Genomic DNA, 56225 nt, shown 5'->3' with positions numbered 1-56225 from the left:
ATTTGTATAATTAGAAACTTAAATCAATTAGGTGCATATTAAAAAGAAAGAACAAAAAAATTTCACGTGAAATTTAACTTATATAGACTTAACTTGATAGAGATGGGGGCTCACCCACATTGTAATGAAAATATACTTTAAACAAATTTCAACATAAAATTTGGATCTTATTTTTAGACCTATTGTAAAGGCTGAAGAGATTCTAACTTTAATATCTGTCATATTCAATCGACACACATCTAAAAAGTTGATACGCTCCCATTCTAGTGGCAAAATATGTTTTATTAGTTCTTCGTTACACCCATGCGTACTTCTTAGCTATTTCATTTAATTTCCAATAAAAAAAACAGCCTCACTAAGCGTATTAACACTTAATGAGGCCACTTTATTCACACTATTAATTATGGAACGACGGCTTATAGAACGAACGATTATCAAGAGCAAAGACACGCTCAGTGTATTCACCTGGTTTTGTGCGTCCTAATGCGCGGTCCATCATGTTCATTTTTGCATCTAAGTTATCGATGTAATGCAGAATTTCTGCTTCTTTTACTAATGGTGGTTTTGGGCTACCCCATTCTGCTTTTCCGTGGTGAGAAAGAACGATATGTTGAAGAATTAATACTTCTTCTGCATCGATTTGCAGCTCATCTGCTGCTTTCCCAATTTCGTTCACCATAATCGAAATGTGGCCTAGTAAATTTCCTTCTAACGTATACGTTGTAGAAATTGGGCCAGATAATTCGATTACTTTACCAAGGTCGTGTAAAATAACGCCTGCATATAGTAAGTCTTTATCTAATGATGGATATAGATTTGAGATAGCTTTCGCTAAATCAAGCATCGATACGACGTGATAAGCTAGTCCAGATACGAACTCGTGATGGTTCTTCGTCGCTGCTGGATAGTCTAAAAATTCGTTTTGATGCTTATTTAATAAATGTCTTGTTAGACGTTGAATGTTCGGGTTTCTCATTTCAAATATGTATTGCGTAATTTTCTCAACCATATCTTCTTTTTTCACTGGTGCTTTTTCTACGAAGTCTGAGATATCCGTAACTTCATTTTCATTCGCAACACGAATTTGTTTCACACGTAATTGAATACGGCCTTTGTAGTTTAAAATATCTCCAGCTACTTTCACGATTGTTTCCGCTACATATTGTTTCTCAACTTCTGGTGATACGTCCCACAATTTCGCTTCAATATCTCCACTTGGATCTTGTAAGATTACTGTTAAAAATGGCTTTCCATTGCTTGCGATACCTTTTGTCGCTGTTTTAATTAACAAGAAAATATCGACTTGTTCACCAACTTCATACTCTGCAATTTTCTTTTTCATTCGAATTCCTCCACCAAATCAGTTACTTTTAGTATAGCACACTACAACTCATTTTCTTTACGCTTATGCGTTAATTTTATAATCTGTTTTTCTGTAAAATACGTTAGTAAATGCGCATGGCATGTAAAGAAGATCACTTGTCTATCTTTTGCAATTTCCTTTATAAGTTCAATCGTACGATTCATCCTTACCGCATCAAAATGCACGAAACTATCATCAATAATAAATGGATAATCATGCTCAAATGTTTTTGCTAACGCAAATCTCAGCGATAAATACAACTGCTCAGCTGTCGCTTGGCTTAGTTCATGACTATAAAAACGCATACCATCGTTACGCTCTACAATAAACGGCTCCGCCTCTGACGGTGAAAAGATTTTACTATATCGTCCGCCTGTTAAATAGACGAAATACTCTTCTGATTTTTGTAAAATACGAGGAAGATGTACTTCATGATAATATTGCTTCGTTTTCGTTAACACTGTCTTTGCAGTCGCATACGCAGCCCACTTCTTCACTTGTTCACGCACTTGCGCTTTTTTCATTTCCCATTCGTGCAGTAAATCGCCGTACGTACTACCTTCTTCTAAATTCGCAATTTCCATACGATGTTTCGCAATGCGCTCCGTCAGTTCTTTTTCCTTTGTAAGACAGTTTTGCATGACTGTCATTTCTTGCTTTAATTTTTCATCATAACCATCAGCTTCGTAATGTTCAGCTAATGATAAACTCGTTAAACGTTGTTCTAACAGATCAATTTGTGGTAATAAACGCCCCACTTGTTTCTCTGCATCTTCACGTTTTTCCGCTAGTTTACCTGCCTCTAAAAACATCTCTTCATTTGTAGCTTCGGCGATATGCCATAAACTATCTCGTTCTACTAACAGTTGTTTCAATTGCTCTTGCATGAACACATATTCTTCTTGCCATTCAGCTAGTTTCTCTTTTAGCTGCTTACAAGTTTGGCGTTTTTCTTTCTCATTTTGCATACGGCTTTGCGCCTCGTGCAGCTTACTATACTCCGCACTACCGATAACAGTTTCTAGTTTATGTTCAAATTGCGAAATCATTTCATATAATGAAGATTTTCGTGTGCCTTGCTTCTCTAATTCACGATATAATTGCTGCATTTTTTCCATACGCTCAAACGCCGGCAATATGTGCGCATACGTATAAAATTCAGGGAACGTATAATGCTTTTTATACGCATTGACTTGTTCGCTCATGCGGAACGTTTCTCCCTCCCATTCCTCATACGATGAAACGACTTTATCATACGCTCGCTCCATTTGCTGTAATTTATAAGACTCACGCTCAAATAGTTTACGTATCTCTTCATCTTTTTCTAACTCATAGCGCACAGACATCGCTTCTTCACTTTGCCTTCCGCCAGCACTTTGCTGTAGAGTAAGAAGTTCTTCTTGTAATCCACTTGACGGATCTTTATATAAAACGAGGGCAAGAACAATCCCTACAAAAACGATGACGCTAATAAATAAGAGCGGGCGATTGTCTATAAATAAGCTTGTGAATAAAATGCCTGTATTAATAAGAAGTAACAGAAGACAAACTCTTTGCCACTGCTTTTTCTTTTGCATAGCCGCTCCTGCTTTTTCCTCGTACTTGCGCTTCATTCTCTCTGCGCCCATACCGATAAACGCCGCATCTTGGAACGACTTCTCTTTCTCGGCTAACGCATTTCGCTCTTCATCCGCTAACATTTGCTTCTGAATCTGTCTTATATTTTCTTCTTGTTCTTCTAATTGCTCCTGCGCTACTTTAAAACGATCATCAAGCTGTGCTTTTTGCGTTTCTAATTCGCGCGCCTTTTGCACTGTTTGCGTAATTAACTCTTTCGTTGCCAAACTCATATCAAACGACAGGACTGTTTCTTTTTCAAAAGTAGCACCAATTTGTTGCTCGAGTTCTGCAAGCTCTTCTTTTATATTCGTAATCGTTCCTGTTATATCACGCATTTCTTGGCGTGCATTTTCATACGACATATGCTGCATACGAAGTTCTTCTACATAACTTTCTTTTTGTAAAAACTCTTCGTCTATTTGAATCGATTCCATTTCCAATTGCACTGTCTCTATTTTTTTATGGAGCGAATCAACTTGCAACTGGAGCGGCTCCATCTTCGCCTTAATTGCTTCATAGCGCGCCATTCCGTTTACAGGAAACTGCCCTTTTTCATCTTCTAACACTTTCTCATGCGCACGCTTTTCAATAACGAGAGGCTCAAGCGCCGCTAATATTTCATAATCTTGCTTTCGTTTTTCTGCACTCTCTTTTTCTGCGCGAACAAACACCAATTTCTCTTCACTTTCTTTTAACTGCTCCACTTGCTTTTCATACGTGCCAATTTTCCGATACGATAAACTTAACTAAATCTATACAATTCAATCAAATTTACACAAGTTAGTGCTTCAAAGTGTTCTCGCAGCCCCGAAGGGACGAGGGGTATAACACTCCACACGAGGCAGTATCGTTACCTCCTATTATCAAGCATTTATTTTACCCATCTTGATAAATTTATCGAAGCATTCAAATCCCTATCGTGATGGCTATTGCATGGAACACAACGCCACTCACGTATTTTTAAACTCCACTGTCCTTCTGGTTGAACTGAATGGTCGTATTTAACTCCGCAACATGAACAAATCTTGCTTGAGGCGAACCATTTATCAGCTTTTACATACGCAATGCCATACTTCTCGCACTTATATGATAAACATTGAAAGAAGAAGTGTAATTTTTGAAATAAAAATGCTTTCGATAGTTTTTTGTTTTTTAACAGGTTTGAGATAGATAAGTCTTCCACAACAATTCTCATTGGTTTGGTTTTCACCAATTTAGCTGTTGCTTGATGGATATGGTTATTTCGGATATTCGTAATTTTTCTAGATAACCGCAGGTGCTCAGCTTTCGCTTTTTCATATCCAGCAGATTGAATTTTCACACCTTTTTTAAATCTTCTAGACATAGCTCTTTGTGCTGACTTTTTCCTTTTCAAAAGTTTTTTAACCTTGGCATCTTTGTTTATATTTCGTTCTTTCGTACCATTAGAAGCTACAAACAGCTCTTTTAAACCAACATCCACACCAATCGACTCATTCGTTAGTTCTTGTGATTCAAAGGATTCTTGGAATCCTACACTAATCCACCAGTGACGACCATCAAAGGTAACTCTTGGATTGAATGGTTTTTTGTTTCTTGGTAGTTGTTGGCTTGTTTTCACTTCTCCAATAGACTGAATATGAACGACTTTCTTTCCTATAATCAGTCTTTCATAATTGGCATAAAATCCTTGGATTAAATCTTTTTTGATTTATAAGAAGTGTGATACCCATTTTTGTACTTTTTGAACGAATGTTTTCTCGCCTTATCAAAATCTTTTGAAGCCTGTTTGGGAACTTGTGCGTTGATGTCATTTAACCACTCATATCTCTTTCGCTTCTTGATCTTTGTAAATCGTTTCTGTAAAGCTAACTGTGAAACAGATTTTCCAAATAGCTTATAGTATCTATCACTCATTCTTTTACAATAGTTATAAGCGAATCTTGCAGCACCGGCATGGTTTCTAAGCACTTGTTCTTGTTCAGGCGTTGGAATCAGTCTAACTTTCTTCGCCAATATCATTAGAATGTAACTCCTTTAATGAAAGATTTGTTCTTCTGAATCGTAGCGTGTTCCACCAGCATTCTCCTGAGAGCACTCGGATGCAAACCTGTTAATTCTGATACTTGACTAACTCGTGAAAATTTCATTATTATTCTTACCTCATTGAAACCACCATAGCACATACGTTCTGTATATTCAATGAGGTTTGATAGATTTAATTAAATGTATCTCGTTCAACTAAGGGCGCAATTCCTTAGCCAGTTCTCTTATGAACTTCTCATGTTTTCACATGAGCGCAGACTATATGTTTATCTCTTTAGAGATAGAGGATTTTTCCACCACCATAGGCTTGTGGTGTACTCTCGTCAGTTATACGAGATAGTCGTTGAACGTTCATCTTATCACTTTTGACTTAGATGATTCGAGGCGGAAGACCCATTGTTCTAGTGTTTAGGATTTAACCTTGCACCATCTGATTGATTTTTTCTGCTTTCGCGACATTCACGCTCGCCATTTCTAGCCACGTTGTAGTTCAATCAGCTTTAGGGATTGCCCGCAGTTAACCCTCACTACTAGCCAATCACTTGACTAGCAGGGCTTACTGATATATTTAATTAACTTTGGTTATAATTGGTTAAATAAATTGTAACAGTTAGTTACCCTTGCCACTCTTTCATCTTCTCTTCCAGCTTCTTTATTTCTTGCAGTGACACGTTAATTTCTGGCTTACGACCACTCGGCTTAAAACGCTGGTCCATTTCTTTTTCTAGCTTTTTATCGAGCTGCAATAACGCATCACTTCCGACTGCGCTTGCTGAAAATAAATAATTGCCAATATCCGCTTCACCAAGCTGATGAATGTTTTGAAGACCGTGCATATCAAATGAAAAGACAGATTCAAATAAGCTCTCATTCATCCCGCTTAATATATCGTGTAAAATTTCCTCGCCGCCCGTTTTCCCGTCTTCAAAATAAACGGTTACTTCACCAGCGGCCGTCTTTGGCAATCGTTCAATTTTCAAACGGCCGTACTTTTCTGTTTGTACAGTCATCGCCCCGCCATACTTGCCGCCTTCTTTCGGTTCATAACGGCGCTGTCCTCTCGTCGGAAAACCGAATAAAATACTTTTCATAAACGAGCGAATTGTCGATTTCCCCGCTTCATTTTCACCGTATAACACCGTCAGCATTGACAGATCCATTTCCACATTTTCTAATTTTCCGTACCCATAAATATGGAGTTTTTCCATTCTCATTTCTTATCCCTCTCTTGCTGGAATAATTGTTCTAAAATAATATTTTCTGCTTCCTTTTGAATCTCTTTCTTCTCTTCTTCTGTAAAAGATTCAATACTATTACGCGCTACAGGAGATGTCCAAATACTGCGCAGCACGCCGTCCATATTGGTGAAAGCTTCTAACTCTTTTAGCACGCTACCGACGAAATGATTTTCTTCTTTCAACCGCTCGATTTCCGCAAAAGAAACCGTCTCATTCTTCCACTTCATCGCGTATACAAAATCTTTTCGCTCTTCGCCAGCTGTTAAAATATGAAAAATTTCTTCCACACGTTTTTCATCACGTAAATAAGGAGAAAGTGGCCCCTGTCCTGTAAATACGACAGTTAATAGCGTACCTTCCTCTTCTCTTCGGCACTCATTCATCGCAGTTGACACTGCTGTCATAAGTTCATCAACAGTTTCAAGTCCATCAATACAAACTTCGATTTCATCCCATACAACATCTGCCGTATGGAAAAATGAACATTGCGTTCCTTGTTTCGTAAGTTCAATAAGGTACGCACCCTTCTCGCCTGTTTCCTTACGATGACGACCTTGTATATTCCCTGGATAAATAATGTATGGCTCTTCTGATAAAATTTCACGTTTATGTATATGGCCAAGAGCCCAATAATCAAACTGCTTTTCTTTCAACTCACGAATTTGAAACGGTGCATAGCGATTATGCTCTGCATCTCCTTCCACACTTCCGTGAAGCATACCAATATGAAAAGGCGCATCACTCATTTTCGTATACTGCGCTGTCATATTATCCGTTACCGCTTGCTGCAAATAACTAAACCCATAAATAGAAGCGAATAGCTCACCATTTTTATAAAATGATTTCTCTTCTACATACGGTTCCGTAAACACATGAACATTTTCCGGAAACTCAATTGCTGCCCAGCTTCCTCCTAAATGATCGTGGTTACCGTGAATAATAAAAACAGGGATATCGTACTGCGACAGTCTCTTCATTTGCTCGCGCACAAACACTTGCGCCCTCAAACTTCTCGTCTCCTCATCATACAAATCCCCGGCTAGCAATACGAAATCAACGCGCTCTTGAATCGCTTTATCAACAATACGTTCGAACGATTCAAACGTACTTTGTTTCATTCTCTCCCAAACAGACTGCGATACATTCATCTCCATCCCTTTAAACGGACTATCCAAATGCAAATCAGCCGCATGTATAAACTTCACTTGTTTCACAAATAACGATCCTTTCTATGTTTCAAAAGTTTCACCTTATTGTAACACGCAATGTCATATATTTCTTTGCATATTCTAGTGATTTATGCCAAAATAGTTATAAGATTCTGATTTTTATTATTGGAGGGAATTTTCATGGGAGTATACGTTCTAACAGTCTTTGAAAAAGATGGTTCAAAAGCATTAGACGAATCATTCGAGGCGGCAACTGAAAAAGAAGCGAAAGCAAAAGGTGAATCTATTTTACGAGAAAAAGGATTGTACGAAAAAACACATCGCTGCACATCTTCTGCAGGTAAGCTCGTTTTATTCCAGCGCTAAAAAAAGAAGCGTCATCCGCTTCTTTTTCACTCTACTATATCTTCGTCACACCACGTAAACACCACATCTAGAATGCGATTACCGATACGTACGCGCTTATTCCATTTTCCTGTTTGGATCTGATGTTGCAATTCCGCTTTCATCTTTTCCGTCCAGTCGTGAATCGTTTCACTACCGTCGTACGGATATACGCTTGGAAACTCTTTCTGCAGTAGATGCAAGCTCTCTGCATCAAAATGAAAATGGAAGAAGTAGTTTGCTGTAAGCGATGGTTCTTGCAATCGTAAAAAATAATCATCAATTTGCTTTCTATTTCTATAGAAAGTAAAGATATTCACTTTACCGCTCGTAATTTGGTCAATTTGAATTTCGTGCTTCTCTATAATCACGTCTTGCCCACCTCGTTATATACTACCTTTAGTATATATGTCTTTTGCAACAAAGTTAACCATTTTCGCGCGAAATTCATTTCCTTCATTATATTACCTGTACCTCCATATGCAATCAGAACAAATAAAACAAAGTTGAAGGGGAGCGATTACATGTATTTCGGAAGCAAAGGTTGGTATGTAAAAGAACTTAAAAAATTAGGTATCCGTACTTATGAGGGTAAAAACTAGAGTCGTATCGTACGCATGTGTTATCTAGTTTACTTGAGAGAATGAAGAGAGCTTCGGCTTAATAGGTAAATAGGTTATATCCATTGTTAAAACGTAATTTATATTAGTATGTAAAAGAAGCTGTACCAAAATTTCGTTACAAACGAAATTTTTGAAACAGCTTCTTCTTTATTTAACAAAAATATCAAACCAATTTTGATTCTTGCACATTTTCTTATTTTCTTTGTTTTCTTCGTCTTCCTTATTTACTGATTTAATATGATAATTAACTGGTTTTATAATCTCCAATTCCCAACATTTGTTAGATACATATAAAGTTGAATTATTTTCTATGTAATAATTCCCAAATAAATTACTTTCTTTTCCCGACTGATTTACATAAGTAATTTTAATTGGTTTTTCATAAGATTGATTTATCATTCTTATTAATTGTCCACACGATAAAGACAGCCTAGGTAATAATACAAAGGCTAATAATAGTATAAGTCCAATTGCTAGCTTTGGTGCATTATTAGCTTTATTTGAAAGCATGCTATAACATTGAGATATCACATTATAAACAAAACCCTTATTTTCTTTCCCTTCTTTCATTCCCCAATCAATTTTTGTATTAATACTAAATTTCCTTTTAATCTCCGACATTTTTGGTAACCATTTCGTTATTTTTGGTAACCATTTCATTAGTTTTAGAATAATAACATGTAATAGTGGTACTAATATACTCAAAGTTATTATATTGGAAATAAATATTAAATTAAATTTTTCTAATATAAGTAGTAACAGTGAAGAAATAATAAGCGTAATTGGTAAATAACTTATCAGCTTAAACCATTCTTTTCCACAAAAGAAATGAAATATTGTTGTTATAATTAAAAGCGAGGGCACAGAAAAAACAGAAATTATTTTCAAAGTTTCTAACTCTCCCAAAATGCCCATAGAATTAAGTACAAATAACGAAAATGCGAATACTACAATATGAAACACAAATCCTTTTATCGTAACGAAAGTATGCTCCATTGTTTTTATCGCTACATATATATAGCATATTATTAACCCTACAAATCCCCATATCAAACAAAAGCTTATCATACTAGTAAACGTCACTTCATTAGCAAAGAACATTGTTATAGATACATTTAATATTAATGCTGTAAATACGAATATAATAAAAGTGTTCAACTTTATACCCTTTTTTTTTAATTATTAGAGAAATAAATATTGAAAATATATAATAAATGCAAATAAAAAATATAGATGTAATAGTCAAGGTTTGTAAATTAAAAGGCATTACATTTGAGACGATACTAAAATTCGAGATTTGAAAAATTTCATTACCACTAAAATAATATCCATATAAAAAGCTATATATAATTAGAAATCCTAAAGATGATATAAGAGTAAAACCGAAAAATAAAAACCTCACATCAAAAAATAAACTCTGAGCATGTTCAAATTTCTTTTCAAAAAAAGAATTAATAAAACTCACCTGTACACATCCTTTATAAAATAATTTTCATTCCATATTTCAATAACACACTTCTAATAATCGATTTATTTGACTACAAATCATTAAATTTAAAATCCATATATAATTATAATTTAATAATAGGTATTATCCAACTATTAATATCATTTATATTATAAAAATACTCACAAAAAATCTCCTATGAAATAAACCTATAAAGATTATTTCACAAGAAATTTTTTACACATTATTTACCTTCTTCATATAACTCTACTAATCGACTCCCACCAACAGTACGCGTCCCAATCATCTTACGTAATTCCTGCGCGTCTTTTGGTCTCTTAGTAATTAAGCTGGTTTCATTTTCTATCACTGTAAAATCTAAATTTAATTGCACCATATCAATAACTATCACTTCATCATCTTCCTTTTTGTTCAACATAATATCATCCCTCCTTTTACGAAATAATTCGATATATACCATATACTCCGCTACTTCATATTGCCCTTCCTATTTCATTTCCTAATCTATTCCCAATAAAATAACTCCCAAACCAAAAATGCTATAATAAATCCAATCAAACTAAGGGGGCACATTTATGTTGCACAGAACATGCATTCAATTTCACAAGTTTGGCAACCCAAAAGATGTACTACAAGTTGAATATAAAAATATAGAACCATTAAAAGAGAATGAAGTTTTAGTCCGCATGTTAGTTAGACCAATTAACCCATCTGACTTAATTCCAATAACAGGAGCGTACGCTCATAGAATTCCTTTACCTAACATACCTGGCTATGAAGGTGTTGGTATTGTCGAAGATGTTGGCGCGGGTGTTACGAGAGACCTTATCGGCAAACGTGTTTTACCGTTACGCGGAGAAGGTACTTGGCAAGAGTATGTGAAGACGTCAGCTGATTTTGTAGTCCCTATTCCGGATTCTATCGATGACTTTACAGCGGCACAAATGTATATTAATCCTCTTACGGCGTGGGTTACATGTACAGAAACGCTAAACTTACAGAGTAATGACGTTTTATTAGTGAATGCTTGTGGATCCGCTATTGGACATCTTTTTGCGCAGTTATCACAAATTTTAAACTTCCGATTAATTGCCGTTACAAGAAATAATAAGCATACAGAAGAATTACTGCGCCTTGGTGCTGCATATGTAATCGATACTTCCACTGCCCCGCTTTATGAAACCGTTATGACATTAACAAACGGGATCGGCGCGGATGCTGCGATTGATTCTATCGGGGGACCGGATGGAAATGAATTAGCTTTCTCCTTACGTCCAAACGGGCACTTTTTAACGATCGGTCTTCTATCAGGAGTACAAGTGGACTGGGCAGAGATTGTCACAAAAGCAAAAGTGCACGCGAACATATTTCATTTACGACATTGGAATAAAGACGTACCGCCATATAAATGGCAAGAAACGTTTCGTCACTTAATTCGCTTAGTGGAGAATAAACAATTACGTTTTATGAAAGTACATTCTACGTATGACTTAGCGGATGTAAAAACTGCCGTTGATGTTGTGCAGTCTGCAGAGAAAGCTAAAGGAAAAGTATTTTTGATGAGTTATTAAATACAAAGGAAACGTATAAAAAGGATTCAGTTTAGCTAACAGTATTGATCAGAATCTCTTGCTTTAATTTCAGATACAGATTATTAAAACGTTTTATTTCATTTTGATACTTGTGGAGATTACTATGTCCGCTGTAGGTTTCTATTCCTACTTCGGTTAGTTTGTTAATTACTAATTTCCATTCTTCCCATACTATTGTTTTACTTAGCTTTCCATTGTAAAATGTATCAAATTGGTCAATAAGATAAAAGTTTGATAATATCTCTGATACATCCCTTTTTGTATGTAATGCAACAATGCAAAAAGGGATTATTTGTTGTGTAGTTGGTATAGATTCTTTAGTAAAACTTATTCTCTTTTCTAACCAATGATTTATACCTAAAACACCAAATGCTGTATCAATAGGAATCCATTTTTCAAGCTGTTTGTTGTAATATTCCAGCCATCTATGGTCGTTATGATTCCAACCAAAGATCGAATAGAAATCTCCATGTGTTTCAATTAAATGAAGAGAAAAGTTTTGTCTTTCCATACTTTTGGGATGAGAATTTATTTCCAAGATCCACCTAGTTTCTATTCCGATATGAGTTAATACTTTTTCAACTACCTTTGCCTGTTCAGCGCAATTCCCTGCTTTTCGCGCTAGAATCTCTTCTACTGTCCTGTCCACATAGTCAGTTTGCACCCATTCAAATTCTTCATTTAACCAAGAGAAAATTGTATTCACCTTTTCACTTTCATTTTTTATTTCTCGTATTCTTGCGTTAATTTCATTAGATATTCCAACATGAAATGCCAACTTTAAGTTTCCCCCCTTCCCTTTTTCATCTACAATATTTTAACATATTTTCCAATTTCCGAATAATAAAACCGCATTAATATTCACCAAAAAGGTTAGAGACGAAAGATCTCATCCCCGCTCAATTAAAAAACTGTAAATATATGGTATAGTTTAATTAAAAGGTGAAAGGAGACTCTAACATGTGGTTACTCACGGCAATTGCGCCTATTGTAATAGTTGGAGGAATTGTAGTGTATGTGATTGGAAGGCTTAAACATAAATATAACAACGGCACATTAGGTAAGAAAAAGTCAAAAAACGCTCAAGTTTTATTAGATAGTTTCATACCAATGGGAATGCTCGTTGGCTGTATAATCGGTTTGATTTTCGGCATGTTTTTCCCAGATTATTCACTTCTTGCGGTAAGTTTAGGAGCTGGAATCGGCTATTTATTTGGTTTTTTTGCTTATGAATTTTATAGCAAAGCAGGAAACAATTATTCATAATCCTCAAACAGACGCGAGGACAAAAAAATCCCCTTAAAGCATAAGCTTTAAGGGGTGAGCCTGTTTTTTATTTACTTATATACGTACAGCTGTACCACTTACAGCGACCATTAACATTCCATCACGAACTACTTCGTAATCTACGTCAATACCAACGATAGCGTTCGCGCCTTTTTGTTTTGCAAGTTCTTTCATTTCATCCATTGCGATATCACGAGCTTCTTTTAGTTTGCTTTCGTAAGAACCAGCACGACCACCGACAACATCACGAACAGAAGCGAATAAATCGCGGACAATATTTGCACCCATAATAGCTTCACCATTTACAATATCGATATACTCAATAATTTCTTTACCTTGAATTCCAGACGTTGTTGTTACAATCATGACTGACACGCTCCTAATAATTTGTATTTTGAATAAGCTTTCTTATGTCTTTATTATGACATGGAACAAACAATGAATCTATTGAATTACCTTACAGGAATGTGACAGTTTTGTAAGAATACAGCGACTATTTTGTTTAATAAAGCGCTTTAACATTAGGATACATAAATGATTCTCTATTTTCTCTCCAGTCCTTTTCTATTTCTTTAAAAGTCGGTCGTCCTAATTCTTCCTTGTTTCCCTGTTTACGAAACCATTTCTTCACATACTTCTCTCCATTTTTATTTTGTACTGTACAAAGGAAGCTATTACTACTATCCTTTAATATTTTTACAATCACGACAAGACACTCCTTCTCTCTAAAACTTGATCTTTTACTATAAACCCTTCCTCTCTTATAGTCATACGACTCCTCGGTCGCGCCAAAGTTGTAAGATCAAAAACGATATTTACTTTGTTTACATTTTATTTAAAGAAATCAGAGTTATAAGCATGATGCTTATCAAATATTTTGTAGATTTCTAACTTATCATCTAATTTTGCATCTACTAAAATTAATATATTTCCATCGTAAATATATTCTTCATACTTTTTAGCATGTTCTTCAGGGATTCCTAATCCGATAAATGCTCCTATTAAACTTCCAGCTCCTCCGCCAATACCGGCTCCTCCAATAGCTGCTGCGATAGGTCCCGCTGCTACAATTGGACCCATTCCAGATACGGCAAGTACACCAAGACCTGTTAATAAACCTCCGAGTCCTCCTGCTACAAGTCCCGTCGCTGAAAAGATATCCCCTTTATGTGCAGTTTCATGATTCACTTTTTCACCCGATTTTTCTTCCAGATGTTCAATTTCCTTTTGATCTTTCGCAATAGCTGAAATGTTATCTGCCGAGTATCCTTTTTCCTTTAATTCATTAATAACGAGTGCCGCATCATCAATTGTTTGAAAAACACCTACTATTTTTCTATCCACATTCATAACTATTAACCTCCTAAAGTTTTATATAATATATCTTTATTACTCTTCGTTTTTATATACACTAATTTTTTTATTCACATATCCATTCACAAAAAACGCCAATAATAAAAGGATTACAAGAGAACTACTTAACAAGTAAATGAAATCAAATGTAATATCCGTTATCATTTTATCCATATGTAACAGTCTCCTTTTTATTTAAAGTAAAAGTATAAAACCTTACAATTCATCTTCGGTCAATCTCTTTGTAGTATATGTATACCCTCCATAACTCTTTCTAAACGTAAAAAACTATAATTATATTTTTTAAATTTTATAGGTTTAACATTTTTTTAAACGGGTATGTTTATATTGTTATGCTTATTATATGGAAAGGAATATTACGATGAATGCCATTCACTCTACTACTATTCTTTATAATGAAACACCTACAATAACGCAGATTCATCATTTTTATGCTGTAATGACAACATTTCAAACAAATGTATTTATAAGTAAACACGGAACACTTACTGCTATTAAAAATTTAAGCACATTAGTATCATTTTTCCTTACTGTAAAAAAGAGAGAGCTTGTATTATTTATCTTTGAAGGAATAGATGCAAAAAAAGCTTTAAGAACACTCTTTCCTTCTTAAAAGTTTTGTTATCCCCCTATTCCCTCAATTGTTACTTTTCATATATCGTTTTATACTTCAAAATGATTTCTTCTATTCAAAACGAGACCCCCTAATACAATAGGGGGATTTCTAGTTTGGCCCTATGAAAACTGATATAATATATATTACGTTTTTCATTCTTTAAAATAGAAAACTTTTAATAACCTTGAAGGTAGGAATTTTTAATGAAATCGGAAACAAAATTTAGTATTCGCTACAAAATTATGGCTGGTTATTTAGTTATCATTTTGTTCTTACTTATTTCTTTCATTATGCTAAACAATGAGATTTCCAATTTACAAAAATCTCGTAATTTTATTATTGATCACGATTTTAAAGTTCTTAATTTAACGAATCAAGTGGAGAAAGAATTGCTAACAATTGAAAATAAAGCGAAGGGCTTTATCACTTCTAATAACGCGAATTATCTGCAATCTCTTAACTCTGCCGAAAAAGATTATGAAAAACATTACCATGATCTTTTTTCTTTATTAGAAGATAACCCATCTCAGCAAGAAAAATTAAAACAGATTAACGGAAATATTACTAATTGGATAAATAAAGAAATTCACCCGTTAATTGCAAACCATAATAGTAATAACATACAAGAAATCGACACTACCGAAATTCAATCATTGCAATCACAGCTAACTGACTTCCGTAGCACTGAGGAGCAATTAACGAAAAAAAGAGCTGCACAATTAGATACGGAAAATAATAAATTAGAGATTTGGTTATACAGTTTATTGTTCTTACTTTCTTGTATTTCCATTATCATTTCACTCTATATTTCGAATTCCATTACAAAAACGATTAAAAATGTAATTCAAGCTATTAAATCCATTTCTTCTAAAGAAAAAATTACGGAAAGAATTCATGTAAATACACATGACGAAATAAAAGATCTTGCTCATACAACAAATCACCTACTGGACGAAATATCGAAAAGAGAGTGGTTACAAACGGAGCTTGCAGAATTAATTTTAATGTATCAAGGTGTATCCTCTATCGAGATGTTAGGCAACAAAATTTTGAGTGGCATTATACAAAAAACGCAAACTTCTTGCGGTGCATTTTATGTACGTGAAGAAGTTGAAGAAACTGTCTACTATGTAAAGAAAGCTTCTTTCGCTGAGCAAGGTGCTGATATTGGAAAACACTCTATTAAAATGGGTGAAGGTTTCATTGGACAGTCTGCTTTAGAAAAGAAAAGTTTTATTCTGAGGGACATACCTGAAGAGTTTCGTTACGTTACTACTGGATTATTAGAAATACGTCCTAAAAATATACTAGTCATCCCTGTCTTATTTGAAGATGAAGTAATTGCAGTAATGGAGTTAGTAAGTGTAACTGAGATTTCAGACTTACATCAAGATTTCATTCAACAAACTGTTGATAATCTAGGTTTAACAATCCATAGCATTATGGGACGTATGCGAATTCAAACCCTTTTACATGAATCACAAGCAATGACAGAAGAGTTACAAGTTCAATCAGAAGAATTGCAAACGCAAGCGGAAGAACTACAAATGCAAGCCGAAGAATTACGAACAACGAATGAACAATTAGAATCTAGAACGGAAGAGGCCGAACAAAAGACAGCTGACTTACAAATTACGAAATTAGAATTAGAAGAAAAAGCAAGCGAATTGTTACGTAGCTCAAAATACAAATCAGAATTTCTAGCAAATATGTCACATGAATTACGCACACCATTAAATAGTATTTTACTATTATCTGAAATGTTAAAAGAAAATCATGACAATCATCTATCCGATGATGAAATTGAATTGGCAACCGTTATTCATTCATCAGGAAAAGATTTGCTTACTTTAATTAATGACATACTAGATTTATCGAAAGTAGAAGCTGGAAAACTAGATGTCATTTTTGAAGCAACGAACATAAGTGATATGGCAGCAAGTATGCAGCAAAACTTCTTACATATCGCTGCACAAAAAAATGTAGAATTTACTGTTGAAGACAGTGACACGATTCCTAATCTGTTTTATACAGATGCAAAACGGATTGAACAAATTATTAAAAATTTATTATCCAATGCATTTAAATTTACGGAAAAAGGATCTGTCTCTTTACATTTCGATTCAATAGAAGCAACTAATTTGAGCCATGAAATGCAGTCTATCAGTAATGATTGGATGACCATTTCGGTAAAAGATACTGGTATTGGTATCGCTAAAGAACAGCAGCAACTTATTTTCGAAGCCTTTCAACAGGCAGATGGCGCAACGATTCGAAAATATGGTGGTACAGGCTTAGGATTATCTATTTGTAAAGAGTTTGCTAGATTGTTAGGTGGTTGGATTACGTTACAGAGTCATGTAGGAGAAGGCAGTACTTTCACTGTATATATTCCTAACCTTCCAAATGGATTAACTGATATACAAGTATCCAATTTAGAAGTGGCAGCAACGGTAGATGAAGTTATTCCTGCTGAAGTTGTGGAGGAAACTATCGTGATTCCAGAAACTAATAACGTCTTCCAAGAGAAAACCATTTTAATTGTCGATGATGATCATCGAAATATATTTGCGTTACAAAATGCACTAGAAAAACAACATGCTAACATTATTACTGCACAAAACGGTATAGAGTGTTTAGACATACTAAAAAACAATACAAATATCGACCTTATTTTAATGGATATTATGATGCCGAATATGGACGGTTATGAAACGATGGAACATATCCGAATGAACTTAGGATTACATGAAATACCTATTATCGCATTAACTGCGAAAGCAATGCCAAATGATAAGGAAAAATGTTTATCTGCTGGCGCTTCAGATTATATAAGTAAACCATTAAATTTACATCAACTCTATTCAGTAATGAGTGTATGGTTAATAAAATAAGTGAGGTTTCGTTTCAGTGGAAAATAAGTATTATAATTTTGATCCATCAGTAGATACGGATAAGCGTACGAACTTAGAAATTGACTTACTATTGGAAGCGGTATTTAAACTATCAGGATTTGATTTTCGCCAATATGCTCGCACATCTATTTATAGGCGGATTTGTAATCGAATGCAGCTTTCTAATATCCCTACCATTTCAAAATTAATTGAAAAAGTAATTCATGAAGAGGGGGTTTTAGAACAGTTATTAAATGATTTCTCCATTAATGTAACTGAGATGTTCCGTAACCCTATCTTTTTTAAGGCGCTAAGAGAGCATGTTATTCCTGAATTAAGAAAGCATCCTGAAATTAGAATTTGGCATGCTGGATGTGCAACTGGTGAAGAAGTATTATCCATGTCCATCTTACTTCATGAAGAAGGATTAAGTGAAAAAGCTGTTATTTACGCAACAGATATGAATACAAATGTGTTAGAAAAAGCAAAACAAGGCATCCTTCCATTAAATAAAATGCAAACTTATACGAAAAACTATTTACAAGCTGGCGGTACACAAGCATTTTCCAACTATTATTCAACGGATAGTCGCTTTGCTTATTTTAATCCGTCACTGTTACAAAACATTATTTTTGCACAGCATAATTTAGTAACTGATCAATCTTTTAACGAATTTCACATTATACTTTGCCGTAACGTTTTAATTTACTTTACGAGTAAACTCCAAAACCAAGTACAGCAACTATTTTATGAAAGTTTAGGTCACAACGGATTCCTATGTTTAGGAAATAAAGAAACGCTTCGTTTTTCAGATATAATGCCGCATTATATCCAATTTAATCCGAACGAACAAATCTACCAAAAAATACAATAAAAGCGTATGAAATCCTCTGTTTGGATTTCATACGCTTTTTATTTCGCATTCGTTTGTATCATAATGAGGCACATATCATCTGATTGTGCTTTCTTCTGTTCTTCCTTATAAAACCCTTCTATCTCTTCTTCTAAATCTCCCCATTTTCTTTCTGTAAAAGCACGTAATTTCTCTTCAGCCTCAAATTCATCATTTGCAATTGCTTCAAGAACACCATCTGTAAACAATGTGATTTGAGCGTTCTTCTCAAAAGGTATAACTGTCTTTTCAACTTTTATTTCATCAAAAAATCCTACCGCACAACTCCCGCGATTTAGTTCCACTACATTCGTTTCATCAACTAAAACGTACCCAGAAGGATGTCCTGCATTTACATATTCAATCGTTCTATCTTCTGTATTAACTACTAAGTATATCGCTGTAAAATAATATGGAATATTATCATTCTCATTATGTAAAAGAGTCATATATTTATTTAAGTCTTTCATAACAAGTTCTGGGTCGATTAAACTTTTAATCGTTTCACGTAATACAGACGAAATGAACATGCAAACTAAGGAAGCAGATACACCATGTCCCATCACATCTAATAATATAATACCGTAGCGATTTTCATCGATTTTATACCAGTAATACATATCTCCAGCTAGTTTAAATGAAGGTAAGTAACTTGCTTCAATTTTTATATGCTCTTCTCTTAATGGGCTACTTAATAAGTTTCTTTGTACTTGCGTAGCTAAATCTAGTTCATTCCGAAGATTCTCTTCCTGTTCTTTATGCCAATTTAATTCCGATTTCAAGCGTAATGCTACACGCATACGCGCTAACAATTCAACCTTATTTATTGGTTTTGTAATATAATCCATTGCACCTATATCAAGTGCTTCAGCTAATTTATTCGCATCTTCTAAAGCTGTTACAAAAATAATAGGAATATCTTTAAACTTCTCCTCTTTTTGTAATCGCCTACAAACTTCAAGTCCATCAATTTCAGGCATCATAATATCTAATAGTATTAAATCTATTTCATTATGCCTGGAAGAATCTTTTCCAAAATGGATGTATTCGAAAAGCTCTTGTGCAGAATTCAGCGATACAAGATCCTGATACCCGGCTTGCTTCAAAATTTTTTCAATTACAAAGATATTCACCGGATTATCATCGACAATTAAAATGGACACAAGTTATTTCCCCTTTTCTTATATAAAATGTAAATCGATTATCATTTTCTATTTTTCTAGTATTACATACTCAGTTATGAAATGAAAATTTCCTACTCAAACACATTTATACAGCAAAAGAACAAACCCCCAGAAATGAGAGTTTGTTCTTTCATTCTATAAAGTGAAACTTTAATCAGTGGGGGTTTTCTTCATCCCCCACTGATTATTAGTTGAACCAATCGGACTTTTATGGGCAGTAAGACCCCCCACCTAAATTCTTTGCTTTCGCTGCATTTTGAGGTGGGGGGTCTTACTGCCCGTTAAAGTGGGGTAAATTTCCACTTTTAATTTAGCACCATTGCTTTATCATTTAAAAGACGATCCAATTCTTCCATATGATTGGTTTCATCTGCAATCATGTCTTCTAACTTTACAACTAACTCTGTCATATTTAATTTTGCTGCCTGTTCTTTTCGCTTTTCATAACGCTTAATTGTTTCATATTCTGATTGTCTAGCATATTCTAACATTTCTCTCACATCTTCTGCTTGTTTCACTGGTAAAGGGATTGTAGTAGGTGTACCACCTAACGTCTTAATTTTCTCTGCTAAATATAGGGCATGTCCTTGTTCATCACTAATTTCAGATTCAAAGAAAGGCTTTAACACTTGTCTATATATACCAGAAACCGTAGCTGCATAATGGTTATACATAATAATTGCCGAGTATTCTCCTGCTAAATCTTCATTTAATCCTTCGATTAGTTCTTTCACATCGTGTGACATTTTTATATCTCCTCCTATACTTAATAACTACCCCTTTTCTCATGTTTTAAACATAATTCTTTAAAATTTTTATGTATCTAAAAATGCTGCTTGCTTCAATTTACTTATTGCTTGTCTTTTAATACGAGAAACGTGCATTTGTGAAATACCTAACCGTTCCCCTGTATCTTTTTGATTTAAATTTTCTTCAAATATATAATGAATAACACTTTTTTCTGTCTCATTTAATACGTTAAAAATATCCTTTAAAACGAGACGCCTTTCTGTCTCTTCATATCCTTGCTCTACTTCACCTACAGATTCAATTCTCGCCACCGAACTGCCATCAGATGCATTTTCAACTACATCATCTAAGGAGGATACTCGATAATTATTTTTCGCATCCATAATTTCTAGCACTTCCTCTTCGGATAGTTCTAAATGATCCGCAATCTCTATAATTTTCGGTGAACGTTGCAGTTGATCTGTTAACTCCTCTATCGCAAGTTTAATTTTTCCGCCTAAATCTTTAATTCGCCTTGGAACGTGAATGCCCCATGTTTTATCACGTAAATACTTTTTTATTTCCCCTACTATCGTAGGGATTGCAAACGGCTCAAAAGCATTCCCTATCGAATAATCATACCTTCTTATTGCGCCTAAGAGCCCTAACATGCCTACTTGTATAATATCCTCATGCATCGGTCCGCCTTTTGAATAGCGATATGCAATGGAATAGACGAGATTTTTATAATGCTCAACTAACCTTTCCTGCGCTTCATCACAGTGGTTTTGTTGAAATTCTGCAATTAGTTTCATAACGTCTTCTTTAGTAAGAGTTGTAGGTTGAGATTGGATTTCCATCATTCTCCACCTGCTCTCTTTGTATATATTTTGTCATTAAAACTGTCATGCCCTCATCATGCATGATTTGTATATCATCCATTAACGTATTGATTAAATATAAACCTAAACCATTTTCCGGCAAGTGCTCTACTGGTTTATTAATATCATACGGACCAACTTTCCTTTTTAAATTATTAAAATCAAAGCTAACCCCATTATCCGCAACCATAATTTCTAATCGATCTTCATATAGACCGAAGACAATTGTAATTTCTCCAACGTCTTCTTTATATGCATGTTGTACAATATTTGTACATGCTTCACTAATAGCAATTTTCATATCCTCTATATCGTCGTAAGCAAAACCCATTCGATTCGCAACACCAGCCATTGTTAAACGAATAATAGCGACATATTCTGCCTTTGCAGGAATTTTCATTTCTATCTTTTCAAATCTCTCCATCATCCCTAGTCACCTTCTTTCTACTTTTTCAAAATCGGAATTCAAATTTAATATTTCTGTTAACCCTGTAATATCAAATAATCTTTTTAACCTTTTAGATACACCAATAAACTCTAGCTTTCCATCATTTTTCTTAACTGCTTTTAATAGCGCTATAAAAACACCTAAGCCTGTACTATCCATATACTCTACCTCAGTAAAATCTACTACAATATGAACCTCTTTTTCGCTTGCAATAGGCATGATCTTATTTTTCAAATCTGATGCTGTATATGCATCAATTTCACCATTAAGTTGTACCGTATAACCTACATCATTTTGCAAAATATTTATTCCCAAATTCATCATTTCCGCCCCCTTATCTCAAACTACTACTATGTTAATTACCCATAAAAATTAGTTTTAAACATATTTTTTTATTTTCATTATAAATAAATTTTCCACAGCTTTCTCGGCTTAACACGTAAAAAATACTGCCAAATGTTTAAAGCTTATAAATTTGTGTATATATAATGTATAAACACTATTTTTAGGGGGATCTATCTATGGAAGAGCACAACTTTAAAAAGGGAGATTTTGTTCAATTTTCTTATCGACACGATCATGCTACAAAATTAGTTGGTTCCATTATTAACATACTAACGAATACAATTGTAGTGGATATAGGTAATAACGAAGATGTATCTCATATAGAACCGAGGCAGGTCGTAAGAATAAACAATTGTAAGAAAGTAACGATGGTTTAATATAAAGTGAAACTTTAAAGAGTGGGGGATTTCTTCATCCCCCACTCTTTCCTATATAGATTACATAAAAAAGCATCCAAATTATTTTAATTGGATGCTTTTTTATGTATATTTATCATTCTATTTACTTTATAGCTATATATAATAAACTTAAGATTACTATGCATGATCAAACTTACGCTTTCCGCAGCATTCTAGAGAAGAATGTAACGATTAAAATAAAGACGATTGCACCTAATAACGCTGGAAGAACGAAAATACCTCCCCATTCAGGACCCCAATGACCAAATAACGCACTACCTACCCAAGATCCGATTAATCCCGCAATCACATTACCAACTATACCTAAAGGAAAGTCTTTTCCCGTAATCATTCCAGCTAACGCACCAATAAGTCCACCTACAATACACGTAATAATAAGTCCCACAATTAAACCTCCCATATTATTTTTATAATGGATTTATCAAGCTTTGGTTTGTAACCAAAGCTTGATAAACATGTATTATTCTTTATTATCCAGCCCATCACTTATCTTTTGTTTCACTTTTCCGACTTTTTCTTTTATCGTTCCCTTCGTCTTCTCCCACTTCCCTTCATTTTTCAACTCTCTATCTTCTGTAACTTCACCAATTCCTTCTTTTACTTGTCCCTTTGTCTTTTCAACTTTACCTGTAATTTGTTCTTTTAGTCCGCCACTCATATTTCCCATCTCCTTTTCTTAATAGATTTATAGGATACAAATTTAAATAGAATACGTGCATCTTCTTTCTTGTAACCATTCACCGACTCTTTCTAAATCCTTAACGAATAACAAGATTTTCCCTTCATCCAGCTTTTCTTCATAGAAGTTCGCTTCTTCCTCATTAAGCCCTAACTCCTGCATCTTATTTCTTAACTGATCTCCCGTTTTTTGAAAGACATTAATAATGCTTGTCCCAAGCCCCTCCTCTTTTATACCAATTGTATTTACGTCTGCATTGTCTGCGATTCTATCTGTCCTTTCTTTCTCGTGTGTTAATACGTAAATATCTTTTTGGTCTATTCCTTTCTTCACTAGATCATTCGCCGCATTCATGACCTCTTTCTCCGTAATAAATTCATATACAAAAGGTTTACTATACTTCGTTTCCATCTTTAACTTCCTCCTTTAAAATGAATTATTTGTTATATTATATGTAGTACACCCATTTTCGAAATGTTAAACATAAAATTTGAAAAAAAATGAGAAGGAGAGTACATATGCACTTTCGTCTAGAGTTATTTGTAGAAGATTTGCAAAGGTCTATTCGTTTTTATGAGGAAATCCTTACCCTTGTATTCTCAAAAAAGAATACAACTGGTGCAATGATTAAACTAGGGGATTTTTCTTTATTATTGACCCCTGATTATATTCTTAATGAAAATCATTATTTAAAAACAGATGGACTTAATCCAAAAGGTAAAGGTGTTGAGATTATCATAGTTTTTGATCATATCGAACAAATATACCAACATGTATTAGAAAAAAATTATCCAGTGGAATCTAACCTTAAAATGCAATCTTGGGGAATGAAGGATTTTCGTATCGTAGACCCTGATGGTTATTATTTACGATTAACCTCCTCTTGAATTTTCTTTATCCCAAAACTAGTAGAATAAATCCCCTTACAATAACTACCTTAATTAACAGAAAATTGTTATAATTAAACATAAGGAGGGATACATGAAAAAAATCATATCTATATGCGCTCTAACCGCTCTATCTTTCACTTTAATAGGCTGTACAAGCACCTCAGCTACAGATAAAGCTTCACAAGCTAAGCAAGAACATACACAAACTACCTTTCAATTAAAATCCGCAAATATTACAGACATTGAAATACTTAGTACAATAAATAACAACGTTTCAAAATCTCAAACAGACAACGAAGAAATGATACAATCTATCGTTTCCGCAGTTCAAAAAGGCACGCCTAAAACAATCACTTTAGATCAAAAAAAGCGAGAATCTGCACATTCTACTATTACCGTTACATATAAAGATGACGCAAAAGAAGAATTTCTTGTTTGGGTTGATAATAAAGAGCAAATTACGATTGCTAAAGATGAGAAGAAGGATAGGGTTAAAGGTGTGATCGTGAATATTGAAGATGCTAAAATGATGAAGGATTTTTTTAAGAAAACATCTTAGCAGATAACTTTTCTTTATACATTAAAAAAGCCCACCTATTTCCGTAGGCGGGCTTTATCTTTATTACACAATAAGAAAGTATACTCTCATTTCCTCTGAAATTTCATGTAATTATACATATTTATGAACATAAATGTATTGATGAACTTTATCTACATACGCATGGCATTAATCCATTGAAAATTTATCTTCTTTAAAGCTAAAGCAAAACTCTCTTTTAGAAAAAAGAACAGACACCCTAAGGTGCCTTCCTCCGACTTGAACCACTTTAATTTTAATAATATGCATTAGACTCTTATCTCAAAAATAATCTAATGTATTCCAATAAAAGAAAGATAATGATAAAATAAAAGTGCAACAAGATGTTGCTTAGTTTTTAAATTTCATGGGAATAACACAAAAGCTAGGTTTGGTCGCCAAGTTTTTTCATTCCTATCGGTCATGAAATACCTCGGTTGGTCACCGGGGTATTTCTTTTTTATTAACGTATATATAGGTCTATTATGGACAAAATAAAATATAATATTAGTAGAAGATAGAACACTGACATCTTTGCCGCTTCTAAATTACTTTGGTCTTGTGCGAAGAAAGTATGGTCAGTATTTTCAGCTCAGTGTTCCATCTACTTTAGTTTTTGAGTTGAGTGTTGCTAATCATAGCAGCACTTTTTTACATTCCAATTTGTTCTTTGATGAATTGAATTATATGTTTTACAAACTGGCTTTGCGTGAAGAAATAATGAATATTTCTCAGTACTGTCGTCCACGATGCTAGATTACTTACAAAAGACTGGGGTTCTGTCTTTTTGGTCGCCTTTTTTTTACGTTTTTTCATTCCTGTCCCTCCCTTCATAAGGGAAGGGCAAAGATGGCACATTTTATATTTTAAAGAGTTATATAGAAGAGGACAATCTATTCATTAGCAAAATAAAGAAAAGACACCCTAAGGTGCCTTCCTCCGACTTGAACCATCTTAATTTTAATAATATGTATTGGACTCCCATCCAATTATTATTTTACCATGTTAAGTTGTTTTTGTTTATTGAGAAATACAATAATTTACTTGTGCTGGTTGTCTGTATGAGGTCTTTTTGTAGTCCATGCAGCGATTAACAAAAGAACAATAGCCGTGATAACACCTAAAAGTCCTTGCTTGAGCCACATGGATAATGCGGCATTTGAGCCAACGGCTAGAAACATAAGCATTACTGTGTATGTATTAAATTCCATTATAAGCAATCTCCTAATGGAACTACATATTGGTAGAAAAAATATATACTTCTCTGCCTATCTTAATGTTACTTGATAAGTGCTTGTTTTCATCGTCTCTCTTCATACAACCGATGTGCTTTATATGAGCAAATTAAATACATAACAATTGCTGTAGGAATAAACAACCATGCAAAGCCTCTCATCAATGCTAATGGTGTTTCAAATAAGAATGACCATAGAAATGATACACCTTGCTTATCCCATAGTCCTGGCGTAAAATATAGTTCTTTCGGATTTGCAAGTGCTCCTAAATGAATCGTGTCATTAAACATAAATAGGATTAATATCGGAATAGAGCATATAGCTAACTCTAAAAATGTTTTAGATAGACGTTTATATTTCCCTGCTCGTGACATTTGATCTGAAAAAATGTCATCCTCGCTTTCCTCATCTACCTTTTTAAAATAGTGCGTACCTGACCACCAATTACCAGCTATATGCTCCCAGCCACTATCTTCAAATAATGTGCAGTAATTCATAAAATCACTTTTTCTACTAAATACTCTATGGTCTATTTTAATCGTCGCATCTTCCGGTTCTGTATATCTAAATGTATAACCAAATGTATTACTTTCTAGTTGATATCCTTTCCAAGCCATCTCTTCTAACCATTTTTCCTCTTTCTCAAAGTCTAAAAAGAATCTCAATTTCCACATCATCGTTTCCCCCTAACTATACGTGTAATAAACTTTTTGTAACCTCAATAATGTGCTGCATTCTCATAAAGTCTAAATGCAATACTTCTTTCCCACGTTCCGTAATGACATACACTTTTCTTCGTTTATCTTCACTTTTTACCGATTCTATTAACCCTTGTTTTAATAAATTTTCAACCGCCCCATACAATGTACCCGCTGCAATTTTCACTTGATGATTACTCAATTCCTCTACCTTTTGCATAATTAAATAACCATGTGCTGGCTCTAATAAAGCTAAAAGAACGTAATACGTCGTTTCCGTTAATGGTAAATTTTTATCTCTATTCATAAAGACCTCCAATGTAACGATAAATATATAGCTAAACTATATAGTTCAACTGTATAATTTTATTTTATACAGTTAGACTGTATATGTCAAATGCAGAAATAACTTTATAACCCATAACAAAAACGCTACCTTATAAAAAGATAGCGTTTTTCATATTACCCTTGCTTATTCTTTGCCTTCATTTGCTCTTCATAAACAAACTTTGCGGTCATGAAATCGTTAGGAAAATCTCCCAACGCCTTCTTCATCACGTTCAATTCTTCTTGTGATTTGATCTCTACTCCGTTTAAGAAATCAAATGCTTTTGATTGTTCATCCGCAACAAAGTTTTGCGTCATATAGTCATCTTGGAAGTCTTGCTTCGCCTTTTCTTTCACTTAATTCATTGCATCTGTTTTATTTATATTTTTCACAAAACTACTCCAAACAAATACTGAAAATAGCATTGTTTATTTCGGAAAAATTACAAACATACTTTTAAATAATATTGATTATCATTTTCAATGAGTTAATGATATAATAACCTTATCAAATATAAGGAGGAAACAACAGTAAGTGCGAACATACGAAAATATGAACAACACTCTTTATCACGTAAATTTCAAAATAAAAAAAGAGAGGTGAACAGTCTGCTACTAACAAAAGAGCGAATATAGATAACAATATTCTTACGGTGCAAAAGAATGTACATTTGTCTATATTTTTAGTAGCAGAAAATTATGATTACATCTTTTATCCCTAAAAATGTATGTATCTTTTCTATTATCCTATTTTCTATATTCTTTTCATCACTATCATCGCAACAAACAATAGCAGCAGAAGATCCCGAAGCTCCAGTAACAATAATGAATCCAGATGAACTTTCCAAACCCGAAAACTATATTCAAAGTACAGATTCATTATATGAAGAAACCGGAGGCCTTTATACAGAAGAGGACCTCAAAAACGCCATACCTAAAGATAAAACAAAAACGCCGGACAACTCCATCAAATTAAATCCATCATTTGAGAAACCACCTATGAAAGAAAAAGATAAGAAGCAACAATTTGCACCACCAACTTATCCCAGCAATGATCCTTTCCCAACTAAAGCAATAGTTCCCAAAACTACAGGAACCTCTAATTCTAAAACGTCGGTATGCTCTGCATCTGTAGTTACTTCTAATGAAGATAACGCAATATTAACAGCAGGTAACTGGCGTTAAAGCTTCCTTGTGTACGGACTTTTTATTTGTTCCAGCGTAGTTCGATATGGGAAAAATCCCATGCACCATAACTACATGAAAAAAGTGAAAGCATCTTCGACTTCATCGAGGACGTTTTCACTTTTTAAACTAAATTTGTTACATCTCTTTTTCATTCTCACTACATAAACGTAATCGTTACTAAAGAATATCCTTCTTTCGCATTATACGGCTCCGCTTTATAAGAAACACGGTTCGCTCCTTGCGGATAACCGATTTCCCCAATTGCTTTTTTCACATCTTGTAATGCACCATCCATTGATTGTTTATAAAGGATTTCAATCTTTGGTAACTTTTCTTTATAACGTTGCTGCATTTTATTTTTTAATTCGTTATAGTTATTTGCGATGTATTCATTTCCTAAATAATTTAACTTTGTATCTTTTAATATTTGCTGATATATAGGAGTTTTCGTACCACCTGCCGCAATTTTATTTGTTAATGTACTATAATAACTTGTTGTAGCTTGCGGATAGTCCCCGCGGTTCCACTCATGATTTCTTGCGATTTGTTCATCTGATAAGTTGAAATAGGAATACGTTACGCGGCCTTGTTCATCTGGAATCGGATCATCAAATGTTGTATCAAGGTGATACCATTTATTTTCGATTTTCACCAAATTCCAAGCATGAGGTTGTCCATCGCCAGTTCCCGTTACGAAATGATTCTCAATCCCCGCTTCTTTTAATAATTGATAGGTTAATAGTGCGTAACCTTGGCAAACCGCAGAACGATTTACGAGTGCTTCATATGCTGTGTAAGCTTTATAAGACGTATCGTAAGAAATATGTTTTACGACATAATCATGAATCGCCTTCACTTTTTCATGATCATCCATCCCAACTTGTGTAATAGAAGAAACAATTGCCTTCGCTTGCTTCATTACATATTCTGTTTGTTCTTTCGTTTCACGATATGTAATTTTTAGCGTAAACGTATAATTTCCAGGTGATCCAGAAAGTCCATATGAAACATTCGATCTATTATTATTTGTATACTCATTTTTACTTGCCACTTCTTTATAAGCGTTAAAAAGTGTATTCATCACTTCTTTTGTATTACTATTTGTCGTTTTATATGGAAGTGTAATATTCGTTTCGTACGCATTAATACGCTTTTGCACTTCATCTTTAAATGCTGCTAATAGTGCTGCATCCCCTGTATCTTGCACCGCAACTTCTGGTTTTTTATATTTCAAAGTGTTATATAAAAATTGCGCATACTGTTCACGTGTTACCGTTTTAGATGGCTCAAATTTCCCTTCACCTGTACCAGAAGCAATCCCAGTTGATTGCACTGCACTAATTGCGTTTTCACCCCAAAAACCGCTTGGAACATCGTTAAATGTATGCTTTTGTTTCGCAGAAAGATGGAAGGCATTTGTTAAAATTTGCGCCATTTCCGCACGACTCACAGGAGCTTTCGGTCTAAAATTCCCTTTCTCATCCCCTGTAAATACCCCTGCATTCGTTAACATTAAAATTTCCTCAGGGAACATCGTAGAGTTTTGATTAATATCACCATAAGGGTTATTAAACTTAGATCCATCTTTTAATACATAAAGAGCATTATTGCTACTAAATGTTCCGCCTTGTCTATTCGGAAGCATTACACGATACACTAAAGCTGCAACTTGCTCCCTCGTCGCAACATCTCCAAAACCAAATATCCCATTTCCATAACCGGAAAGAATATTTTTGCTCGCTAAATCTTTAATTGCTGGATACGACCAATGCGATGTAGGCACATCGGAAAAAACACCCGCCTCAGCAGCTCTCACATCACTGCCGTTTGTATACAGTAAAGCACCACCAATAAGTGATAATGATGTAATTGATTTTAATAGTTTTGTGTACATAATTCCTTCTCCCAATATCGTTCTCTATTTATGTTATTTTTTGTCGAAAAATCTAAAAGAATATGACAAAACATATTATACTATTAAAATTTTTTGAAGGATATATTAGGTTTTGAAATATGCAAAAATTCATATTGTTATAGGAGCTCATGGTGATATTATGTTGTTTTACTTGTGGATATATAAATAAAAGAGAAATACAACATACAAACAGCCCAAATTACTCATTGAAACTTGGGCGTTGTTTAAAATATGAATGAATACTTTTCATATGGATTCTTATCAGATTCTAAATTAGTTAATATAGATTCCCTTTACAAATATGGATTTCCTCAAAACCCTTATCATCATAAATTACTCATTTTTATACTATAAATCATTATAACAAAAATAAAAATTTTGTTATAATGAACTAAATGAGAAAAGCAATAACAACTACATCTCTATATTAATATAAGTTACCTCAAACATCACAACTAGTTCCGATACTCACAAAATAACCAATTGAATATAATTAAAATAAATCGCTATTTAGCATTTCAGATCCGAGAAAGATTTATTTGCAAAGGATTTCTATAACCAAAAATTGAATATTATATATAATAAGTTTATTTTTTATTAATACTGTGTAATACCAATGCTTCAGCGGGTTCCAGATTTTGAACTTTTTATTGATTATAAATAGTATTCATACTTAAACTTTAATCTATGTTGATTTATATCTGACTTTCGAAAGAAATAACTATCTCTTATACTCAAACTAAAACTTAGATTCTTTTTTTAAGCTATTTTCTTTACTCTTTTTATAGCTCACATACTTTAATTCCTTATTATTATACTCCACAAATTCTCCTCTACTCTCACATTGGTAGAGTAGGAAAAATAACAATAATTCTATTTTGATTTAATACCTTTTAACTACAACATAATTTTAAAAGGGGAAAAAACATGAACAAAGTGAAAAATAACCATAGCATAAAAATGGAAAAAAACGAGAAAAACGATGAATATATTAAGAATATCGAAGATGAACTTAAAAAGGCAAAAGAAGCAGCCACTAAAGAGCCACTAAAGAGCCACTAGGTTTTTTTGATTATCTGGAGTTGGAAAAAGAAAACTAGTAATCCTAGTTTTCTTTTTCCAAAAATGACTGTACACATTATTAAATTTTTATTTTGATAGATCTAATAACCCATTACCTTCAGCACTAGCCGCCAGCCCCAAAGAAACTGTACGTTTAATTATTTGCGCATAGATTTCAGCCTCGGTCATAGTTCTTTTAAATTCTTTTTCTATAATATTAATTATTAAAGCAGCTGCTCCAGCAACATGAGGTGCGGCCATAGATGTACCTGAAAGAGTTTTATATCCATTTCTTGGAGTAGTTGATAAAATATCTCGACCTGGAGCAACCAAGTCAATTTGATTATTGGTATTGGAAAAATATTCAATCTTTTTCTTAGAATTTACCGCTCCAACTTGAACAACCTCATTGTATATGCCTGGATATATCTTTTCTGTGGTGTCAAAATTCCCATCTCCATAATTTCCCGCTGCACAGACTATTAAGATTTGTTGGCTAATAGCTGTTTTAACCGCATTGTATAAGTTCACATCATCCTTTCTTCCTCCTAAAGACATCATTATTACTCTTACTCTTTCACCATTTTCTCCACGCCAATTAATAGCATAATAAATCGCATCAATAATTGATTGATATTTTGTTTGTCCATCACCATTAACAACTTTTAAAATAAGCAAACTTGCTTTAGGGGCTACTCCAACTACCCCTTTTCCATTTTTCGCTGCAGCAATGATTCCAGCGATATGAGTGCCGTGTGAATTATTGTCTACAAAATTAGCAATATCACTTTCGTAATCAGATGTAAAATTCCTTCCACCAATAATATTTTCAGCTAGGTCAGGATGATCAATTTGACATCCAGTATCTAAAATAGCAATGACTACCCCTTTTCCATAATTAGCTTTCTCCCATATCATTGGAGCCTTAATCATATTTACCCCAGTAGGAACTACATCACCTGTATTAGTAGATAAGACTAATCTCTCATTAACCAACCAAAACAACCCCATTCTAAACCTTTTATTTTTAAAAAAAGATACTGTTCTCAGCGATTATAAATATTCCTCCAAAAGATATAATCTTATTTAATACTTTTCTACCTACTTCAGCATGTGTGTAACTTTTGCATATTTATTAAACATAATTTCATTTTTCAACGTAATTAAGTTAGTACTTTTCTTAAAAGTGTAATAACAATATAATAAAACCCTCAATTATAGACTTTTTGAAAGTCCATAATTGAGGGTATACAATTTAAAATAGTGAATAAATTCCACATCATTGAAGTGAAAATACAATATTAAATTTTCCCTCCACGCTTTATCCAATTAACATACCCATTAAATACTAGCAGTTTCTCACTTAATTTCATCGGGGTGAATAACAAAATAGTATATAAAAAACTGTACATTAATAAGAATATTAAAAACTTAATGAATATACTGTAATTTAGACTTATACTAATAAAAAGGCTTATAAAGAACACCAGAAACATTATAAAAAAGTATCTTTTATAGGTAAACATATTCTCCCTCCTTTATAATAGTAATTGTAACACCAAACTTGAGGAGGGAGTATGTTATTTTAGCAGTATCCTAAACTTTTACATGTAGGTCCACAGATCAAGTAATTATCAGAGAAACATTTTACTCCCCAAATTGCTCCGCAAATAAGTATACATGCTGGACCTCCAATAGCAGCACAAGCAACACTACATGCCATTGTACCAGTTAAACCACAAGACATACCTTGAACAAAATTACATACTCCTGAACATACTGAGCATTTAGAAACCTGGATAGAAGCACTTTCTGCTTCTTGTGCTGTATCAATAAATTTAATATTTTTTAATTCTTCCGAATCGTATAGTGGATTTTCATGCCAGTCTACTTCATAGCCATTTTCCTGGGCTTTAAGAGATAAAATAGGATATACTTTTTCCTCTACAGCCTGTAAGGAATGTGATAGGCCATCAACAAAAATATTTCCAGTGGCTTTCAGTTCTGTTCCTTCGATTGAAAAAGAAATATTCATATTAATTTCTTCAAACATTAAACTCAATACTTTAATAGGAGTTTCACCTCTTGTGTATTTAGAGCCTTGTACTTCAGTAAGAAGTTCTTTTAATTGCTGACCCTTTTTTTGAGAAAAGTAATTATCTAAAGAATATGAAACTAAAGCTTGTACACTTTGATTAGACAACGCCTTCTCTTTTAACTTTTCAAGCTCTCTCCCTTCTACTTCCTCGAAATTAATTGTGTTTTTTTCTTCCATCATCTTTTCCCCCTATAAATAATATTTGGAGGCGACACTCGGATTCGAACCGAGGATAAAGGTTTTGCAGACCTTTGCCTTACCACTTGGCTATGTCGCCATATGCTGTTCTCTTTCATTATCTAAAAGAGAATTCTTTAATATAAAAATCAAAATTTTATCTTTAATTTTTCTTCCCTTAAAAAAGAAAGAAAATTCAGTTTTAAAGAGGCGACACTCGGATTCGAACCGAGGATAAAGGTTTTGCAGACCTTTGCCTTACCGCTTGGCTATGTCGCCATATGCTGCTCTCTTTCATTATCTAAAAGAGAATTCTTTAATATAAAAATCAAAATTTTATCTTTAATTTTTCTTCTCTTAAAAAAAGAGAAAGAAAATTCAGTTTTAAAGAGGCGACACTCGGATTCGAACCGAGGATAAGGGTTTTGCAGACCTTTGCCTTGCCACTTGGCTATGTCGCCATATGTTCTCTTTCATTACCTAAAAGAGAACTCTTAAGTACGAAAATCAAAATTTCATCTTCAAATTTTTATAAACTTAGTTCTTTTTTGCATACAAAAGATGCTAACTTCATGTTGTTTTTCAATGAAATCAAGAAAACTATGTAACTTAGTTGTATATACCATAGCTAAATCTTGATAAAAACAGACATCCTCTTCCTTACAACAATCTATACATTTCACAACAGTCATTAAATCTCTTTTTAATTCGTTATACCTTTTCAGTTCATTCTCAATTTCGTTCACGTATATCCCTCCTGCTTTAAAAACTATACACTTACTATAAGAGAAGTAATTAATGAGAAATTCAAAGTTGAAATGAAAATAAATTATTTCATTCGAATTACATCTTTTAATGTTTCAATGACATCTGTTAATCTTTCCAGTTTTTTCTCAAATCTAATTAACAAATAAACGGCTAACGCAACTGGAAAGCCAAAATTACCAATTGCAGAAAACCATGGTTCTAAATGAGTAGGATCCATATTACTCGTACCACCTTTCTAAATTAATTGTGTTTGTTTGCTTCCTTCTTTGAGATATGAAAACTCTAACTTTTCTGTGCAATTTTAAAATATAAGTATGCTATGTACACTGAAACTACAGCATTGTCTGATCAAGAAGAAAACATATGTAAGAGCAAATCGAGTGCACAAGAAGCAAATAAAGTAGCCCTAGATGTCCTAGTAATTTTTACGTCATTTCCCTTTCAAAAAAAAACATTGTAGTTTACAAAGAGAAATCACATCACCTAAACTAAAAAAGTATGAAATAAAAAACATTCTATATAGCTTCACGAACATAAAAAAGATGATTGATATTTAAAATCACAATCATCTTTTTGCCTAATACTATTTTAAAAATCTACACTCATAACATACATTCTTATTTGTTCAAAATGGCTCGGAGTTTACTTTCCTTAAAACCAACTACCTTTTCTTCAGTCTGTTTACCATTATCTTTAATGATAAATAAAGGAATACCCACCGCATTGTATATTTCGAACTCTGTTCGTACTTCCTCATTTATTACGTCCTTATTAATATATTCAAAACCATTTTCCTCCAACCACCTTTTAGCTCTAACACAAAAAATACAATCATTATGACCATATAAAATGATTTGTTTAGTCAAATTTATCCCTCCTTATCTCTATTCCTTAATTAAAGAGTTAATCTTTAGAGAAAAATCAAAAAACCTCATTTTATTTTTTATATTTTCTTTCTATTTTTCGTCTTGCATCTAGACCTTTATATATTTGTATTTCTCTGACCTTTTTCTATTCGACAAATTTATAAGATGGAATTACTGAAAATAAGAGATATACAAAATACCCCTTTTCTACCAAATAAAATAATGAGATAATACACAAAGGGAACTTACGTTCGATTTTTTCTAGGGATTTTTTGTTATTTTTTTATTTTTCAGGTGTTTGTTTCTCTTTTTAAATAGCGAGGAGGGTATTTATGAATAATAAAATAATTCAGGACTTTATTAATAAACACAAAAAAAAAATGGAGCAACCGATTGTCCGTAGCTTTTTGCAAAGTAAATATAATTACAATCTCTTTGAAGAAGCAATTACTAATCCAACACCTGAAAATAAACAGATTTTAGATCAAACTTTCAAATCACATTTTAAAAAAATAAAAGTAATAGATTATGTTAGTAAATTAATACATTACTATTCAATAGACCTTCAGAAAAAAATAACTCTCAATAAACAAAGGAATGTCTTGAATCTAGACTCCACGGTTGCAACGAAGGACGGGGACATGATTTCTAAATATGATATTATAACTTTAGATAATGAAGATAATACATATGATAAATTCATACAAAATGAAGATAATTTACAAAGTCACTTAAGTGATGAATTGTTAATCAAAAGTTTTCGCAAGCTATCAAAGAAACAAATAAAAATTCTAAACTTATTTTATTTAGAAGAGTACACAAATAAGGAAATCGCCAAGATATTAGGAGAATCTGAACAAACCATTTCTTATAATCATAAAAGTGCAATTAAAAAATTGAAACAATCCATGCAAATAGAAAAGGAGAGAATTAATAATGAATGATTGTACAACTATTGAATTTGAAGAAATAATAGAGATGTTTTCCCCTAAGATAAATAAATGTATACAAAATACCCCCTTTCAGGAAAGAGAAAATATAGAACAAGAAATAAAAATAAAAATTTTAGAAAAAATCCCTGTCCTACAAGACATTACTGCACCTACTTTTTTTGACTTTATAGAACAAAGTAACACGTCACCAAATTTACAATCTGAATAGATATGAATACTCAACTAAAGTGGATACTTCTTTTAAAATCTGTAAAAACTCATGTCGATATTATTTTGTTTTGCTTACGAATATATAACACACAAATAGCCCAAGTTCCTCATTGAAACTTGGGCTGTTTTTCGTTCTAGCGCAAACACCATAGGAGCATGCAAGTAGTACTACCCTAAACTTGACCATACTCCCACGATTACTTTAACAAAGGTTTTCACTAGAACCTTCTATACTATTTAACTAACTCTACTTGTTTCTCTAATTCTCTTCCAAGGAATATAGCAAGCTCTAGCATACCAAATTGATTCGCTACAGACTCTGCATCAGAATTATAGTTTGTATTTGTATTAATATCATACGTATAAATTGTTCCATCCGAACTGCGAATAAATTCAATACCAGCAACGGCAATCTCATTTTCTTTCAAAAATTCTTTGTATTGTTCAATAATCGGCTCATGGAAGTCCCAGTCCCGTATAATTTCAAATTTTGTTGGCACTTCTGTCTTACTCTCTTCTCCTACTGGGCAGAAAGCATCTTGAATCGAGCACGCATCTGCTGGACAAAGTTCAAATCCTTCTGATGTATCCACTTTAACCGCATATACAAACTGGCCACCCACAAACTCACAACGTGTAATATATGGCTCTGGTGCTTCAATATATTGCTGGATTAAAGTAATTCCATCAATGGGTTCTTCAAACGCCGGACTATCCAAATATTGCTCTAAAGCATCAATAGAATGAAAGAGTTGGACACCAAGGCCTTTACCTGCACGGTTATGCTTTGTAATGAACGGTACTTCCCCTAACTCTTTTGCTGCTTTTACTATATGATCACGGCCAACAGCACCAATTGTTTTCGGCACTTGTATGCCAAAATTTCTTAATGCTGCATATTGATTCAATTTACTTACCTCAAGGCGTAACGCACGAGATCCATTACATACTGTGCGCCCGTATCCCTCTAGCCAAGCAAGAACCCCTTCCGTCAACTCAGGTGCATATCTATGACCTCTCGTATGTGAAGAAGCACTCATGCGGCTATAAAAAACACCTTGGGGAGGTTCTTCGTCTAACGAAATCGTTCCTTCATCTAAATGCCATTCCTCATACGGTAACTCCAACTCTTCTAACCTTCTCAATAAATGATCCGTCCATTCCTTATTCTCATGTAATATGTAAATTTTACTCATTTGTAATCAATTCCTTTCTTTTCGCTTCAACTAATGGCATCACTTTTTCAGAAAATCGTTTCATCTCTTCAAGCTGTGGTGAAAATTGTAAAAGTAATAACGTAACACCCACTTTTTCAAAAGCAAGTATCCTTTCTGCAATTTGTTCTGGTGTTCCGATTAAATTAGGACGTAATCCGCGATTCGATACGGAATAATCATTGAGCTTCACTTGCTGTTCCAACTGCGATTTACTCACAAAATCTTGGTAACCCGCGTAACCTAACGCATCATCTTTCACATCCGTTATGCGTCTCAATTCTTCTAACGCCTCTTCTTCTGTATCACGACAAATGACGTAAGCCGCAAGCCCGAATGATTGCAATGGCTCCTCTGTAACTTTCTTTCTACGATTCTTCATATCTTCTATTTTCACAGATACTTCTTCCACTGTTCCCCCGTGCATGACATATGCATCCGCGTGGTTTACGATTACCTCTTTTCCTCGCTCACTCTCACCACCTGCATAAAGCTTAATGCCTTGTTTCTGCACCGGTTTTGGACTTAAATGTGTATGATGAAGCTCATAAAAGTTCCCTTTATAAGAAAACTCTTCTTCTTTCCAAAGCCCCTTCAAAATTGTTACAAATTCCTCTGTGCGATCATACCTTTCATCATGTGCGGTAAATACTCCGCCGTACTGTCTCGCTTCTTCTTCCCACCATGCTGAAACTACATTCAATGTAAAACGACCATTACTTAATTGATCAATATTTGCTGCCATTTTCGCTGTAACTGCTGGATTATGGAAGCCAGGTCTTACAGCTGTCATAATCTCTAATCGATCCGTTACTGCTGCAAGTGCTGCCGCAGTGGTCCACGCTTCTAAACTTGGTGCTGAAACACCTTTTATATCATTTAAGTTTAATTCCGCAATAAGTGTTGTTGAAAAACCTAATTGTTCTGCCGCTTGCGCCGTTTGTTTTGCATACTCAAACGTAGGCGGCATAGATTCATCATTTACATTCCGAAGCCATCCCCCAAAAATCGGCAACCAAAAACCATACTCCATTACCTATTCCCCCCTTTAACTTTTAGCCATAAAAAAAGCTACTCTTATCGAAATAAGAGTAGCCTTCTTGACTAATTGAACCGCTCTTATCTTTCAGGTGTTTCTTCACCTGCAGGATTTGGCACCTTTCGTCTCATACGAGGTTGCCGAAGTTTCATAGGGCCCGTCCCTCCACTTCTCAACATAAGAATTGTTTGATTTTCATTTATTATAATCATCAGAATAATAAAAATCAATCATTTAATACTTATTTTTCCTATAAGCATTAAATGATATATAAGAAATCATATTTTTATAGCAGTTCATAAAGGTATTATCTTGTTTTACCTACGAATATATAAAGGGGTATGTTGTATCACGTCGAAAACATCATTTTAAATGTATCATTTTTGTAATTTATGTAAATATATTGAATATGTAGAAATATTTATTTAACTTTTGGTAATATTAGGATTCCATTTTATCAAATGAAAAATAGAGGAATTTAGAGAAGTATGTAACAGTGCATAATAAAGTGAAACTTTAATCAGCGGGGGGTTCTTTATCCTCCACTGATTATTAGTTGAACCAATCGGACTTTTATGGGCAGTTGATCCCCCACCTAACTTCTTTGCTTTATTAGTTGTATTATTTATTCTGTTAATCATTATCGGATGCAGTTGTTTCTGCTAAAAAACTATTAGAAAAGATACCTATATGGGTACCTTTTCTTTATATGCCTTATTCATTATCTAGTTCCAAATTTTTGTCACGATTGAATTTGTTTTTTCATTTTTCGTATTCATCATACCTGAAATAAGAATCGATTTCAGACATGTGTTTTTAACGAAAAGAATTGGGGACCATTTTTTCCCACAAAGGAAATACCTTTTTGAAAATCTCTACCATGGAAGGATCAAATTGTGTACCAGATCCTTCTATAATACGTCTATACGCTTCTTCAGGAGATAGAGCCGAACGATACGCTCTTGAAGAAGTCATCGCATCAAAAGCATCTGCTATTGCAACAATTCTTGCGCATAATGGTATTTGATTTCCTTTTAGTTTTTGAGGATAGCCCTTTCCATCCCATCTTTCATGATGAGAAAGAATTATATCTTCGCTACCTTTTATTAAAGATATATTTTTAAAAACTTCTAATCCTAATTGTGGGTGTGTCTTAATAATATTATACTCTTCTTCTGTAAGAGAAGATGCTTTCTTTAAAACCTCATCCGGAATACCTATTTTCCCTATATCATGTAATAAACAAATAAAATGAAATTGTTTTAAAAAATTATCATCATATTCATTTGTTTCTTTAGCAAGAATCGTAGCATAATTGGCTACACGTTCACTATGTCCTTTCGTATATTGATCCTTTAATTCCATTATCCTCATTATCGATAAAGCTGTTTCTTTCATTTGTTTTTCATAGGATGCTTTAATTTTTTGTACTAAAAATTTTAATGAAAGAAATACAAAAAATGACGTAACAAAAATGATTAGAAACAATAATATTAATGATATTGGATAATTAATTTCAAAATAATAAATAGCAATTAAAAATCTACATACCATACAAATAGATACCGTTAGAAGATAATGAATACTTAAAAATAAAGGTGCAGAAATTACTAGGAAGCACTCTAAATATGGGATATGTAAAGACGAACCTGGATCACGTATAAACATAAGATCATATGCCAAAAGATAAATAATACTAACACCAAGAAAAATATATTTTGTAAACATTTGTTTATTCATTTTTTGTAAACACTTATTACATAAAAAAAATGAAATGAAAATAAATAAAAATACGAGTTCAAATAAAAGCTTCTCTAGTGTAAAATCCTTTCCAAGAATAAAATGTTGATAAATATTATCAAACAAAAGAGTACTACAGGGAATAAATAGAAACATGTTTATCGGTTCTTTCGTTTCAATATTTTTAATCCCTTTCATCATTTTACACACCGCCAAACCTTTTTTAATAAAAAAGAAGTTCATATAGATATTATTAATAATATCTAAGAATAGATAATAGTGCAAAAAACACCCTTTCTCATAACCTATAAATGGGGTACCGCCATGATAGGAATGTATAAAGAGATGGATAGGGTTATAGAAAAAGAAAAAGGCGAATTCCTTTTGAAGTTTGGAATTCGCCTTTTTCTTGCTACCGATGATAGGGCGTTATGTTAATCAAGCATGAATAAGTATTCATCACAAAAAATCCAAATCTTTGATTATCATTTTAAATAACCCCCGTTGTTTTTTTACCCTTTGCTAAGGTCTCGCCCTACAGCTTTTTATTACACGGTTCACTTCACTACAATCTCCCTCTATTTCATCACACTCAAGTGACTTTCTCCGCATAAACACATGGACTCAACAAATCACTTCTAAAATTTATAAAAAGAAAAGATCTTTTATATACTTATTAAGATTTATATTTTTTGACTGTACAAGGAATAGTTACAATGTATAAATCTATAGCATAGATTGTAACCCAAATACCTTTACCTTCAGCCGCTAGCTTTTCATTCAATTGTGATAAATGCTCTGACACTTTTCTTTTACCCCATTTTCTAGGAAACCATTGAAAAACCTTAGGAACATTATGTTTCTTGTTATACCATACATTCAATCTCCAAAAACTAAAGATAACATCATTTTCTCTTTAAATGTAGCATCTGCTCCAAACCAAAGGGCTAATAAACTAAGAGGAACAGCAATAAGACCAAAAATAATTAAAATTTTCCTAAATACCTGTAATGAAAGCAAAAACACTTCCTCTTTAATAAATACAACAATTTAACCTTTCTCTACGCCAAACTTTATTTCTAAACCAATACCAAAGCCGACACTTAATTCATTTTTTAATCCAAATTTAGCCTATCCATCTCATTTGAAGATTTAAAAACTCTTCAAGAATCCTATCATATCGCTTATTAGATTCAGAAACCGTATTTCTAAATTAATATGGTCATAATAAAAAAAGAGGGTGCCCACACAGCTCCCTCTTTTTTCAGGTAATTAAATATGCTCTCCATGATCCATAAACACTTGAATAGATTCACTTTGTGGTACGTCTTTTACATTAGTAAGACCAAAAGTAAAAACAGCGGATAACATCATCATTAATAAGATTGCTTTTTTCATTTTAGCGCCCTTCTTTCTATGCTCTTTTTGTCTGCATCTAAAGCAATGTGTAAATACTTGCTGGCTTTTTCGTGATTTTCTGAACCATAGAATATATTACCTAATAGATAAGCATATTCTTTTACCCAATCATATCAGCTCTTCTTTACTATCTAATAAAATCTAATTAACACGAAAATCACGTATATTTCTTGGGGGTAAATCAGTTTACTTGTTGTTTACTAGTTCCCTTATAAATATCCAATAATCAGGGTAAATTCAGACCTGAACCTAAATAGTCAGATTTATTTAAGTTTTCTGTATATAATTCGATGTAATGTGGTATATTTATAGTAAACTAAATTGAAAAGGGTGAATTGATGATTAAATTTATTTATTCTATTGCCTTTGCTCTCATATTATTTTTCGCAATGCGAAGTACACTTATACCTTATATAGCATCAAATGAAAGTATCATTGCAATTTTGGTTATTTTTACATTAATCATTATTAATAACTGGGTTATGGATTTAATAGATACAATAAATAACAAAAAGAAAACCGAACTAGATAAATAGTCTAGTTCGGTTTTCTTTTTATTATTTAACAAATTTTTGTACTTTAGTATCAGAATACAATCGCGTACCACCCTCACTTTTTGTAACAGTTACAGATTTTACATACTCATTTACCGCATCAAAATCCCTGTAATTATCAGTATAATATCTATAAAGCGAAGGTTGATTGAAGTACATTAGACCGCCTGCAACTGCTTTAGCTATAGCGGGATAAAGTCTACCAGGAAGATAACCGGAGAATGCACCCGTTAAAATTAAAGCAACATTGTAACTATCCCTATTTATTTTATTACTAGACTCTCTGGAACCAACATATTTCCAATTGAAACTTCCATCCGCTATTACTAATCCTTGAGAACTAGAGGGTTTCGCTTCTGTACCAGATACTTGTCTATCTACAACATTTCCTTTTTCATCATAAACAACACTTTCACTGTAGACAACATTATCTTCTAGATTTTGAGCAGCGATAATAGTAGGAATTGCCTGTGAGAAGTTTTCTGATGTAGTAGTATCATGATTAGTAGTAAGAGGGCTTGTTTGTGAGTTTGATTTCTCCACTGTTTGTGAATCAGCATGTGCGTAAGAATATAGTGGACTTAATAATAAAACCGAAGCTAATGCAGTTGTCGCAAGTTTCTTTTTCATAATTTAGACCATCCTTTTTATGTAATTTATACCATAAAAATTCCAAAAATATGGTATAAGGAAATTATTACATAAAACCGCGCAGAAATCTACATATTAATAAAGAAAATTGACAAAATTCAGAAAAATAATTAATTCATTTTGGATAACAACTTCTCTATTCCATTATTTTTTATAAGCATCTTGTTTTTTTAGGATATAAGGGTTCCATAGTGGGATTAATCATAGATATGTATCTGAACATAAAAACCCTATCCAATGGTAGACTTTAACATTTCAAAAGGTACACCTTATGAAACAATCTCTCCATCTCTTCCAAAGCACTTCATAAGGTGTACCACCATAATTTTGAAGCCCAAAATACAATTAAACAACGTGAATTCCATATTTATATGAGAACTCACGTTACTTCTTTTAAAATCCTTATCTCATTATTTATAAACATACATATCTTTACGGAGAAAACATCTAGCGAAATTATATATATCAATCAACTACAGAAAAACCCCTCCACCTTAAGGCAGAGGGGACTCTCCAATTCCTATTTCAAACTACCCGCAATCTCCGTAAAGATAACTCCAAGCGCATGCGCACCTGCATCAGGATAGCCTAAACTTCTTTCACCAACTGTACCGGCGCGACCCATGCGAGCTACGATTTCTTTCGTATACTCTGCGCCTTTAACTGCTGCTTCTGCTCCTTTTTCAAAGGCAGTTTTCATGTTTTCTTCGTTTGAAGTGCTAGCTAACCAAGAATCTACACATGGAGCAAGTGCATCAACAAGTGTTTTATCACCAACTACCGCTCCTCTGCCGAATGATCTTTCACCGATAGATTGTATGCCTTGCAGTGCTGCTTGCAACATTTCAGCGAATTCTTTCACTGTTAGCTCACGTTTTTCGCCTGCTGCTTTACTAGCTGCGCGGAACGCCCCGCCCCAAATTGGACCAGACGCACCGCCGCAATGTTCCATAATAATCATCGAACAACCGTCAAGGAATGATCCGATTGTTACGTTCTCTTGATCTACAATAGAATGCCACTCACGTTTTAATTGCTTAAATCCTTTTGCTACACTCATTCCGAAGTCTCCGTCACCAGCATGCGTGTCTAGCTCACAGAATGGCATTTCATTTTTAATAATAGTATCACTCATTTTATCAACGAGATAAATCATGTTGTTTAATGTGATGACATTATCTTTTATAACAGCGTGCTCTTCCGCTGTTTCTAGTTCAAAGGAAACTTCTTTCTCTTCTGTCTCTTCAAGCACATTTACGTACTCGACACTTTCAACTGGACCGTCTACTTTAAACGCCGGTGTATTACATTCTTTAGATAATAACGTTTTTAGCTCATCATCTAATTTCATTACTGTTAAAGAAATACCAGCCATATCGATACTCGTCATATAGTTGCCGACGAATACTCTATTAATTTTAATATTTCTAGCTGCTAATTCTCTCGTAACTGCGTTGTTAAATAGGTAAAGTTCTTGCAGTGGTGTTCCACCAAAACCGTTAACTAAAAGTGCGATTTCCTCGCCGTCTTTTACTCCTAAATCTTTCATTAAATCATTTGTCATACGGTTCGCTAATTCATCAGCTGACAACATTTTTTCACGTTTAATTCCTGGTTCGCCGTGAATACCTACGCCGTATTCCATCTCATCTTCCGCAAGTGTGAAAGTTGGTGATCCACTCGCTGGAACTGTACAAGACGTTAACGCTAAACCGATTGTGCGCACGTTAGCAGCTGCTTTTTCTGCGACAGCTTTCACCGCTCCTAAATCCATACTTGCTTCCGCTGCTGCACCGGCAATTTTATGAACTAAAATAACGCCCGCAACGCCGCGGCGTCCTACTGTGTACAGGCTATCTTCTACCGCAATATCATCGTCCACTTTTACGTAATCTACTTCAATTCCATCTTCTGTCGCTAAATGCGCTCCGTTTTTGAAATTCATAATATCGCCGCTGTAATTTTTAATAATTAATAACGTACCTTTTTTACTAGCTGTTTCTTTAATTGCTTGATATACCTGAATTTGTGAAGGCGAAGCAAACACATCTCCGCACACTGCCGCATCTAACATTCCTTTTCCGACTAACCCTGCATGTGCCGGCTCATGACCACTACCGCCGCCACTAATTAACGTTACTTTATTTTCGTTCATTTCTTTCTTCTTAATGACTTTATATTTTTTCAAAAGCTCAAGCTCTGGATGAGCCATAACCATTCCGTTACACATTTCCATTACTAATGTTTCTGGTTTGTTTATAATCTTTTTCATTGTAGTTCTCCCTCAATTCCTTTAATATATTGTGATATATTTGAAATCTTCTTCTTACTATCCATGTTAAAATGAAAGCGTTTTATAGTAAACGGACAAAATGGACAATCTGTCTAAAGACACCGCTCTCATTTATGGGTAGGATTTTCATATTACTAACATTCTAGGGATGATTGAGATGACCTCTTCTATAATTTCTAAAAAGATAATCGCGAACTCATTGAAACATTTAATGGAAACAGAGTCGTTCCATAAAATATCAGTGAGCGATATTATGCTACACTGTCAAATGCGTAGGCAAACTTTTTACTATCATTTTAAAGATAAATTTGAACTATTAAGCTGGATCTATAGAGAAGAAACGAAAGAAAACATTATTGACTTTCTCGACTATGAAACGTGGGAAAACATTTTTGATTTATTATTTGATTACTTTTATGAAAATCAAAAATTTTACCGAAATGCTTTTAAAGTCATTGAACAAAACTCGTTTAATCACTATTTATTTGAGCATACGAAAAACTTATATATGAAGATTATTGATGAATTATCTGTGAGCTGTGGATTCAGCCTTTCTGATGAGACAAAAAATACGATTGCCTCCTTTTATAGTCACGGCTTCGTTGGAACGATAAAAGATTGGATTGAAAGCAAGTGCGAAGTAGATCCTTCCATTATGTCTTCTCTCATGAAAAATATGATAAACAATCAATTACTACTATTACTGGAACAATCAGCAAAGTAATTAAAGGGTGGCAAAAGCAATGAAAAAGATTATGAATGATGTACAAAATATCGTTCAAGATATGCTGCATGGCTTTTATTTTGAACATAACGACAAAGTAAATTATGACGAAACAAATAACATCATTTATGTAAAAGATATCGAAAAAATGAAGCAAGACGTCGCTATTATAAGTGGCGGTGGTAGCGGACATGAACCTGCTGATATTGGTTATGTAGGGAAAGGTATGCTTACAGCGGCAGTAAACGGCAGTATTTTCACTCCGCCTACAGTGGAACAAATTATTGCTGCAACTCGCCTCATGCCAAAAGATAAGAGTATTTTATTCATCATTAAAAACTTTAAAGATGACGTAGCTAACTTTTTAGTGGCTGAAAAAATTGCCAAAGAAGAAGGAAGAAAAATTGACCATATCATCGTAAATGACGACGTTTCAATTGAAGATGATGCTTCTTTTAATAAAAGAAGACGCGGCGTCGCTGGCACTGTTTTCGTTCAAAAAATACTTGGTGCGGCCGCTCTTGAAGGTCATTCTTTAGAAGAACTAACAACACTCGGCCGTTCTGTTACCGAGAACTTACACACATTAGGAGTCGCCCTTTCACCTGCCAACGATCCAGTGAAAGGACAAGCTTCATTCACATTAAACGAAGATGAAGTCTTTTACGGCGTCGGCATTCACGGAGAAAAAGGTTACCGCAAAGAAGCATTATCCTCTTCTGAAATATTAGCGATTGAACTAATGAACAAACTAAAAAGCATTTATCGCTGGCGAAAAGGTGACAACTTCGCCATCCTTATTAATGGACTCGGCGCAACACCTTTAATGGAACAATACATTTTCGCAAACGACATTCGTCGTTTGTGTGAGCTGGAAGGATTACAGATTACATTCGTAAAAGTTGGTACACTGCTAACTTCTTTAGATATGAAGGGTGTTTCGCTTAGTTTGCTTAAAGTAGAAGATTTGGATTGGGTGAAGTGGTTGAAGGCGGATGCTCAAGTGGGTAATTGGTAACTAAAAATTATGATAATAAAAGCCTTTAACTATAATGAGTTAAAGGCTTTTTGCACATTGAAATATCGTACGAGCGTTCAAAAGAAATTCGTAATCACCTCACTGAAGGATGACAGGTCTTCCAAACAAAGCTGGATAATAAATTAACATCGCTCCTACAAATGAACACACTAAACAAAAAATAGCCTCGTATTTTATGACTAGCGAAGAGTTCATATCAATCTTTTTTTCCTCTCTTTTCAATATCATTTTAAATAATGCTGTATATAATACATACCCAACAATCGTCCCGAGAGTATTCGTAAATAAATCATCAATATCTGTAATTCTATTATTTAGTAATTGATTTAACTCAATTGCCAATGAAAAAAAGAATCCCGCGCATACGGTGTTTTTCATTTTTCTAAACTGCGGCCAAATAATCGGTAATAAAAAACCGAACGGCATAAACAGTACAATATTCAAAAGATACGTCGTACTACCTGCCGTATCAAATAAAGTCAAATTAATTTGATTGACACGAATCCACGTTTCATATCTACTTATATCCCATACAGTCGCGATTTGCGTCACTTTATACACTAGCGAAAGGTAGAATAGAAAAACATATACCCATAAAAAATGCCGAATAGATATATTGTTTTTCGCTTTAAAATAACATCCAATTTGAAATACAATACAAAACATAATTGTAAAAAAATACGTATACAAATAACTCATTAAAACTTCTGTGTGCATGTGGAATCCCCTAACTTTACATTTTCATCTATTATTTAGAACATAGTTTAAGAATCGGTACTTTGTTCATATATTTAATCTTCTACTTTGTCTTCGAATATCGGGAATATATTAAAAATAAAAATCCCCACTTCTTCATTTTCAGTCTCCTCCTTGATGTAACTTGTTTATAGGATAGGAAAAACTTTTAAAATAAAAAGTGGGGTAAATATAAAATTTCCCTTAAATCTTCACATGCAACCCTTGTAGTATTTTCATCAATGCAGTATGGAAGTCTGACAAGAGGAAAACAGTTAGCGTGAATGAAAAGGTACTTGCAATTTGTAATAAAATTTTAGAGTTGGATGCTTCTAATGAAATTGCTAGGGAAACTATTAAGGAACTAAATTAATTAAGGGATTGCCATATAGCAATCCCTTAACTTCTTCATATTTCTTCCTTCTCATCCCTCATACTGTAATACCCAAAATTAACAATAACCAAGAAATACCCACCCATAATTCCAGCTGCAAATGTCCACATGTACTCACGGTGTTCAATTTCATACATAATAATCGCACCGAGTATGGCGGCTGCAAATCGATTCATCATGCCAAGCATCGGTGCTTTTTCTTTTTTTACGATGCTATTTCCAAACTTTTCGATACGCCTTCCTAAAATCCAGGCGCAGTACATACTAACTATAAGGCCAATGCTTATTCCTACAAACTGTGCTCGAAAAGGTGTCATCAGCCATCCTAGTAACATCACGCCTAGCAAACAATATATTTGTATGTTAAATGATCTTAATGCCATACGAATCATGTTATGCTCCTTACCTTTCCTATTACTCCCATCTTTCGGACTTCAAGCTTTCCGATATATCTTTTTTAAAATGAGGGAATTTGATTTTGCTCACCATTAAATAAGCAAGTACGCATGTGCCAAATGCCACGGAAGCTGTTTTATTTAAGAGACATAAAATGAGGAGACACATTGCCGCAAATGGAATGGGCATTCCGATAAATGTCGGGAGTTTGCTTTGTTGTGTATTAAATCTCGCAAGCCGCAGCATTCCGCAAATACTGTAAGCAAGCGCACATATCATCCCAATAGACTGCAAATCTTTTAACGCGACACTATAGGCAAGAATAGACGGTGCCACACCAAAAGTAACTAAATCCGCAAATGAGTCTAACTCTCCGCCAATTTCCGAAACAGCATCCAGTTTCCGAGCCACCATACCATCAAACAAATCAAATACCATACCTGTAATAATGAACATGACTGCACCATACATATCTTGAAAGAAAACAGAATAAATGGCCAATATCCCACAAATAAAATTCGCTATCGTCATCATATTTGGTATGTAACTCATCACACGCTTCTCCTCCTTTCTACTCATTACCTCATTCAAGTTCTTACTCATTACAATCAAGATCCTTCTGTTTTTCTTCCAATATCACCTTATTTATTTTCTTTAACGTATCCGTCATTTGTTCTAAAGCATTTATATCGATTTTAGAAAAATACTTCTCAATTAATACATCATCTAACTTAGACAACTGCTCCATATACTTACTACCGTTCGGACCAAGTGTAAGGAAATACTCCCTTTTATTATTAGGATTTACTTGTTTTGAAATCATCTTCTGCTTTTCCAATTTCGATAAAACTTGGCTCACAGCGCTTTTCGATATATTAAAAGTAGTCGCGATGTGATTTGCTGTCGTGTTTTCATTTAAATTAATATGAAATAACATGCTCTCTTGCTGCCCAGTAAGACCATACTCGTCCTTTAAATCTTGAAATAGTAAAATGTAAAATTCAGTGTAGGCTCGGTTCATTTCATTAATTATTTCTTTATACGTTCTAGTCATAGCACTCTTCCTCCATGCTGTTATTTCGTTCTGTTTAATAGTTAAGTTTACTTAACTTAACTATATTATACCGTTATGTTTGTGTAAAGGGAAATCAATTTCCATACTTTAAAAAAGAAGACATCCATTAAGATGTCTCCTTCTCATACGTAAAGCTCTAAACTTTCACTATTCTTCTCAATTACATCTTTATACAAGCAAAAGTGTTTCTCTCACCTCAACTTATATATTAGACAATATATAAGTTTTATGTTGTAAACTACTAACTGTTAATCAACTGTTGCTTAAATTCCTCTAAAACTCTCTTTCTCTCTTCATAATCTTCCGTATCGGCTTCTTCCCAAAGCTCAAGGTCAGCCCCACGTTCAATTAATGCAATTGCCTTGTTACGAACTTCTTCTTGAAGACAGCCTTTCTCCAATTGTATTGCCGCAAGACCAATGTATACTAAAGATATTTCTTCTAACTCTTCCTCTATATCAAACTCATCTACATATTCTTCTAAAATGAACTTAGTTGCTTCTTCCGCACTATTACCCTCTTCTATATACTCAATAAATTGATCTTTCACATCACAAGTCGTGTCATCATCAAATAATCCAGTTCCCCAAGCGCCCATATGCTACAGCTCCTTCTTTGTGCTTTTTTCATTTCTATTTCAATCTTAAATATAATAAAAGTTCATTACAAGACTAGTTATATACATCGTTATATTTTACAATTACTATAGGTAATACATATTTTTCACTACATGTACCATTCTGAATAATCAAACATAATTATCGATAAAATTCCATATAGACCCAGTAATGGTTAAAATGTTATAATGAAATCACCCTACATAGTTACTCATATTTAACTTGAGGAACTAGCGTCTTATTAAGCAATGCGCATAAATCAAATAAAAAAGACACTATTTACAGTGTCTTTTTTATTTATATTCTCATAGAAAATATCTCTTTTATACACAAAATCTAGCAAATGAAAAAGGAGAATATCATATGGAGCATCCTCTAGCAAGAGAACTACGTAACATACGTATATGCCTTATCATCTTGATCATTGTCATTGCATTTTGGGATCGTGACAAACCTGTGGAAATCACTGATCATGATAGTGACCCTATCTTAAACACTAGCAATATGACCCAAATTAGCGATAATACATTTGCCTATAAAGACGAATCTAATCAAATTAAAATATTTAAGTTTAACCCAGATACAAATGAAATAAAGCTAATAAAAGAATTTTACGCTAACGAATATTAATGAAATAAATGGGACAGAAGGCACCTCAAGGTGTCTTTTTTTATTTTCAAAAGGACCTGCTCACATTCATGCGTCAAACATAAAGTAAATAGAATCCGTTAAAAAACACGAGTGACCCCTTGTTTTCCCCTCTTATTAAAGGAGGAACTATTATGGGCTTTGGTGGTAGTTGTGGAGGCTGTGGCTTCGCTGGAGGCTTTGCTTTATTAGTTGTATTGTTTATTTTATTAATCATCGTTGGCGCTGCTTGCTTCTGCTAAACAAACTATTGGAAAAGACACTCTTATATGGGTGTCTTTTCTTTATAAACTAAAAAAGTATGATAATTTGATTCTTTAGCCATAATTACAACTAAAGGCTTTTTATATACAACTTAAAAAGGAGCTGACTGTATGGAACATAATAAAAACGGAATCCTTGCTTTAATCGTTTTATTTGTAGGACTAGCATTTTTTGTTATCGGTATGGTTTATCATTTATGGGGCACGGTTTAAGAAAAAAAGTACTCATATGAGTACTTTTTTTCTTAAGATTTCATGTAAAACCATTCTAAACTTACTTACATGCATACAATTATCAATGACGGTTATATAACCGATAAGATTATAGATTATCAATTTAGCAATCTACATTTATATGATTAGGAAAGGAGCTAAAAACTAAAAATGTTAGAAATCATTTTTGTTGCTGTATTACTTTTGTCTAGCATCCAACTTATCTTTATCAAGCGTGGGTTGACGAAAAAGAATGTATTCATCTTAATAATAAATTACATATTCTTATTAGCCACCATCGTATTAATTGGCGCAAACTGGCGTATGATACCTGCTTATTTCTTATTGTTCATTTTAACATTACAAGTTTTTTTGAAACCAAAAACTACAGCTGTTTCTAAAAAGTTAGTGATGAAAATTTTAAAAGGGGTAGGAATTATCGTAACTGCTATCGCAATGTTCACGTTACCTTTACTTTTCCCGATCATAACACTCCCAGAGCCTACAGGAAAATATACAGTAGGAACGAAAGTTTTTCATTTAATTGATACAAATCGAAAAGAAACCATTGTACCCAGTAGTCATGGAAATCGTGAACTAATGATACAAGTGTACTATCCTGCCGAAAAAGGATCTGGGAAACCTTCTGCCTACTTTGAGAACATAGACGCCCTCGCTGAACAATTGGCTGTAACAAAAGGTGCTCCGTATATCGTAACAACACATTTAGGTCTGACAAAAACACATTCTTATCAAGATGCTAAGCCACTTCAAGTTAAAGAAAAATTCCCACTCCTTTTATTCGGCCATGGAATGGAATTATACGGACAACAAAATACATTCCAGTTAGAAGAATTAGCTAGTCAAGGTTATGTAGTAATCGCCCTTAATTTCACAGGATACGCAGCAACAACAATTTTCCCTAACGGAAAACGTATAGATTCCGTACCAATTGAATTTACACCTAACGCTTTAAATAACATGGTTCGAAATTGGGAACAAGATACTACTTTTATTTTAAATGAAGTAATAAAAGGCAATTTTGATAAAAACTTTACAGCCATTGCAAATTTAATTGACGATGACAAAATTGGCATGTTTGGTCACTCTTATGGAGGAGCAACTGCCGCGCAAATGTTAGTAAAGGATAACCGTATTAAAGCTGCGATTGATATGGATGGTGGATTGTATGGCGATCCAATGCCTAAAGACGGCCCTCAAAAACCATTCATGTTGATGAATGCTGAAGCTACCATTCAGTATATGAAAGAAGCGGAGAATCAAAAGACAGATGGAATCCAAGATGAATTGTTTGAAATATCCTATTTAAGAAATAAAACCATTGAAAAACCTGACGCGTACACAGTTGTACTTCCAAAAACAAATCATAATAGTTTTACAGATTTAGCAGCATTTTCACCTATTATTAACGAACCCGGTGAAGATGTATCCGCAAATTATACACTCATTAATAAACTAGTAACTAGCTTCTTCGATCAAACTTTAAAAGGGATAAACGAAAATCATTTAGAAGAAATTCAGAAGCAATATCCTGAGCTTCACCTTATTAAACACTAATAACCATTTCTCTATTTATGGAGCCCCTCCTTATGTTTGAGGGGTTTCTGTTTTAACACAATTATAAAAATAAGAGTAAATGAATTAAAACAAATAACAGACAGCTAAAATATACAAGAATAACATTATACAATCTATATATATGTAATATTACATAAAAATTTTTACTATTACATGCTATACTAAAACAGGAGTCGACAATCGTTATTTTCTTCTTAGTTTTAAAGCAATATGGATATATACCTTCTTATCGCATTTGGATTGTACAAGCAAAAGAAGACATCTTAATGGATGTCTTCTTTTCTTATATTTTTATGAATTCCTTTGAGCAGATGCTCTCCAAGCACGAAAAGATGTTGGGTGTCCAGAATGAGCTCTTTGCTTTGCAGCAGCAACAGCTGGTTTTGCTTCAATAGTCTTTGGTTTTGCTTCCACAATCGCTGATTTTTCTTCAAGAATAGTCACAGCTGTTTGTATCTTTCCTAACTGCTCTTTTAAAGCTTGCTGCTCAATTTTTAAATCGGTAAGTAATCGTAAAATCATTTCAGAATTGGCCATAAAGATCCTCCTTCCCCCAATGCACAGAATAAAATAGAATATGTCATTAACGGAATAGCGGTGACAAAAATAAGGTCGTCAACTCCCTTAAAATCTAAGCACCTTTATTTTTCAAAAGGACCTGCTCAAGATTATCCGTAAAAACATAAAGTAAATTAAATCCATTAATTAATGGTCTTTATGGAAGGAGGAGTTAATATGGGCTATGGAGGTAGTTGTGGTGGAGGCTGCGGTTTCGGCGGCGGATTCGCTTTACTAGTTGTACTCTTTATCTTATTAATCATCGTTGGCGCTAGCTGTTGGGGCGGCGGATTCGGCTGCTAAGGGGAGGCACTCTTGAGAGTGTCTTTTTTTGTGTTTTTGGATGTACAGCCCCTCCCTATCCGTCGTTTACCAGCGCTAAAAAAACAATGTTCTTGTTATCTTCTCCCTCAAAATTCGTACATTTTAAAATTGACATAGCACTTCACGCACCATATACTGTTAACAACAGTATACTGTCATTAACAGTATAAATTTTAATTCATTATAGGAGGAAGAACCATGAAACATACAGGAAGACATACAGGTGCATTTCTTTTGTTATTTCTAGCTGAAGGAGATAACTACGGCGGACAATTACTGCAAAAGTGTGAGGAAGAACTTCCCGTCAATCCAATCGATAGTGCCATTTTATATCGCACACTAAAAAAATTAGAAAACGAAGGTGCAATTGAATCTTACGTAAGTACAGATCATCAAGACAAACCGAGAAAGATGTACAGAATTACGCCTGCCGGAAAAGAACAACTGGCAGATTTTCAAATGGATATTGCAGAAAAAATGAAGAACTTATCCTTTTTCCTTGGTAAATATAAAGACTTACAGGAACCCGATCATGATTAACGGCGTAATTCTTTACACGTTAGCCATTATTCTTACGGGGATTTCTTTTATGAAGGACCGCAGTAAAACGAAAGATGCTCTAATGAAGTCATGGAAAATGTTTCGCAACCTTCTCCCTGCGATGCTCTCCATCATGCTTTTCGTTGGCTTATCGCTTTCTATATTAACGCCGTCTTTCATCTCTTCTATTATTGGGGAGCAATCTGGATTCATCGGTATTATTTATTCAGCAATACTCGGATCCATTGCACTTATTCCAAGCTTTGTCGTATTTCCTCTCGGTCATACGTTAGTTCAACACGGTGCAGGCCTACCTCAAGTTGCGGCACTTATGTCTACACTTATGTCAGTAGGAATTACAACCTTGCCGATGGAACAAAAAATATTCGGACGAAGCTTTGCTTACGCACGTAATGCAGCTGCTTTGCTCATGTCACTTCTATTCTCCTATATCATTTGGATGGTGATGGTATGAAAGAACTAAAAAGATATCGCTTCTTTTTCGCCTTACTACTCGGGCTCTTTATATTAACTTTTATAAATCAATCTTTAGGATGGAGCGCATTACAACTAACAGGGAATAGCATTTTAGATATGTTGTTTCTCCTCCCCCCTGTCTTACTATTTGTAGGGCTACTTGATCAATGGGTGAAAAAAGAAACGCTCATGAAATATATGGGTGAAAAATCAGGTATATACGGAATCTTATTTTCTCTATTATTAGGAGGCATTGCAGCGGGTCCCCTCTACGTCGCCTTCCCAATTGCAGCACTACTATTAAAAAAAGGCGCAAGCATTCGATACATCGTATTTTTCTTAGGTGTTTGGACAACTGCGAAATTGCCAATTCTCGTGTATGAATTTTCTTCATTTGGAGCTACTTTTACACTCATTCATATTGGTTTCGGTCTCGTATTTTTCTATGTAATGGGAATTGTTTTTGAGAGATTTTATGATCAGGGGCAGTTGCTTCGGTATGATGTTACGGAGGAAATGTAATCAAATTGACCATAAAATAGGAATATGATATATTTTCGATAGAGTACTATATAAGTATGACATCAAATAAAATGGCATATAATAAAAGAAGAGATGCGCTAACATCTCTTCTCTAACTGCTACCGTATGGGTGGTAGTTATTATAAGCTATTTCTTTTTACGAAACCCACCCTTCTGCTTTGGTCGGCGCGGAGTGGGTTTTTTGTTGTCCTTATCTAGAAGTTGCTTCCGCAAAAAATACGCTGAAACTTCGCGCACAGTCGCTTTGACAAACTCTTTTACAAGGTCAAACAAAAAATCCATATTATCACCTCCTTTCCTTCCCAATAGAAAGAAGGGATAACCACCCACCCTCACAATACGCAGTTGACTTTATTTTATCAAATAATTGTAAAGATATTATGTGAACAAAATAAAAGGAGGTGAAAAAGATGGCAAGATTTTTCATTATAAAGAACACACCAGTAATTGTAACAATTAAATCATGGCAAAGGTTAGTAGACGCTTTAGAAGGTAAGTATTACAATTTTAAAGATACTTATCTCGAAGACATTGTGAAGTCAATGTCCTACGAAGAACGAATTGCAGATGAAGAGGGATTTGTTGCAAAAGCAAAGCCATCTGTTTCACTGAAAATGAAAAAAATTGTAGATAAAATAAGTGCATTTGATAAAAACGAAGGCAGAAAACATAAGCTATACGGTATTACAAATGCTGATTTAGAAGTATTTCTATTTCTTCATAAAAAATGTAATACATATAGTGAGCTTTCACATGTATCGATCCACATGCTTAAGGGTTACAGCAGTTTTCAATAAAATATTTCTTGTTTTAAAAACATGAAACGTTATAGCTATATGATGGCTACAACTTTCACTTTAAAACTTACAACAACCTATATGTACCAGGGGTTACAGCAGTTTCAATAAAATATTTCTTGTTTTAAAAACATGAAACGTTATAGCTATATGATGGCTACAACTTTCACTTTAAAACT

67 protein-coding genes, 3 tRNA genes, 6 pseudogenes and 1 riboswitch are annotated in these 56225 nt (G+C 33.8%); of the genes and pseudogenes, 26 read left to right on the top strand and 50 right to left on the bottom strand.

All coding sequences use genetic code 11. From position 1 onward, the window contains the following. Positions 1–397: 397 nt before the first annotated feature. From yhaM to PDQ68_RS14330, 5 genes and pseudogenes are all read right to left on the bottom strand, one after another. Complete coding sequence (gene yhaM, locus PDQ68_RS14350) at positions 398–1342, bottom strand: 3'-5' exoribonuclease YhaM (RefSeq protein WP_000726638.1); 945 nt, start codon at positions 1340–1342, stop codon at positions 398–400. 41 nt (positions 1343–1383) lie between these two features. Continuing rightward, the gene (locus PDQ68_RS14345; RefSeq protein ID WP_061183751.1) at positions 1384–3687 is read right to left on the bottom strand and encodes an ATP-binding protein; all 2304 of its coding nucleotides are present in this window, start codon (positions 3685–3687) and stop codon (positions 1384–1386) included. Between the two features lie 167 nt (positions 3688–3854). Then, positions 3855–4984 (bottom strand): annotated as a pseudogene (locus PDQ68_RS14340) (RNA-guided endonuclease InsQ/TnpB family protein). 641 nt (positions 4985–5625) lie between these two features. After that, positions 5626–6222, bottom strand: a pseudogene (locus PDQ68_RS14335) (AAA family ATPase); the annotation flags it as partial. Next, a complete protein-coding gene (locus PDQ68_RS14330; protein WP_016716701.1) occupies positions 6219–7460 on the bottom strand; it encodes a metallophosphoesterase family protein in 1242 nt (413 codons plus the stop codon). The pseudogene PDQ68_RS14335 and the gene PDQ68_RS14330, both read right to left, overlap by 4 nt. A 135-nt stretch (positions 7461–7595) precedes the next feature. Between PDQ68_RS14330 and PDQ68_RS14325 the strand changes: the two genes are divergently transcribed. Then, on the top strand, positions 7596–7781 hold the full coding sequence (locus tag PDQ68_RS14325; protein ID WP_000539553.1) for a YhzD family protein: 186 nt from the start codon (positions 7596–7598) through the stop codon (positions 7779–7781). Positions 7782–7807: 26 nt separating this feature from the next. Here the strand turns inward: PDQ68_RS14325 and PDQ68_RS14320 are convergent, their stop codons facing one another. Beyond that, the gene (locus PDQ68_RS14320; protein WP_061182804.1) at positions 7808–8170 is read right to left on the bottom strand and encodes a hypothetical protein; all 363 of its coding nucleotides are present in this window, start codon (positions 8168–8170) and stop codon (positions 7808–7810) included. Between the two features lie 153 nt (positions 8171–8323). Here PDQ68_RS14320 and PDQ68_RS14315 point away from each other — a divergent pair. Beyond that, positions 8324–8463, top strand: a pseudogene (locus PDQ68_RS14315) (YflJ family protein). Between the two features lie 106 nt (positions 8464–8569). On the opposite strand, the gene PDQ68_RS14310 reads toward PDQ68_RS14315, so the two are convergent. Both PDQ68_RS14310 and PDQ68_RS14305 read right to left on the bottom strand, forming a co-directional pair. Further along, positions 8570–9310, bottom strand: a complete 741-nt coding sequence (locus PDQ68_RS14310; protein WP_270786873.1) for a hypothetical protein — start codon at positions 9308–9310, stop codon at positions 8570–8572. A gap of 803 nt (positions 9311–10113) precedes the next feature. Next, positions 10114–10308 (bottom strand): hypothetical protein, encoded by a 195-nt coding sequence (locus PDQ68_RS14305; protein WP_061182805.1) that lies wholly within the window; start codon positions 10306–10308, stop codon positions 10114–10116. A 157-nt stretch (positions 10309–10465) separates the two neighbouring features. Here PDQ68_RS14305 and PDQ68_RS14300 point away from each other — a divergent pair, with 157 nt between their 5' ends. Then, a complete protein-coding gene (locus PDQ68_RS14300) occupies positions 10466–11461 on the top strand; it encodes a zinc-dependent alcohol dehydrogenase family protein (RefSeq protein WP_061182806.1) in 996 nt (331 codons plus the stop codon). 31 nt (positions 11462–11492) lie between these two features. Here PDQ68_RS14300 and PDQ68_RS14295 read toward each other — a convergent pair whose 3' ends face one another. Then, positions 11493–12260 carry a transglutaminase-like domain-containing protein gene (locus PDQ68_RS14295; RefSeq protein ID WP_000864010.1) on the bottom strand — a complete coding sequence of 256 codons (768 nt, stop codon included), beginning with the start codon at positions 12258–12260 and terminating at the stop codon, positions 11493–11495. Positions 12261–12442: 182 nt separating this feature from the next. On the opposite strand from PDQ68_RS14295, the gene PDQ68_RS14290 reads away from it, so the two are divergent. Next, positions 12443–12748 carry a hypothetical protein gene (locus PDQ68_RS14290; RefSeq protein WP_016716696.1) on the top strand — a complete coding sequence of 102 codons (306 nt, stop codon included), beginning with the start codon at positions 12443–12445 and terminating at the stop codon, positions 12746–12748. Positions 12749–12823: 75 nt separating this feature from the next. Here PDQ68_RS14290 and PDQ68_RS14285 read toward each other — a convergent pair whose 3' ends face one another. The 4 genes from PDQ68_RS14285 to PDQ68_RS14270 form a co-directional block, all read right to left on the bottom strand. Continuing rightward, on the bottom strand, positions 12824–13135 hold the full coding sequence (locus tag PDQ68_RS14285) for a YbjQ family protein (protein WP_000637510.1): 312 nt from the start codon (positions 13133–13135) through the stop codon (positions 12824–12826). 136 nt (positions 13136–13271) lie between these two features. Beyond that, positions 13272–13475 carry a DUF4028 family protein gene (locus PDQ68_RS14280; protein WP_061182807.1) on the bottom strand — a complete coding sequence of 68 codons (204 nt, stop codon included), beginning with the start codon at positions 13473–13475 and terminating at the stop codon, positions 13272–13274. Between the two features lie 125 nt (positions 13476–13600). Next, positions 13601–14119, bottom strand: coding sequence for a general stress protein (locus tag PDQ68_RS14275; protein ID WP_270786872.1), 519 nt, complete (start codon positions 14117–14119; stop codon positions 13601–13603). A gap of 39 nt (positions 14120–14158) precedes the next feature. Continuing rightward, a complete protein-coding gene (locus PDQ68_RS14270) occupies positions 14159–14296 on the bottom strand; it encodes a hypothetical protein (protein WP_000359813.1) in 138 nt (45 codons plus the stop codon). A 208-nt stretch (positions 14297–14504) separates the two neighbouring features. On the opposite strand from PDQ68_RS14270, the gene PDQ68_RS14265 reads away from it, so the two are divergent. The 3 genes from PDQ68_RS14265 (at position 14505) to PDQ68_RS14255 (ending at position 18527) form a co-directional block, all read left to right on the top strand. Then, complete coding sequence (locus tag PDQ68_RS14265; RefSeq protein WP_000991343.1) at positions 14505–14756, top strand: hypothetical protein; 252 nt, start codon at positions 14505–14507, stop codon at positions 14754–14756. Between the two features lie 206 nt (positions 14757–14962). After that, positions 14963–17653 carry a response regulator gene (locus PDQ68_RS14260; RefSeq protein ID WP_061182809.1) on the top strand — a complete coding sequence of 897 codons (2691 nt, stop codon included), beginning with the start codon at positions 14963–14965 and terminating at the stop codon, positions 17651–17653. A 16-nt stretch (positions 17654–17669) separates the two neighbouring features. After that, on the top strand, positions 17670–18527 hold the full coding sequence (locus PDQ68_RS14255; protein ID WP_000429057.1) for a CheR family methyltransferase: 858 nt from the start codon (positions 17670–17672) through the stop codon (positions 18525–18527). Between the two features lie 38 nt (positions 18528–18565). Here PDQ68_RS14255 and PDQ68_RS14250 read toward each other — a convergent pair whose 3' ends face one another. The 5 genes from PDQ68_RS14250 to rsbV all read right to left on the bottom strand — a co-directional run bounded on the left by PDQ68_RS14250 (position 18566) and on the right by rsbV (position 22111). After that, positions 18566–19708, bottom strand: a complete 1143-nt coding sequence (locus PDQ68_RS14250; RefSeq protein ID WP_061182810.1) for a fused response regulator/phosphatase — start codon at positions 19706–19708, stop codon at positions 18566–18568. A gap of 326 nt (positions 19709–20034) precedes the next feature. Further along, positions 20035–20475, bottom strand: coding sequence for a ferritin-like domain-containing protein (locus tag PDQ68_RS14245; protein WP_016716691.1), 441 nt, complete (start codon positions 20473–20475; stop codon positions 20035–20037). Between the two features lie 69 nt (positions 20476–20544). Continuing rightward, a complete protein-coding gene (gene sigB / locus PDQ68_RS14240; RefSeq protein ID WP_061182811.1) occupies positions 20545–21321 on the bottom strand; it encodes an RNA polymerase sigma factor SigB in 777 nt (258 codons plus the stop codon). Continuing rightward, positions 21284–21766 (bottom strand): anti-sigma B factor RsbW, encoded by a 483-nt coding sequence (rsbW, locus tag PDQ68_RS14235; RefSeq protein WP_000970582.1) that lies wholly within the window; start codon positions 21764–21766, stop codon positions 21284–21286. The genes sigB and rsbW overlap by 38 nt, the downstream gene beginning before the upstream one ends. Before the next feature lie 6 nt (positions 21767–21772). After that, positions 21773–22111 carry an anti sigma b factor antagonist RsbV gene (gene rsbV / locus PDQ68_RS14230; protein ID WP_002020655.1) on the bottom strand — a complete coding sequence of 113 codons (339 nt, stop codon included), beginning with the start codon at positions 22109–22111 and terminating at the stop codon, positions 21773–21775. A 197-nt stretch (positions 22112–22308) separates the two neighbouring features. Here rsbV and PDQ68_RS14225 point away from each other — a divergent pair, with 197 nt between their 5' ends. Further along, positions 22309–22509, top strand: a complete 201-nt coding sequence (locus PDQ68_RS14225) for a hypothetical protein (protein WP_000391000.1) — start codon at positions 22309–22311, stop codon at positions 22507–22509. A 175-nt stretch (positions 22510–22684) separates the two neighbouring features. Here the strand turns inward: PDQ68_RS14225 and PDQ68_RS14220 are convergent, their stop codons facing one another. From PDQ68_RS14220 to PDQ68_RS14210, 3 genes are all read right to left on the bottom strand, one after another. After that, entirely contained in the window at positions 22685–22936 is a 252-nt protein-coding gene (locus PDQ68_RS14220; protein ID WP_000522903.1) for a GlsB/YeaQ/YmgE family stress response membrane protein, read from the bottom strand. A 75-nt stretch (positions 22937–23011) separates the two neighbouring features. Further along, positions 23012–23218 (bottom strand): CsbD family protein, encoded by a 207-nt coding sequence (locus tag PDQ68_RS14215; protein WP_370530088.1) that lies wholly within the window; start codon positions 23216–23218, stop codon positions 23012–23014. A 33-nt stretch (positions 23219–23251) separates the two neighbouring features. Then, entirely contained in the window at positions 23252–23641 is a 390-nt protein-coding gene (locus PDQ68_RS14210) for a YflT domain-containing protein (protein ID WP_000448809.1), read from the bottom strand. Between the two features lie 107 nt (positions 23642–23748). On the opposite strand from PDQ68_RS14210, the gene PDQ68_RS14205 reads away from it, so the two are divergent. Both PDQ68_RS14205 and PDQ68_RS14200 read left to right on the top strand, forming a co-directional pair. Further along, positions 23749–24117 carry a VOC family protein gene (locus PDQ68_RS14205; RefSeq protein ID WP_000545706.1) on the top strand — a complete coding sequence of 123 codons (369 nt, stop codon included), beginning with the start codon at positions 23749–23751 and terminating at the stop codon, positions 24115–24117. A 94-nt stretch (positions 24118–24211) separates the two neighbouring features. Continuing rightward, positions 24212–24679, top strand: a complete 468-nt coding sequence (locus PDQ68_RS14200) for a hypothetical protein (protein WP_061182812.1) — start codon at positions 24212–24214, stop codon at positions 24677–24679. A gap of 669 nt (positions 24680–25348) precedes the next feature. Here the strand turns inward: PDQ68_RS14200 and PDQ68_RS14195 are convergent. From PDQ68_RS14195 to PDQ68_RS14175, 5 genes and pseudogenes are all read right to left on the bottom strand, one after another. After that, positions 25349–25513, bottom strand: coding sequence for a hypothetical protein (locus PDQ68_RS14195; protein ID WP_016716688.1), 165 nt, complete (start codon positions 25511–25513; stop codon positions 25349–25351). A gap of 224 nt (positions 25514–25737) precedes the next feature. Further along, a complete protein-coding gene (locus tag PDQ68_RS14190; protein WP_016716687.1) occupies positions 25738–25908 on the bottom strand; it encodes a hypothetical protein in 171 nt (56 codons plus the stop codon). Positions 25909–25997: 89 nt separating this feature from the next. Beyond that, the gene (locus PDQ68_RS14185) at positions 25998–26609 is read right to left on the bottom strand and encodes a DUF2812 domain-containing protein (protein ID WP_029141069.1); all 612 of its coding nucleotides are present in this window, start codon (positions 26607–26609) and stop codon (positions 25998–26000) included. A gap of 13 nt (positions 26610–26622) precedes the next feature. Continuing rightward, positions 26623–26937 (bottom strand): PadR family transcriptional regulator, encoded by a 315-nt coding sequence (locus PDQ68_RS14180; protein ID WP_001078066.1) that lies wholly within the window; start codon positions 26935–26937, stop codon positions 26623–26625. 155 nt (positions 26938–27092) lie between these two features. Continuing rightward, positions 27093–27350, bottom strand: a pseudogene (locus PDQ68_RS14175) (hypothetical protein); the annotation flags it as partial. A 156-nt stretch (positions 27351–27506) separates the two neighbouring features. On the opposite strand from PDQ68_RS14175, the pseudogene PDQ68_RS14170 reads away from it, so the two are divergent. Both PDQ68_RS14170 and PDQ68_RS14165 read left to right on the top strand, forming a co-directional pair. Beyond that, positions 27507–27619, top strand: a pseudogene (locus PDQ68_RS14170) (RNA-guided endonuclease InsQ/TnpB family protein); the annotation flags it as partial. Between the two features lie 37 nt (positions 27620–27656). Beyond that, positions 27657–28142: a hypothetical protein gene (locus tag PDQ68_RS14165; protein WP_016716683.1), complete on the top strand. Its 486-nt coding sequence runs from the start codon at positions 27657–27659 to the stop codon at positions 28140–28142. Positions 28143–28302: 160 nt separating this feature from the next. On the opposite strand, the gene PDQ68_RS14160 is transcribed toward PDQ68_RS14165, so the two are convergent. Continuing rightward, positions 28303–30039 (bottom strand): S-layer homology domain-containing protein, encoded by a 1737-nt coding sequence (locus PDQ68_RS14160; protein WP_016716682.1) that lies wholly within the window; start codon positions 30037–30039, stop codon positions 28303–28305. 948 nt (positions 30040–30987) lie between these two features. Between PDQ68_RS14160 and PDQ68_RS14155 the strand changes: the two genes are divergently transcribed. Beyond that, complete coding sequence (locus tag PDQ68_RS14155; RefSeq protein ID WP_270786871.1) at positions 30988–31122, top strand: hypothetical protein; 135 nt, start codon at positions 30988–30990, stop codon at positions 31120–31122. Positions 31123–31209: 87 nt separating this feature from the next. Here PDQ68_RS14155 and PDQ68_RS14150 read toward each other — a convergent pair whose 3' ends face one another. The 8 genes from PDQ68_RS14150 to PDQ68_RS14115 all read right to left on the bottom strand — a co-directional run bounded on the left by PDQ68_RS14150 (position 31210) and on the right by PDQ68_RS14115 (position 35031). Further along, on the bottom strand, positions 31210–32118 hold the full coding sequence (locus PDQ68_RS14150) for a S8 family peptidase (protein ID WP_080444074.1): 909 nt from the start codon (positions 32116–32118) through the stop codon (positions 31210–31212). 589 nt (positions 32119–32707) lie between these two features. Further along, positions 32708–33400 (bottom strand): hypothetical protein, encoded by a 693-nt coding sequence (locus PDQ68_RS14145; RefSeq protein WP_153016924.1) that lies wholly within the window; start codon positions 33398–33400, stop codon positions 32708–32710. A 23-nt stretch (positions 33401–33423) separates the two neighbouring features. Further along, positions 33424–33497: transfer RNA gene (locus PDQ68_RS14140), tRNA-Cys, on the bottom strand. A gap of 108 nt (positions 33498–33605) precedes the next feature. Next, a tRNA-Cys gene (locus PDQ68_RS14135) sits at positions 33606–33676 on the bottom strand. Positions 33677–33787: 111 nt separating this feature from the next. Then, positions 33788–33858: transfer RNA gene (locus PDQ68_RS14130), tRNA-Cys, on the bottom strand. 60 nt (positions 33859–33918) lie between these two features. Next, positions 33919–34143 (bottom strand): hypothetical protein, encoded by a 225-nt coding sequence (locus PDQ68_RS14125; RefSeq protein WP_061182682.1) that lies wholly within the window; start codon positions 34141–34143, stop codon positions 33919–33921. A gap of 83 nt (positions 34144–34226) precedes the next feature. Continuing rightward, complete coding sequence (locus tag PDQ68_RS14120) at positions 34227–34382, bottom strand: YvrJ family protein (RefSeq protein ID WP_016716676.1); 156 nt, start codon at positions 34380–34382, stop codon at positions 34227–34229. A 400-nt stretch (positions 34383–34782) separates the two neighbouring features. Continuing rightward, a complete protein-coding gene (locus PDQ68_RS14115) occupies positions 34783–35031 on the bottom strand; it encodes a glutaredoxin family protein (RefSeq protein WP_061182683.1) in 249 nt (82 codons plus the stop codon). A gap of 332 nt (positions 35032–35363) precedes the next feature. Here PDQ68_RS14115 and PDQ68_RS14110 point away from each other — a divergent pair, with 332 nt between their 5' ends. Together PDQ68_RS14110 and PDQ68_RS14105 are read left to right on the top strand one after the other, a co-directional pair. Then, positions 35364–35975, top strand: a complete 612-nt coding sequence (locus tag PDQ68_RS14110; protein ID WP_061182684.1) for a sigma-70 family RNA polymerase sigma factor — start codon at positions 35364–35366, stop codon at positions 35973–35975. Then, positions 35968–36192 (top strand): helix-turn-helix domain-containing protein, encoded by a 225-nt coding sequence (locus tag PDQ68_RS14105; RefSeq protein WP_061182685.1) that lies wholly within the window; start codon positions 35968–35970, stop codon positions 36190–36192. Before PDQ68_RS14110 ends, PDQ68_RS14105 begins: the two co-directional genes overlap by 8 nt. Before the next feature lie 235 nt (positions 36193–36427). Here the strand turns inward: PDQ68_RS14105 and PDQ68_RS14100 are convergent, their stop codons facing one another. Both PDQ68_RS14100 and PDQ68_RS14095 read right to left on the bottom strand, forming a co-directional pair. Continuing rightward, positions 36428–37390, bottom strand: coding sequence for an ATP-grasp domain-containing protein (locus PDQ68_RS14100; protein ID WP_061182686.1), 963 nt, complete (start codon positions 37388–37390; stop codon positions 36428–36430). Further along, the gene (locus PDQ68_RS14095; protein WP_061182687.1) at positions 37383–38441 is read right to left on the bottom strand and encodes an LLM class flavin-dependent oxidoreductase; all 1059 of its coding nucleotides are present in this window, start codon (positions 38439–38441) and stop codon (positions 37383–37385) included. Before PDQ68_RS14095 ends, PDQ68_RS14100 begins: the two co-directional genes overlap by 8 nt. An 83-nt stretch (positions 38442–38524) precedes the next feature. Next, a riboswitch (SAM riboswitch) is annotated at positions 38525–38631 on the bottom strand. Positions 38632–39011: 380 nt separating this feature from the next. Here PDQ68_RS14095 and PDQ68_RS14090 point away from each other — a divergent pair. Further along, on the top strand, positions 39012–39113 hold the full coding sequence (locus tag PDQ68_RS14090; protein WP_080012582.1) for a YjcZ family sporulation protein: 102 nt from the start codon (positions 39012–39014) through the stop codon (positions 39111–39113). A 150-nt stretch (positions 39114–39263) separates the two neighbouring features. Here PDQ68_RS14090 and PDQ68_RS14085 read toward each other — a convergent pair whose 3' ends face one another. The 6 genes from PDQ68_RS14085 to dhaK all read right to left on the bottom strand — a co-directional run bounded on the left by PDQ68_RS14085 (position 39264) and on the right by dhaK (position 45083). Beyond that, positions 39264–40388: an HD-GYP domain-containing protein gene (locus PDQ68_RS14085; protein ID WP_016716670.1), complete on the bottom strand. Its 1125-nt coding sequence runs from the start codon at positions 40386–40388 to the stop codon at positions 39264–39266. Positions 40389–40863: 475 nt separating this feature from the next. Then, on the bottom strand, positions 40864–41088 hold the full coding sequence (locus tag PDQ68_RS14080) for a hypothetical protein (RefSeq protein ID WP_043897062.1): 225 nt from the start codon (positions 41086–41088) through the stop codon (positions 40864–40866). Continuing rightward, complete coding sequence (locus PDQ68_RS14075; RefSeq protein ID WP_000950218.1) at positions 41067–41207, bottom strand: hypothetical protein; 141 nt, start codon at positions 41205–41207, stop codon at positions 41067–41069. Before PDQ68_RS14075 ends, PDQ68_RS14080 begins: the two co-directional genes overlap by 22 nt. 252 nt (positions 41208–41459) lie before the next feature. Beyond that, positions 41460–41585, bottom strand: a complete 126-nt coding sequence (locus tag PDQ68_RS14070; protein ID WP_000709204.1) for a hypothetical protein — start codon at positions 41583–41585, stop codon at positions 41460–41462. 578 nt (positions 41586–42163) lie between these two features. Then, a complete protein-coding gene (locus tag PDQ68_RS14060; protein ID WP_016716666.1) occupies positions 42164–42790 on the bottom strand; it encodes a hypothetical protein in 627 nt (208 codons plus the stop codon). Between the two features lie 541 nt (positions 42791–43331). Then, positions 43332–45083, bottom strand: a complete 1752-nt coding sequence (gene dhaK / locus PDQ68_RS14055; protein ID WP_065107677.1) for a dihydroxyacetone kinase subunit DhaK — start codon at positions 45081–45083, stop codon at positions 43332–43334. Positions 45084–45261: 178 nt separating this feature from the next. Between dhaK and dhaS the strand changes: the two genes are divergently transcribed. Both dhaS and dhaQ read left to right on the top strand, forming a co-directional pair. Continuing rightward, the gene (dhaS, locus tag PDQ68_RS14050; RefSeq protein ID WP_000204205.1) at positions 45262–45828 is read left to right on the top strand and encodes a dihydroxyacetone kinase transcriptional activator DhaS; all 567 of its coding nucleotides are present in this window, start codon (positions 45262–45264) and stop codon (positions 45826–45828) included. A 19-nt stretch (positions 45829–45847) separates the two neighbouring features. Then, positions 45848–46846 carry a DhaKLM operon coactivator DhaQ gene (gene dhaQ, locus PDQ68_RS14045; protein ID WP_061182689.1) on the top strand — a complete coding sequence of 333 codons (999 nt, stop codon included), beginning with the start codon at positions 45848–45850 and terminating at the stop codon, positions 46844–46846. Between the two features lie 99 nt (positions 46847–46945). Here the strand turns inward: dhaQ and PDQ68_RS14040 are convergent, their stop codons facing one another. The 5 genes from PDQ68_RS14040 to PDQ68_RS14020 form a co-directional block, all read right to left on the bottom strand. Continuing rightward, complete coding sequence (locus tag PDQ68_RS14040; RefSeq protein ID WP_061182690.1) at positions 46946–47584, bottom strand: VanZ family protein; 639 nt, start codon at positions 47582–47584, stop codon at positions 46946–46948. A 426-nt stretch (positions 47585–48010) separates the two neighbouring features. Next, the gene (locus PDQ68_RS14035; protein WP_061182566.1) at positions 48011–48388 is read right to left on the bottom strand and encodes an ATP synthase subunit I; all 378 of its coding nucleotides are present in this window, start codon (positions 48386–48388) and stop codon (positions 48011–48013) included. 22 nt (positions 48389–48410) lie between these two features. Further along, positions 48411–48995: a CDP-diacylglycerol--serine O-phosphatidyltransferase gene (pssA, locus tag PDQ68_RS14030; RefSeq protein WP_153016915.1), complete on the bottom strand. Its 585-nt coding sequence runs from the start codon at positions 48993–48995 to the stop codon at positions 48411–48413. Further along, a complete protein-coding gene (locus tag PDQ68_RS14025) occupies positions 48988–49446 on the bottom strand; it encodes a MarR family winged helix-turn-helix transcriptional regulator (protein WP_000198938.1) in 459 nt (152 codons plus the stop codon). Before PDQ68_RS14025 ends, pssA begins: the two co-directional genes overlap by 8 nt. 262 nt (positions 49447–49708) lie before the next feature. Beyond that, positions 49709–50065 carry a MarR family transcriptional regulator gene (locus PDQ68_RS14020; RefSeq protein ID WP_061182567.1) on the bottom strand — a complete coding sequence of 119 codons (357 nt, stop codon included), beginning with the start codon at positions 50063–50065 and terminating at the stop codon, positions 49709–49711. Positions 50066–50447: 382 nt separating this feature from the next. Here PDQ68_RS14020 and PDQ68_RS14015 point away from each other — a divergent pair, with 382 nt between their 5' ends. From PDQ68_RS14015 to PDQ68_RS14005, 3 genes are all read left to right on the top strand, one after another. Next, positions 50448–50714 (top strand): YmzC family protein, encoded by a 267-nt coding sequence (locus PDQ68_RS14015; RefSeq protein ID WP_061182568.1) that lies wholly within the window; start codon positions 50448–50450, stop codon positions 50712–50714. A 152-nt stretch (positions 50715–50866) separates the two neighbouring features. Next, on the top strand, positions 50867–50974 hold the full coding sequence (locus PDQ68_RS14010) for a YjcZ family sporulation protein (RefSeq protein WP_000505670.1): 108 nt from the start codon (positions 50867–50869) through the stop codon (positions 50972–50974). 405 nt (positions 50975–51379) lie between these two features. Next, positions 51380–52786, top strand: a complete 1407-nt coding sequence (locus PDQ68_RS14005; protein WP_061182569.1) for an alpha/beta hydrolase family protein — start codon at positions 51380–51382, stop codon at positions 52784–52786. A gap of 312 nt (positions 52787–53098) precedes the next feature. Here PDQ68_RS14005 and PDQ68_RS14000 read toward each other — a convergent pair whose 3' ends face one another. Further along, a complete protein-coding gene (locus PDQ68_RS14000) occupies positions 53099–53344 on the bottom strand; it encodes a hypothetical protein (protein WP_061182570.1) in 246 nt (81 codons plus the stop codon). A gap of 198 nt (positions 53345–53542) precedes the next feature. Between PDQ68_RS14000 and PDQ68_RS13995 the strand changes: the two genes are divergently transcribed. From PDQ68_RS13995 to PDQ68_RS13980, 4 genes are all read left to right on the top strand, one after another. Beyond that, complete coding sequence (locus tag PDQ68_RS13995; RefSeq protein WP_000540377.1) at positions 53543–53668, top strand: YjcZ family sporulation protein; 126 nt, start codon at positions 53543–53545, stop codon at positions 53666–53668. Between the two features lie 219 nt (positions 53669–53887). Further along, positions 53888–54229: a PadR family transcriptional regulator gene (locus tag PDQ68_RS13990; RefSeq protein WP_061182571.1), complete on the top strand. Its 342-nt coding sequence runs from the start codon at positions 53888–53890 to the stop codon at positions 54227–54229. Then, positions 54222–54704: a hypothetical protein gene (locus tag PDQ68_RS13985; RefSeq protein ID WP_061182572.1), complete on the top strand. Its 483-nt coding sequence runs from the start codon at positions 54222–54224 to the stop codon at positions 54702–54704. The genes PDQ68_RS13990 and PDQ68_RS13985 overlap by 8 nt, the downstream gene beginning before the upstream one ends. After that, complete coding sequence (locus PDQ68_RS13980) at positions 54701–55228, top strand: permease (protein ID WP_061182573.1); 528 nt, start codon at positions 54701–54703, stop codon at positions 55226–55228. The genes PDQ68_RS13985 and PDQ68_RS13980 overlap by 4 nt, the downstream gene beginning before the upstream one ends. A gap of 147 nt (positions 55229–55375) precedes the next feature. Here the strand turns inward: PDQ68_RS13980 and PDQ68_RS13975 are convergent, their stop codons facing one another. Further along, positions 55376–55531 carry a hypothetical protein gene (locus PDQ68_RS13975; protein ID WP_061182574.1) on the bottom strand — a complete coding sequence of 52 codons (156 nt, stop codon included), beginning with the start codon at positions 55529–55531 and terminating at the stop codon, positions 55376–55378. Between the two features lie 128 nt (positions 55532–55659). Here PDQ68_RS13975 and PDQ68_RS13970 point away from each other — a divergent pair. After that, positions 55660–56022 (top strand): annotated as a pseudogene (locus tag PDQ68_RS13970) (hypothetical protein); the annotation flags it as partial. Positions 56023–56225: the final 203 nt, after the last annotated feature.

The organism is Bacillus cereus group sp. Bc010, assembly GCF_027716745.1.
Lineage (GTDB): Bacteria > Bacillota > Bacilli > Bacillales > Bacillaceae_G > Bacillus_A > Bacillus_A pacificus.
The sequence above is the reverse complement of the archived record's forward strand: the minus strand, read 5'-3'. Positions and strand labels throughout refer to the sequence as shown.

Excerpts from the sequence above, each read along its gene's own strand:
- PDQ68_RS14005 (WP_061182569.1), top strand. The coding sequence starts at position 51,380 with ATGTTAGAAATCATTTTTGTTGCTGTATTACTTTTGTCTAGCATCCAA.
- PDQ68_RS14015 (WP_061182568.1), top strand. The coding sequence starts at position 50,448 with ATGGAGCATCCTCTAGCAAGAGAACTACGTAACATACGTATATGCCTT.
- PDQ68_RS14270 (WP_000359813.1), bottom strand. The coding sequence starts at position 14,296 with ATGGATAAAATGATAACGGATATTACATTTGATTTCATTTACTTGTTA.
- PDQ68_RS14195 (WP_016716688.1), bottom strand. The coding sequence starts at position 25,513 with ATGAAAAAACGTAAAAAAAAGGCGACCAAAAAGACAGAACCCCAGTCT.
- PDQ68_RS14190 (WP_016716687.1), bottom strand. The coding sequence starts at position 25,908 with ATGGAATTTAATACATACACAGTAATGCTTATGTTTCTAGCCGTTGGC.
- rsbW (WP_000970582.1), bottom strand. The coding sequence starts at position 21,766 with ATGATGGAGAGATTTGAAAAGATAGAAATGAAAATTCCTGCAAAGGCA.
- PDQ68_RS13985 (WP_061182572.1), top strand. The coding sequence starts at position 54,222 with ATGATTAACGGCGTAATTCTTTACACGTTAGCCATTATTCTTACGGGG.
- PDQ68_RS14110 (WP_061182684.1), top strand. The coding sequence starts at position 35,364 with ATGAATAATAAAATAATTCAGGACTTTATTAATAAACACAAAAAAAAA.
- PDQ68_RS14200 (WP_061182812.1), top strand. The coding sequence starts at position 24,212 with ATGAAAAAAATCATATCTATATGCGCTCTAACCGCTCTATCTTTCACT.
- PDQ68_RS13980 (WP_061182573.1), top strand. The coding sequence starts at position 54,701 with ATGAAAGAACTAAAAAGATATCGCTTCTTTTTCGCCTTACTACTCGGG.
- PDQ68_RS14265 (WP_000991343.1), top strand. The coding sequence starts at position 14,505 with ATGAATGCCATTCACTCTACTACTATTCTTTATAATGAAACACCTACA.
- PDQ68_RS14210 (WP_000448809.1), bottom strand. The coding sequence starts at position 23,641 with ATGGAAACGAAGTATAGTAAACCTTTTGTATATGAATTTATTACGGAG.
- PDQ68_RS14120 (WP_016716676.1), bottom strand. The coding sequence starts at position 34,382 with ATGGATCCTACTCATTTAGAACCATGGTTTTCTGCAATTGGTAATTTT.
- PDQ68_RS14300 (WP_061182806.1), top strand. The coding sequence starts at position 10,466 with ATGTTGCACAGAACATGCATTCAATTTCACAAGTTTGGCAACCCAAAA.
- PDQ68_RS14290 (WP_016716696.1), top strand. The coding sequence starts at position 12,443 with ATGTGGTTACTCACGGCAATTGCGCCTATTGTAATAGTTGGAGGAATT.
- PDQ68_RS14225 (WP_000391000.1), top strand. The coding sequence starts at position 22,309 with ATGGAAGAGCACAACTTTAAAAAGGGAGATTTTGTTCAATTTTCTTAT.
- PDQ68_RS14025 (WP_000198938.1), bottom strand. The coding sequence starts at position 49,446 with ATGACTAGAACGTATAAAGAAATAATTAATGAAATGAACCGAGCCTAC.
- PDQ68_RS14105 (WP_061182685.1), top strand. The coding sequence starts at position 35,968 with ATGAATGATTGTACAACTATTGAATTTGAAGAAATAATAGAGATGTTT.
- sigB (WP_061182811.1), bottom strand. The coding sequence starts at position 21,321 with ATGATGGAAATCCAATCTCAACCTACAACTCTTACTAAAGAAGACGTT.
- PDQ68_RS14205 (WP_000545706.1), top strand. The coding sequence starts at position 23,749 with ATGCACTTTCGTCTAGAGTTATTTGTAGAAGATTTGCAAAGGTCTATT.
- PDQ68_RS14085 (WP_016716670.1), bottom strand. The coding sequence starts at position 40,388 with ATGATGAAAGGGATTAAAAATATTGAAACGAAAGAACCGATAAACATG.
- rsbV (WP_002020655.1), bottom strand. The coding sequence starts at position 22,111 with ATGATGAATTTGGGAATAAATATTTTGCAAAATGATGTAGGTTATACG.
- PDQ68_RS14035 (WP_061182566.1), bottom strand. The coding sequence starts at position 48,388 with ATGATTCGTATGGCATTAAGATCATTTAACATACAAATATATTGTTTG.
- PDQ68_RS14260 (WP_061182809.1), top strand. The coding sequence starts at position 14,963 with ATGAAATCGGAAACAAAATTTAGTATTCGCTACAAAATTATGGCTGGT.
- PDQ68_RS14305 (WP_061182805.1), bottom strand. The coding sequence starts at position 10,308 with ATGTTGAACAAAAAGGAAGATGATGAAGTGATAGTTATTGATATGGTG.
- PDQ68_RS14070 (WP_000709204.1), bottom strand. The coding sequence starts at position 41,585 with ATGAAAAAAGCAATCTTATTAATGATGATGTTATCCGCTGTTTTTACT.
- PDQ68_RS14095 (WP_061182687.1), bottom strand. The coding sequence starts at position 38,441 with ATGGAGTATGGTTTTTGGTTGCCGATTTTTGGGGGATGGCTTCGGAAT.
- PDQ68_RS14325 (WP_000539553.1), top strand. The coding sequence starts at position 7,596 with ATGGGAGTATACGTTCTAACAGTCTTTGAAAAAGATGGTTCAAAAGCA.
- PDQ68_RS14060 (WP_016716666.1), bottom strand. The coding sequence starts at position 42,790 with ATGAAAAAGAAACTTGCGACAACTGCATTAGCTTCGGTTTTATTATTA.
- PDQ68_RS14100 (WP_061182686.1), bottom strand. The coding sequence starts at position 37,390 with ATGAGTAAAATTTACATATTACATGAGAATAAGGAATGGACGGATCAT.
- PDQ68_RS14285 (WP_000637510.1), bottom strand. The coding sequence starts at position 13,135 with ATGATTGTAACAACAACGTCTGGAATTCAAGGTAAAGAAATTATTGAG.
- PDQ68_RS14245 (WP_016716691.1), bottom strand. The coding sequence starts at position 20,475 with ATGTCACACGATGTGAAAGAACTAATCGAAGGATTAAATGAAGATTTA.
- PDQ68_RS14160 (WP_016716682.1), bottom strand. The coding sequence starts at position 30,039 with ATGTACACAAAACTATTAAAATCAATTACATCATTATCACTTATTGGT.
- PDQ68_RS14000 (WP_061182570.1), bottom strand. The coding sequence starts at position 53,344 with ATGGCCAATTCTGAAATGATTTTACGATTACTTACCGATTTAAAAATT.
- PDQ68_RS13995 (WP_000540377.1), top strand. The coding sequence starts at position 53,543 with ATGGGCTATGGAGGTAGTTGTGGTGGAGGCTGCGGTTTCGGCGGCGGA.
- PDQ68_RS14020 (WP_061182567.1), bottom strand. The coding sequence starts at position 50,065 with ATGGGCGCTTGGGGAACTGGATTATTTGATGATGACACGACTTGTGAT.
- PDQ68_RS14185 (WP_029141069.1), bottom strand. The coding sequence starts at position 26,609 with ATGATGTGGAAATTGAGATTCTTTTTAGACTTTGAGAAAGAGGAAAAA.
- dhaS (WP_000204205.1), top strand. The coding sequence starts at position 45,262 with ATGACCTCTTCTATAATTTCTAAAAAGATAATCGCGAACTCATTGAAA.
- PDQ68_RS13990 (WP_061182571.1), top strand. The coding sequence starts at position 53,888 with ATGAAACATACAGGAAGACATACAGGTGCATTTCTTTTGTTATTTCTA.
- dhaQ (WP_061182689.1), top strand. The coding sequence starts at position 45,848 with ATGAAAAAGATTATGAATGATGTACAAAATATCGTTCAAGATATGCTG.
- PDQ68_RS14180 (WP_001078066.1), bottom strand. The coding sequence starts at position 26,937 with ATGAATAGAGATAAAAATTTACCATTAACGGAAACGACGTATTACGTT.
- PDQ68_RS13975 (WP_061182574.1), bottom strand. The coding sequence starts at position 55,531 with ATGGATTTTTTGTTTGACCTTGTAAAAGAGTTTGTCAAAGCGACTGTG.
- dhaK (WP_065107677.1), bottom strand. The coding sequence starts at position 45,083 with ATGAAAAAGATTATAAACAAACCAGAAACATTAGTAATGGAAATGTGT.
- PDQ68_RS14155 (WP_270786871.1), top strand. The coding sequence starts at position 30,988 with ATGAACAAAGTGAAAAATAACCATAGCATAAAAATGGAAAAAAACGAG.
- yhaM (WP_000726638.1), bottom strand. The coding sequence starts at position 1,342 with ATGAAAAAGAAAATTGCAGAGTATGAAGTTGGTGAACAAGTCGATATT.
- PDQ68_RS14145 (WP_153016924.1), bottom strand. The coding sequence starts at position 33,400 with ATGATGGAAGAAAAAAACACAATTAATTTCGAGGAAGTAGAAGGGAGA.
- PDQ68_RS14275 (WP_270786872.1), bottom strand. The coding sequence starts at position 14,119 with ATGAATGTGGATAGAAAAATAGTAGGTGTTTTTCAAACAATTGATGAT.
- pssA (WP_153016915.1), bottom strand. The coding sequence starts at position 48,995 with ATGAGTAAGAACTTGAATGAGGTAATGAGTAGAAAGGAGGAGAAGCGT.
- PDQ68_RS14165 (WP_016716683.1), top strand. The coding sequence starts at position 27,657 with ATGATTACATCTTTTATCCCTAAAAATGTATGTATCTTTTCTATTATC.
- PDQ68_RS14215 (WP_370530088.1), bottom strand. The coding sequence starts at position 23,218 with ATGGGAAATATGAGTGGCGGACTAAAAGAACAAATTACAGGTAAAGTT.
- PDQ68_RS14040 (WP_061182690.1), bottom strand. The coding sequence starts at position 47,584 with ATGCACACAGAAGTTTTAATGAGTTATTTGTATACGTATTTTTTTACA.
- PDQ68_RS14010 (WP_000505670.1), top strand. The coding sequence starts at position 50,867 with ATGGGCTTTGGTGGTAGTTGTGGAGGCTGTGGCTTCGCTGGAGGCTTT.